This is a genomic window from Flavobacterium sp. (assembly GCF_036782315.1).
GTDB lineage: Bacteria > Bacteroidota > Bacteroidia > Flavobacteriales > Flavobacteriaceae > Flavobacterium.
The window spans coordinates 230,685-288,355 of record NZ_DAIPZK010000001.1 but is presented as its reverse complement, the minus strand read 5'-3'; the positions used below and the strand labels follow the sequence as shown (position 1 = coordinate 288,355).

The window sequence follows — 57,671 nt, the reverse complement described above, 5'->3', positions numbered from 1 at the left end:
GGTTTCTTCTTTTATTATTTTTCGCAATCTTGAAATAAAAACATCCAAACTTCTGCCAAGGAAATAATCATCACTTCCCCATAATTCTATTAAGATTTTTTCGCGTTTTAAAACGGTGTTTGGATTGTCTAAAAAAAGTTTTAATAACGATGCTTCTCTCTCTGTAAGTGTTATATTTTGATTTTCATTCTTTAATAAATAATTCTCTGGTTCAAATTGAAAACTCCCAAAAGTATATTGTTTTTGATGCGAATTATCGGTTGATTTCTGACTTCGATTTAAGAAAATTTCGATTTTTAAAATCAATTCTTCAATTGAATATGGCTTTACCAAATAATCATCGGCTCCCAATTTCAAACCTTTAATTCGGTCTTCTTTCATTGTTTTAGCCGAAAGAAAAATAATCGGAATTTCTTGATTGCGTTTTCTAATTTCTGTAGCGATTTCAAAACCATCCATATCAGGTAACATAATATCTAAAACACACAAATCGAAAGATTCTTTACAAAACATTTGAAAAGCCTCTTTTCCATTATTACAATGAGTAACTTCAAAGTGTTGTTCTAAATTATCGGCAGTTAAAAACGCTAAGGTTTCGTCGTCCTCAACATACAAAATGCGCTTTTTACTCATAATCGTTTTTATTTATTTGAAGGGTTATTGTAATCCCTTTTTCTTCGTTATTTTTAGCTTCTACTTTCCATTTATGCCATTCACAAACGCGTTTCACATACGATAATCCGATTCCAAACCCTTCAATATCTTTACTATCTTCTCTTGCCACACGATAGAATTTATCAAAGATAAACGGCAAATCGGTTTCTGGAATTCCAGCTCCATTATCTGAAAATTTCAAAGCCAATCCTTTTGTATTTTCTTGCGATTGAATTTTAATTTCAGGATTTAGACCCGAATACTTCACTGCATTATCCATGATGTTATAAATCACATTGTAAAAATGAAATTCATCGGCTTTAATAAAATAGTTTCGCTCTAATTGAATATCAATTTTAATCTCTTTTTGATGTTTTAGAAATATATTTTCTCTTACTAATTCGAGCAAAATTTGTAAATCTACTTTCGCTTTTTCTAACTCAATTTGTTTGCTTTCTGTTTTGGCAACATACAAAATTTTCTCTATGTGTTGATTTAACTTGTTACTTTGATTAATAATAATCTGCATATATTTTGATAATCTAGGATTGTCGATGATTTCCTTTTGAGTATTAGCATAATTTGAGGCAATTAAAATGGAAGCCAATGGTGTTTTAAATTCATGCGTCATATTATTGATGAAATCTTTCTGCAAATCAGTATATCTTTTTTGTTTCAACATTAACAAAACTGAGTATACATAAATTATTAGAACCAAAAACAAAACGCCTGTAAAAATCCAATATTGAGATAAACTTTTAAAATATGTTTGTTTAATATTTGGAAATCGTACGGCAAAATAATAGGTTAAATCGGTATTTTTAGAGAAACAATCTGCACAAAATTTAGAAGGTTCTTTCCCTTTCGAAGAAACATAATTTCCATAAACCATAGCGTCGGAACTACAATCATATATGGCATATTCATAATCTAACTCCAGTTTTACTTTTTCAAACTCGTTTTTTAAATATTGTTCTAAAATAGTATTCTCAAAAACATCGTTTACATTAACTATAAAGTAATTTTCAGAAACCTTTTTTATTTGATTACCTATGGGAAGCTCCTTTTTATTGTCTTTATAAATTTTGTTTACCACATCTTGTAAAGCAAAATGGATTTTATCTTCCACATCTTTCTTTTCAAAAATATAGGCCTGATTAAGTAAAAACAATTGCATAACAATTACGCCCACAATTGCTAAAAAACCAATAAAAATAACGATATTAAATCTACTAAACTTCATAATGAACTCGATATTACAAAAAAAGCAACTACTAAATCACCCGTTAACATGTCATTAACAATCATTAAAATCTAATTAACAAGAGAAAAATAAAACTTTTTTAGTTTTGTATCAACAAATTTAAAATAACTAAAAATATTATAGTGTATGAAATCAATTAAATTATCAATCGTTGCTTTATTTGTAGCTAGTGCTTCATTTGCACAAACAAAAGAAGCTAAAGTTGAAACAGCAAAAGCAATGCAAGTTGCACCAGCAGAAGTTAAAACCCCACCAGCACCAGTTCAATCTGCAATCAAATGGGATCAAGAAATGCATGATTTTGGTGATATTGAAAAAGGGAAACCAGTAACTTACAATTTTACATTTACAAACACTACTAAAGAAACTGTGTTAATTACTAATGTAAGACCAGCTTGTGGTTGTACTGCTGCAGATTACACAAAAACACCTATTAAACCAGGAGAAAAAGGAATGGTTGCTGCTACTTTTAATGCTGCTACAGGTGGAATGTTCCAAAAATCAGTAACTATTACAACAACTGAAAATGGAGTTGAAGCTGTTAAAACTTTATCTTTCAAAGGAAAAGTATTAGAACCAGCGACTGAGAAAAAAGAAGAGATTAAATCTTAACAATATTATTAATTCAGCTTTTTACATCTTATTAAAACCACCTAAATATCTAGGTGGTTTTTTTATATTTACAAAATGAAAACAGCTATTATAAAAACTCCTCTAGGTTACACAGAAATTCAAGGCGATGAAAATGGGATTTCGAAAATTCATGTAATGGATGAAGAAGTAGCTATTTCAATTGAAATTCCAAAAGAATTAAAAACGGCTGTTTTAGAACTTCACGATTATTTTAGTGGAAAGAGAACTACTTTTACATTTCCAATTAATCCTTCCGGAACCGAATTCCAGAAAAAAGTTTGGCAAGAATTACTTAAGATCCCTTTTGGAAAAACCTGTTCTTATTTAGATTTATCGAAAAAATTAGGCGATGTAAAAGCCATTCGAGCTGTTGCTTCTGCAAATGGGAAAAATCCGCTTTGGATTGTTGTGCCATGTCATCGCGTTATTGGAACTTATGGTTCTTTAACGGGTTATGCAGGTGGTTTATGGCGAAAAAAATGGTTACTTCAACATGAAAATCCAGTTAAACAAGAAAGTTTGTTTTAGATTTTTATTAAATCAAATCACTTTTTGCTACTTTTATAACGCAATCTTATATAAGTAGCCATGAAATTCCTCCTAAAATTCTTTAAATGGTTCGCTATTGTTTTAGTGAGCATTATTATTTTAATGTACATTTTTAATGTAGATTATCTTTTGAGAGCCGTTAGAACCATTTATTTTAAAGGTTATACTACTGCTTTTTTAGAAGATTATAAAGAATTTCCGAATAGAGAAATAAAAAAAGGACTTGCTCAACCTTGGGCAATAGCCTCAGATTACAATTCCATTCCGGCTACAGAAGTCTTAGCTAAAAATCATAAAGAATTAAAAACAGTTGCTTATTTGATTATTAAAAATGATAGCATTTGGCATGAAAGCTACTTTGATGGTTTTGATAAAAACTCAAAATCCAATTCCTTTTCTATGGCAAAAAGTATTGTTACCATGGCCATGGGAAAAGCTATCATGGAAGGAAAGATTAAAAGTTTAAACCAAAAAGTTACCGATTTTTTTCCTGAACTAAAAGGAAAATATGCAAAAGAAGTAACTATAGGCGATTTATCTTCAATGGCATCAGGATTGAGTTGGGATGAAAAATATTACAGCCCATTTTCAATTGTAACAAGAGCCTACTTTGACGATGATTTAAAAGGTGTTATTCTTGGATTAGACATTAAAGAAAAGCCTGGTCAATCTTTCAAATATTTAAGTGGTGCAACTCAATTGTTGGCAATGTGTGTTGAAAAAGCCACTGGTGAACATTTATCTGATTATGTTTCAAAACATTTTTGGCAACCTATGGGAGCAGAAAATGAAGCACTTTGGCAATTAGATGAAGCTCCTGATGGAATTGAAAAAGCATATTGTTGTATTGCTAGTAATGCAAGAGATTTTGCGCGTTTTGGTAAATTATATTTGAATGATGGAAAATGGAACGGCAAACAATTACTCGATAGTGCATTCGTAAAAAAATGCATCACTCCTCGTTTTGAAAAGAGTCCACAATATGGTTATGGCTGGTGGATGCATACTATCTCGGGTAAAGATTTATACTACATGCGGGGTCATTTAGGACAATTTGTAATTGTAATCCCAGAAGATGAATTAATAATTGTACGGTTAGGACATTTAAAAGGAGTTCAAACTAATGAAGATCCGCATAGTAACGATTTGTATGTATATGTAGAAGAAGCGTATAATATGTTAGCACAAAGAAAAAACAGAAAATAACTATTAATCAATTCCACTCCCTATGATTGAAAAAATTAACTTGAATAATATCTTGTTTCTTGATATTGAAACGGTGCCCGAATATCATAATTATCGAGGTTTAGATTCCGAAACACAACAACTTTGGGAACAAAAAACGCAATACCAACGCAAAGATGAAGTTTCAGCAGAAGATTTTTATGAAAGAGCTGGGATTTGGGCTGAATTTGGAAAAATCATTACCATTTCAGTAGGTTACTTTGTAAATAAAGCCGATATAAGAAATTTTCGTGTAACTAGTTTTTGGGGTGAAGAAAAGAAAATTCTACAAGATTTTTCTAACTTATTGAATACGCATTTTAATGGAGCCCAACACGTTTTATGTGGACACAACTCCAAAGAATTTGATATTCCTTTTATTGCTAGAAGAATGATCATCAATGGAATTGCTCTTCCAGATAAATTGAATTTATTTGGTAAAAAACCGTGGGAAGTTCCTCATTTAGACACTTTAGAATTATGGAAATTTGGCGATTATAAACATTTTACATCGCTAAAGCTTTTAACAAAAGTGCTTGGAATTCCATCTCCAAAAGACGACATCGACGGCAGTGAAGTAGCACACGTTTTTTATATAGAAAACGACATTGATAGAATTATCACCTACTGTGAAAAAGATGTAATTGCCGTAGCACAAATTTTCTTAAGATTAAGACGAGAAGATTTATTAGTAGAAGATGAAATTATACATGTATAAAAAAGGGAGCTAATTAGCTCCCTTTTTATTTTATTCTTATGAATTATTTATTGATTACTACTTTTCTGGTAGTTTTTCCTAAATCATTTTCAATTGTTAACATATAAATCCCTTCCGATAGATTTTCAACATTTAATGTTTCTATTGAATTTGAAGATTTTTTAGTAACAACTTGTCTACCTTGAACATCATACATAACAAATGTAGAATCTCCAAAAGTATCTGAACCTAAATTAATATTCAAAATCCCTTTTGTTGGGTTTGGATAAACTTTTATTTCCGCTAAAGCATTACTTGTTGTACTTAAAGATTGTGCAATATTACAAATAGACAATGATACCGCATTAATAACACCGCCATCTCCATTATAAGAATCCACTACTCTTAAAATCCAAGTTCCATCAGCAGGTAAATTATTTAAATTGGTTAAATAACCAACTGGTTTTACAGTACCCGTAATAGCTGGAGGTGTTGACGCACAAGTAAAGTTCACTCCTGCATCATCTAAAGTACAATTGATATCATCATTATCTCCACAAGGCTCATCAAATAAAGTAATAATAGGACTTCCAATAGCTGCTGGTCCTTCCAAATAATACTTCATATCTTGAATATAAGTATGAGTAATATCAAGACTTACATTAATATCTCCAATTGTTAATCCTCCTGTTACTACAATTGGAACAGTTGCTGTACTATTTGCTGTTGATGCAATCGTAGCATTTGAAAAATCTGTTGCTGTAAAAGTGTTTCCACAAGTTACTATTCCTGTTCTAAAATTATTAATGGTGGCTGCTGAAGCTAATGCTGCTCCACATCTATTAGAAGGAACCACTCTCCAATAATAAGTAGTTTCAGGAGTTAAACCTGTTACTAAATAATTATTTTGAGACGTATTTATATTTGTAAACAAAGAAGAGAAATTTGACTGAGTAGAAATTTGTAAATTATAGCTTTCAACATTAACATGAGAATTCCAATTCAAGAAAACAGTTGTTGCAACACTATTTTGACCACTTGTTGGAGTAGTTAATACAGTTGGCTGAAAAGTAGCAGAATATACTCTTAATTGCTTTAATCTTGTTTCAACCTCAATACCGTTTGAACCAGAAATTCCTACCGCATAAGTTCCTGGCTGCACAGATGCTAAACCTGAAATGGTCATAGTTACTGTTCCATTTGCACTTAAAGATGTTGGACTAAAAGAAGCCGTAGCTCCTGAAGGAAGTCCTACAGCTGAAAAAGTAGTTGTCATTGTTCCTGTTTGCTTGTAATCAAAAGTATAAACCGCATCCTGATTTGAACAAACAATTAAATCGTCTGATTTTGATATTAAGGCAAAATCAGATGTGATACCAGTTACTACTAACGAATAATTTTGTGCTCCTGTTACTAATGTTCCTTTATGAGTCACTGTTATTACATAATCACCAGCAGCAGGAGTATCAATTTTTACTACTTCAATATTATCTACATTATTATCTCCTGTTCTAACTGCTAAGGCTGAAGGACTTGATTGCAACCTCCATGGATAAAAAGTTGTTGTTCCATCTTTGGTTACTCTAATGTCTAAGTCGTTTACTAAAACTGGTACTGCATAGTTGTCTCCTAAAGTACCGTTGTTAGCTGTTCCTGGCAAATCAGTCCAAGTAATTGAAGCAATTAAAGGATTAGAAGCTCCTCCTGTTGATTTTACAGTCATAGTGAATGTTTGCCCTTGAACTAAACTATTTTCAGATACCCAAGAGGTTAACCCATTTCCTGTTAAAGTTTCAACTGCTTTTTTACCATTTAATAATCCCCATCCAAATCTAGCATCTGGACCTGCATTTCCAGCATCATCTGCAGTATGACAAGCTAATCCTCTCAACGTTGCAGACTTCATAAAACTATTCGTTAAGTTTTTATGGTGTTGCTGAACTAATAATAAAGTACCTGTTACATTTGGCGAAGCCATTGATGTACCAGAATAAGAAGCAGTAGCAGTATTACTCGTTGAAATTGTAGAAGTCAATCCAGTTCCATTTCCAGAAATATCTGGCTTGATTCTTCTATCATCGGTTGGTCCTTGGCTACTAGAGGTGTTAATAGTTACACTTGATAAAGAACCATCAGCGTTTATTACAGCATCATTAGTGTTTGCAACAATTAATGTATTTTTAGAAGTTTTATTACCCGTTAGCTTGTCATAACCTCCAGCAATTGGATTTGGATTGTTATTATTACCACCATCATTTCCTGCAGACATTACTGGTAAATAATATGGAGATAAATAGGCAATTTCATCCCAAGATCTAGCAGCATCTGTGTATGCACCGATATACCAAGCTGGTAAAATAGAAGATCCGCTTCCTATGGGTACTCCATAAGAATGATTTGAAAGAAGCATTCCTCCTAGAACTTCTGACAAGGCTTCAGACGTATCATTATCCCAATTAAATGTTCTTGCTGTAGCTAAAGTTGCCATTCCTTTTACTCCTGCAGATGTTGAATTCCAAGGCAAAGCTAAAATAGTACCTGTTACATGAGTTGCATGATCACTATAAGTAGTGCCCGAAACATCATCAATGGTGGTTACTCTTCCGCCAAAACCACTATGAGTTCTTCTTACGGTTCCTCCATCCCATACACGAGCTACCATCCCTTGACCATCTAAAGTTAATCCCATACCACCACCTGTGTTAAGGAAACTTGCTCTTGTAGATCGAGCAGCAGCTACATTTGTGGTAGCATAATAAATAGGATAACCATCGGGTGTCAATTTCATTAATTGTTGAATTGCACCATTCTCGCCTTTAATAAAAATGGGCCAACCATTTTTGTTAGCAGCCTCAATGGCTTTGGCTCTTTCGCTCTCTTCCAACTTTTGAAAGTAGGTTATTCTCTGTTGGATTTTTTCTACATCATAATCTTTAGTAATTTTTGCAACATCTTCTTTTGTTTGGGAAAAAGAAAATGTACAGAAAAATACAAGAAAAGATACAAATAATTGTTGTTTTTTCATTTTTTGGGGCTAATTAGTGTTATTTAAGAAAACAAATATATAATTTTTTCGTAATCTTAAAAAAATGTTTTCAATTAAGTTAGCTTATTTTTAAAAAGATATTGTCTTAAAATCAATTCATTAGAAAATGTAGAGGCAAAAAATAAAAATTTTATTTACACATTCAGATATATTACATTTACGAAAAATTAATAATTTATGGTTTTAAGTAGATTTTGGTTAGTAATATTTATATCATCTATCTTTTTTATTGTCTTCGGATTGTTTTCATCCCAATATTATTCAATAGATTATGTTTTAAATGGAAAACAAGGTGAGCCACTTTTAATTGGTGAAAAATATTTAAACGAAGTGCCTCAATTTGTGCAGGACAGCGTACAAAAAGCAGAGGATAAAACATTTGTCTTAAATAAAAACGAAGCCGATGCCGATACAACTTATGTTTATAACAAACAAACTATAAAAATATACAGCGGAAAACAAAAAGCAGATGGTTTACTTCCTATGACCAAAAGCAGTTTGTTCGATTTAATTTTGCCATTGATTGCTTACTTAGCTTTCTTTTGTGGAATTATGGAATTACTAATTATTTCTGGTGCTTCGGAAAGATTGGCCAAAAAATTAAGTCCACTATTTGCAAAAGTTTTTCCTTCGATTCCTAAAAATCACGAATCGATTTCTTATATGACCTTGAACTTCTCTGCTAACTTTTTAGGATTGGATTCAGCAGCAACTCCTTTCGGTTTAAAAGCCATGCAAAGCTTACAAGAATTGAATCCTGACAAAGACAAAGCAAGTGATGCCCAAATCATGTTCATGTGTTTACATGCTGCCGGTTTAACCTTAATTCCAACCTCAATTATTGGATATAGAGCTGCAGAACACGCTGCTAATCCTGCCGATGTGATGTTGCCTTGTATCATTACTTCTTTCATTGGAACAATTGCAGCTTTTATTTTGGTAGGAATCAAACAAAAAGTAAATTTCAAAAGCGCTTCTCTATTAGCCGCTTTAATGGGCGTGATTGGTGCCATCGTGGGATTATTATTTTATATAAATAGTTTGGATTTAATTGGGAAAAATTACTTTACTTCTAATCTTTCTGGATTGTTGCTAATCTTAATCATTGGTGGAACTTTGATTTTTTCTTTCATTCAAGAAAAGAAATTTGTAGAACAAAAAACAACAATTTTTGATACGTTTGTAACAGGTGCTAACAACGGATTAAAAACTGGAGTTACTATTTTTCCTTATGTAATGGGAATGTTAGTGGCGATTTCTTTATTTAGAAACAGTGGTTTATTTGAAATTATTGCCAACGGAATTTCCTTTTTGTTTGCGCATCTTGGAGTAGCAAAAGAGATCACCGATTCGCTTCCAGTAGCGATGTTACGTCCTTTTAGTTCAGGTGGTTCACGAGGATTTATGATTGATGCGATGAAGCAATTTGGCCCTGACTCCTTAACCGGAAGATTAAGCTGTATTTTCCAATGTAGTGCAGAAACGACTTTCTATGTAATTGCAGTTTATTTTGGAAGTATCAACGTAAAAAACACCCGTTATACATTAGGAATGATGCTTTTAGTAGATTTAATCTGTGTGATTACAGCCGTTTTTGTAGCGAGTTGGTTTTTTTAACTAGTTGATTTCCTGCAAGGTTTCCAAAACCTTGTAGGTGTTTAATAATTATCATGAAGTTAGAAGTTTTAGGAAAAGACAGAGTTTATCATATTTATAATCGAGGTATAAATAGTGAAGTCATCTTTAATTCTGATGAGAATAAGCGATATTTTTTAAAATTATATTCCAAACATTTGGAAAATAAAGCAGAAACTTTTGCTTATTGTTTGATGGACAACCACTTTCATTTTATTATTCGAATTGTAAATGAAAATGAAATTATCCAAGGACTTTCAAATTTATTTAACGCTTATGCAAAAGCTTTTAATAAGCAAAACAATAGGACAGGAAGTTTATTTGAAAAGCATTTTAAAAGAATTCAAATTGAAAACGAAGCATATTTGACAAACTTGATTCAATATGTTCATCTAAATCCGAAGCATCATTTAGATTTGGATTATAAAAGTTTTCAGTTTTCATCGTATCAATCTATAATTTCAGATAAACCAACTAAGTTGTTGAGAGAAGAAGTAATTCAATTATTTGATTCTAAAGATAACTTTATTTATTGCCATGACTTTAAAAGTGAAATTTTATCTGAAAAACATATGCTTGAATAAAAAACCTACAAGGTTTTAAAAACCTTGCAGGTTGGAAAAACAAAAATCCGTAACTTTACCCTTCAAAATATTCAATCAATGGACTTTTTATATCAAGACCCGTATCCAATTTTAAAAGACGATACACAATACAAAAAATTAACTTCTGATTACGTAAAAGTAGAGCAACTTGGCGATAGAAAAATCTTAGTGGTGGATCCAAAAGGATTAGAATTATTAGCACAAGAAGCCATGAACGACGTTTCGTTTATGTTGCGTTCATCACATTTACAAAAACTAAGAAACATTATCGAAGACCCTGAAGCAACAGATAATGACCGCTTTGTGGCTTATAACTTGTTACAAAATGCTGCAGTTGCTGTTGACGGCCAGTTGCCTTCATGTCAAGATACTGGAACGGCAATAGTAATGGCAAAAAAAGGAGAAAATGTTTATACGGGTGCAGATGATGGCGAATGGTTATCAAAAGGGATTTTCAATACCTACCAAAATAAGAATCTTCGTTATTCGCAAATTGTTCCAATTTCGATGTTTGAAGAGAAAAACTCAGGTTCAAACTTACCAGCTCAAATTGATATTTATGCAAAAAAAGGGAACTCGTATGAGTTTTTATTTTTAGCTAAAGGCGGTGGTTCAGCTAACAAGACATTCTTGTATCAAAAAACAAAATCTCTTTTAAATGAAAAATCGCTAGATGAATTTATTCGCGAACGCATTATGGATTTGGGAACAGCAGCTTGTCCACCCTATCACTTAGCTATCGTAATAGGTGGAACTTCAGCTGAGGCAAATTTAGCAGCCGTAAAAAAAGCTTCTGCTGGTTATTATGACAATCTTCCAACTTCTGGAAACATGGCTGGTCAGGCGTTTCGTGATTTAGAATGGGAAAAACGTGTTCAAGAAATTTGTCAAGAAAGTGCTATTGGAGCGCAATTTGGTGGAAAATATTTAACACATGATGTTCGAGTAATTCGCTTACCACGTCACGCCGCTTCTTGTCCGGTTGGAATGGGAGTTTCTTGTTCGGCAGATAGAAATATTAAAGGAAAAATTACGAAAGATGGAATTTTCTTAGAACAATTGGAAACGAATCCAGCTCAGTTTTTACCGACAACCGCTCCACATTTAGAGCCAGCAGTAGAAATTGATTTGAATCAACCAATGCCTGAAATTTTAGCTGAATTATCAAAATATCCAATCAAAACACGTTTGAAATTAAACGGAACATTGATTGTGGCTCGTGATATTGCGCATGCCAAAATCAAAGAATTGTTAGACGCTGGAAAACCAATGCCAGAGTATTTCAAAAATCACCCAGTTTATTACGCAGGTCCAGCAAAAACTCCAGACGGCATGCCATCAGGAAGTTTTGGGCCAACCACCGCAGGAAGAATGGACGTTTATGTAGACGAATTCCAAGCCGCTGGCGGAAGTATGATTATGTTAGCCAAAGGAAACCGAAGTAAAGACGTCATGAACGCTTGTAAAAAACACGGTGGATTTTATTTAGGTTCGATTGGTGGTCCTGCTGCAATTTTAGCAAAAGAAAATATCTTATCTGTTGAAGTAGTAGATTTCCCAGAATTAGGAATGGAAGCGGTAAGAAAAATTGAAGTAAAAGATTTCCCAGCGTTTATTATTACGGATGATAAAGGAAATGATTTCTTTATGAATCTGTAAAGTATTAAGATACAAGAATTAAGTATTAAGATAGCCTGTGAGTTGAAAGACTTGCAGGTTTTTTTAATAACTGTTTACTACAATATCAAAACATTCTTTTTTAGTTAAATTTATTTTTAAATTAAAAAAACAATGTCCTCCGTCATAAGTGTTACTTATAAAGTATTTAAAAGTCTCTTTGGCTATTCCTGAACAAGCACATTTTATCCAAACTTCAATTTCACTTTGTTTGTTCTTTATTGCAATGCATTGTTTACTGTAATTGTTCAAATTTCTCAATCCTTTAAAATGATCTGTTTGGTTCATGCAAATTGGCAAAATAGAGTCAATAATACGCAAATCATTTTCTGTTAATTCATATGGAATAGCAGTTTCGTTAAAACGATTATAATTTTTTGATTTATCAAACGTAAAAGTTGTATAAGTTGGAAATTTTTTAAAATCAATTATTTGTTTTGAATTTATTTTGGAACTAATTATTTCATATTTTTCATATTCTTTATTAGATTCAATAAAATTATTTCTTATAAATCCATTAAAACTAAAATCGCCATAACATACAAGAGTATCATTTAGCAACTTAAAGTTTCCTTCCAAAGTTTCGTTTTTAATTGAATCAAATTCATAAATGCTTTTCACAATGTAAGTACTATCACTAAAAAGCTTAAAGTCTACTTTCATATTAAATGACTTTAATTCAGCATGTAATAGTTCTGTTTTCTGTTTACAACTAAACAAAAAAAAGAGTAAAAGAAAGAAGCTAAAAATTCTAATCATAATTTATAAAAATAACTTTATGAGATTCCTTCGGAATGACAAACTAAACGTGAAAACTGATCACTTAAAACTGACCACTGAACACTTTCAAACCTACTCCACAAACAACACCAATCCTTTTAAATAATGACCTTCTGGGTGATAAATATTCGTTGGGTGATCGGGTCCTTGTTCTAATTTGTGTAATACTCTGATATTTCTTCCGGTTTCTATTGCTGCTGCGGCAACGGTGTTGTAAAATAAAACATCGTCAATAACTTGCGAACATGAGAATGTGAATAGAATTCCATTTGGTGCTAAGGCTTTTAAACCGGCAATGTTTAAACGTTTGTACGCTTGCGTTGCCGTATGTTTACTTTTGATGCTTTTCGCGAAAGCTGGTGGATCTAAAACAATAAGATCGTATTGTTGTGTGTGCTCTTTCATGAAGTTAAACACATCGTCAGCCACAGCTTTGTGATTAGCGTTGGGGTAATTCAATTCCATATTACTTGCTGCTAAATCCACCGCTTTTTGAGAAATATCTACAGAAGTTACCAATTCAGCTCCAGCGCTCATGGCGTAAATTGAAAATCCGCCTGTGTAGCAAAAGGTGTTTAATACTTTTTTACCTTTTGAGAATTCGCCTAGTAATTTTCGGTTTTCGCGTTGGTCTAAGAAAAAACCTGTTTTTTGACCTTCTACCCAATTTACCGAAAACAAAATGTTATTCTCTTTCGCAACCGCTTCTGCTTTATTCCCAAATAAGAAATAATCAGTTCCTCTATTCGGTAAAGTTCCTGAACTTTTACAATAGATAGTTTCGCAATAGTTTTGGAAATTCGATTTTATAGCTTCAGCGATTTGCTGCATTTGAAGATAAATTCCTATAGAATGCGCTTGAATTACCCAATTTTTATCGTAATAATCAATAATTAATCCTGGAATGCCATCGCCTTCACCATGAATGACACGGAAAGCATTGGTTACTTCTAAATTCAATAATTTCAATCGTAAATTCCAAGCAGAATATAATTTTTCGTTCCAAAAGTTTTCAGAAAAAGTTTCATCACCAAACGTCAAAATACGAACTACGATACTTCCTTTATCACTAAAATATCCTGTTCCTAAATGATTGTTTTTCGAATCGACTACATCTACCATTTCGCCATCGTTTATTTCGCGACTCACGCCATAAACTGCACCACTGAAAATCCATGGGTGACGACGTTGAATAGATTTTTCTTTACCTGATTTTAAAATTACTTTTGGTAAGCTCATTTTCTTTAAAATATATAAAAACCTGACAGGTTAAAGAAAGCTGTCAGGTTTAAAATTATAAACTCTTTTTATTAATCGATTTTCATTTCCGGAATATCTCCTTCGATGATTAAATCTGCTTCTGTTGCTTTGATGATGTCTTCTACTGAAACACCTGGCGCACGTTCTAACAATTTGAACCCTTTAGAAGTAATTTCTAAAACCGCTAATTCTGTAACGACTTTTTTCACACAACCAACACCTGTTAATGGAAGCGTACATTTCTTTAAGATTTTCGATTCTCCCGCTTTATTTACGTGCATCATAGCAACGATAATATTTTCTGCAGAAGCTACTAAATCCATTGCACCACCCATTCCTTTTACCATTTTTCCTGGGATTTTCCAATTGGCAATATCTCCGTTTTCAGCAACTTCCATAGCTCCTAAAATCGTTAAATCTACTTTTTGAGCACGAATCATTCCGAAACTAAAAGCCGAATCAAAGAAACTTGCTCCAGGTAAAGTTGTGATGGTTTGTTTTCCTGCGTTGATGATATCAGCATCTTCTTCTCCTTCAAATGGAAATGGGCCCATACCTAAAACTCCATTTTCCGATTGAAATTCAACTGAAATATCCGTACGAACATAATTGGCAACTAAAGTTGGAATTCCGATTCCTAAGTTTACATAGTAACCGTCTTTCACTTCTTGTGCTATTCTTTTTGCGATTTGATTTTTATCTAATGCCATAGTATAATGTGTCAATGTGATAATGTGTCAATGTGCCTATTTTAATGTGTCAATTGTTTTTATTGACTAATTGGCTCATTGTCACATTGGCTAATTATTTTTGTCTAACAGTTCTTTGCTCAATTCTTTTTTCAAATTTCTCACCTTGGAAAATACGATTTACCATAATTCCTGGAATGTGAATTTCGTTTGGATCTAAAGTTCCTGCTGGTACTAATTCTTCTACTTCGGCAATTGTAATTTTAGCGGCTCCAGCCATTGGTGCATTGAAGTTACGAGCGGTTCCTTTGAAAATTAAGTTTCCTGCTTCGTCTCCTTTCCAAGCTTTTACGATAGAAAAATCGGCTTTATATGCATGTTCTAAAACGTGCATTTTTTCATTAAATTCACGAACTTCTTTTCCTTCCGCTACTTCAGTTCCGTAACCTGCTGGCGTAAAGAATGCAGGAATTCCGGCTTGTGCAGCACGACATTTTTCCGCTAAGGTTCCTTGTGGTGTTAATTCCACTTCCAATTCCCCTGAAAGCATTTGACGTTCGAACTCTGCATTTTCTCCCACATACGAAGAAATCATTTTTTTAATTTGGCGTTTTTGTAATAGTAATCCCAATCCGAAATCATCAACTCCTGCGTTGTTTGAAATACAAGTTAGATTGGTTACATTTTTACGAACTAATTCAGCAATACTATTTTCAGGAATACCACAAAGACCGAAACCACCTAACATAATTGTCATTCCGTCTTGAATTCCTTCTAAAGCTTCTTGAACATTATTTACTTTTCTCGATATCATATTTAGTTTGTTGTTTATAATCCGAATTCATCCATATTAGGCTCGTCTGTTGGAACATCAGTTGAATCTGCTGCTTTTTTAGGGGTCCAACAATCTACTTTTATTTGTAAATCTTCTGGGCGTTCAAATGGTTCTTTTGACACATCTAAATCACTATCTGCATAACATTTCTTCATGAAAATCCCCCAAATAGGTAATGCGGTTGTTGCGCCTTGTCCCATATGAGTTGAACGGAAATGTGCTGCTCTATCTTCATTTCCAACCCAAATTCCTGCTGCTAAATTAGGTACCATCCCAATAAACCAACCATCAGAATTATTTTGAGAAGTACCTGTTTTTCCTGCAATTGGATTTCCAAAACTGTAATCGTACTGGATGAATCCTCCACCGCCCCATTTTAATCGTGCTCCAGTTCCTGATTGTGTTACTCCTTCCATTAATTTTACAACTGCATACGCAACGTCTTTGTTTACAACATCTTTTGTTACTGGTGTGGGCTGATCAATTACTACACCGTTTTTATCTTCAATCTTAATTATAAACGTTGGTTTTACATAAACTCCTTGATTTGCAAAAGTGCTCATGGCACCTACCATTTCTTCAACGGTAATATCAACAGCTCCTAATGCAATTGAGGGTTGGACTGGTATTTTTGAAGTAATACCTAATTCTTTTGCCATATCTGCAACGGCTTGTGGACCAACTCTATCAATTAATTTAGCCGAAACCGTATTAATCGAATTAGCAAGAGCTTTTTGTAAAGTAATAGTTCCTCTATAATTTCCATCTGAATTTTTTGGAGACCAATCGGCATCAATACCCCATTTTCCTTTGGGCATAGTAAAATAGCTGTCAATAATTGAATCACATGGCGACATTCCTAACTGTTCGATAGCAGTTGCATAAACAAATGGCTTAAAGGTAGAACCTACTTGTCTCGCACCTTGACCTACGTGATCGTATTGGAAATATTTGTAATTAACTCCACCAACCCATGCTTTAATATGACCTGTTCTAGGTTCCATAGCCATCATACCAGTTTGAAGCATATGTTTGTAATAAATGATAGAATCTTTTGGTGTCATGATGGTATCTTTTTCTCCATCATAAGTAAAAATCTTCATTTTAGTGGGTACAGAAAAAGATTTAATAATTTCATCCGCCGTTTTTCCATTTAAATCCATTTTTCTCCAACGCTCAGAATTTTTCATGGCTTGGTTCATGATTTGTTGGGTTTGTTCTGGTGTAATATCAACAAATGGAGCGTTTTCTTTGTCTTTCATTCCCTTGAAAAACTCTTTTTGAAGATTTTTAAGATGTTCATAAACCGCTTCCTCAGCATATTGTTGCATTTTAGAATCAATGGTAGTGTAAATTTTTAAACCATCGCGATACAAATCGTATTCTGTTCCATCTTCTTTTAAGTGCACTTTTACCCATTTTTTCATGTAATCTCTTAGGTATTCTCTAAAATAAGTAGCACTTCCTTCTGAATGGCTTTCTGGTCTAAAATCCAACTTGATGGGAAGTTTGCTCAATTCAGCTTTTTTTGATTCTGAAATTACGCCATTTTTCACCATTTGACCTAAAACAGTGTTTCTTCTATCCAAAACTAATTGTGCTCTTTTTTTGCGATTAGGATTGTATAATGAAGGGTTTTTTAACATACCTACGAACAAAGCTGATTCTTCAATAGTTAAGTCTTTTGGTTCTTTGTTCATGTAAATTTTAGCTGCCGAACGAATTCCAACAGCTCCATTTACGAAATCTACTTGATTTAAGTAAAGTGCAATTATTTCTTGTTTCGTATACTGACGCTCTAATCGGATGGCGATAATCCATTCTTTTACTTTTTGAATAACTCTAAATAAAATAAATTTTGAACCTTCACCATGAAATAAGTTTTTTGCTAATTGTTGAGTAAGCGTACTCGCTCCACCATCTCTACCTAAACGAACAACGGCACGTAAAGTTCCTTTGGCGTCAATTCCTGAATGTTCGTAAAAACGTTCATCTTCTGTAGCTACTAAAGCTTTGACCAAATGTTGTGGTAATTCTTCATATTTTACAGGCGTTCTGTTTTCTTTAAAGAATTTTCCAATCACCACCCCATCAGAAGAAATAATTTCGGTGGCTACATTTGAATCTGGATTTTCTAAATCGTCAAACGAAGGCATTTTCCCAAAAAATCCCCAAGAGGCAAATAGGAATAGCAATATTATACCTAAAAATCCGTAGGCAAATAATTGCCAAAATTTTCTTTTATACGCTGAAAAATCGTTTGTATTTGCTTTATTACTAGCCATACTATTTTATTTTTTCAATTCTTAATCCTAATTCTGTGATTCCTTTTAATTCCGACACACCATCAATCTTTCCTGTTTCTCTAACGGCCTGAACTACCTCAACATTATAATTTCCGGCTTTCTTAAATTTAAAATTCTTTAAATACCACAATTTGCTTTCCTTTATATCTGAAAAACCTTCGCCTAGCAAAGTTCCATCTGGATTTGCCATTAAGTACTCTAATGTATCCACTTTTACTGTTGGCTTTTGTCCAGGCTCTTTCATGGTTACAATCAAATACATATTGCTAAACGGATAATCATTATTGTTTCTCACATTTAAAAACAAGTGATACGGATTCACTGTGTCTTTTTGTTCAAATGTAAAACGCAAAGTGTCTGATTTTTTCCAAGAACCATCTAACTCTTTGTATTCGCTAAAGAATTGCTTTTCATCGCAAGAGAAAAAAAGCATTGTTATCATTAGTAATCCAATGAATTTACTCTTTTTTTGGTGCATTTTTAAAATTTGAAGGTTTACGTTTTTTGTTTTTATTATTTTTCTTCTTTTTGGGTTGATCAAAACGTGTTAAGCTGTCTTGTCCAACCACATTTTCGAATTTTTTCTCTACTTCTTGAGTGCTTTCTACAACATAATCTTCTAAGGCAGCTACTTTCTCTTTCTTTTTATTAATTGCAACAATTTCTTTTACTTTTGATACGGGTAAAACCAACCATTGTGCTGGTGCATTGGCATAAGCAAACCACATAATTTCTTTGAAAATATCTACTTTCTGACAGTAAGCATCGCCTTTATCCGTATACAATTTCGTATCCATATCTGGAAAATCTTTAAGAGCGTCCAAATAGGTGTCTAATTCATAATTTAAGCAACATTTTAATTTACCACATTGACCCGCTAATTTTTGTGGGTTTAACGATAATTGTTGGTAACGCGCTGCCGAAGTATTCACACTTCTAAAATCGGTTAACCAAGTAGAACAACATAATTCTCTTCCGCATGAGCCAATTCCTCCTAAACGAGCCGCTTCTTGACGGAAACCTACTTGTTTCATTTCAATTCTAATCTTGAATTCTTGTGCAAATTCTTTGATTAATTGACGGAAATCTACACGATCATTTGCCGTATAATAAAACGTAGCTTTTGAACCATCTCCTTGAAATTCTACATCCGAAATTTTCATTTCTAATTTCAAATTGATAGCAATTTCTCGAGCACGCATACGAACCGATTCTTCTTTATTACGAGCTTCTGTCCAAATATCAATATCGCGTTGAGATGCTTTTCTATAGATTTTAGCTAGTTCCTTATCGGGATTTTCGCCTTTCTTTTTCATTTGAATTTTTACTAATTCTCCTGTCAAAGTTACAATTCCAATGTCGTGTCCAGGCGAAGCTTCAGTAGCCACAACATCTCCGATGGCTAACGTTAGCTTTTCTGTATTTCTAAAAAATTCTTTTCTTCCGTTTTTAAAACGAATTTCTGCTGCATCAAATGGTTCTTGACCACCTGGCAACGTCATGTTTGACAACCAATCGAAAACCGAAAGTTTGTTGCAGCTATCGGTGCCGCAAGTCCCGTTATTATTACATCCTCTAGGTGTGCCGTCTTTAGCACCCGTGGAACAGTTTGTACATGCCATAGTTGAATATATGTTGATTGTCCGTTTATTGGACTACGTTTCTAAAATGTTTTTGAGCGTAAAGATATTGATTTTTTATGGAAACTTTCAAAAATCAATCTCGAAGTTAACCAAAAAGAAAAAACCTATCTCATAGTAAAACGAAATAGGTTTTCATATAGTATTGTAAAACAAAAATTTAGGTTTCTTTTACGGTAATAATATGCACTGGACAAGCTTTTGCAGCTAATTCACAATTTTCAACAATCGTATGGTCGGCCGATTTTAAAGTGTGAAAACCTTTAGCATCAACCGATTTAATTAATACTGATTTTCCGTCTTTTTTTGACATTTGAAACTGTGCTGGCGCCATTTCTACACAGTAATTGCAACCAATGCATTTGTCTCTTTGAAGTGTAACAACAACCATTAGTTTTCTACAATTTTATACATTTTGTCCGATAAACGAATACGGAACGGCACTTTTAAAGTACAACTATCGCCTTTTGTAGCTTTTTCAGAAGTAGCATCATTTACTAAAAAATCTTCTAAAATTAATTCTTGAGCTCCAGTTGATGGACCCGTAATTAATATTTTATCGCCTTTTTTAATGTCATAAGCTTCAATTTTGAATTCGGCTATGCTTGATTTGGGAAAATAATGCATTCCTTTTCCAACGTAAACTTTTTTCTGAGTCGCATTAGAACCTGGATTATCAGACCATTCGCCTAATTTTTGTCCCAAATAATAACCGCTCCAAAAACCACGATTGTAAACCGTTGCCAAGGCTTCCATCCAAGTTTGAATTTTTTCTTTTGTAAAAGTTCCTTCGTAATAGGAATCGATAGCTTCGCGATACGTTTTGATAACAGTTGCTACATAATCAGCAGCTCTTCCTCGCCCCTCAATTTTTAAAACTTTGATGCCTGAATCGATTACTTGGTCAAGGAAATCTAACGTACATAAATCTTTTGGCGACATCATGTATTCGTTATCAATTTCAATTTCAAAACCTGATTCTTGGTCAATAACTGTATACTTTTTACGACAATTTTGTTTGCAAGCACCACGATTGGCAGATGAATTATGCGAATGTAAACTCAAATAACATTTTCCTGAAACCGCCATACACAAAGCGCCATGACCAAAGATTTCGATTTCAACCAAATTACCACTTGGTCCTTTGATTTGTTCTTTTTCGATGTCATCTGTGATTTTTTTCACTTGGCGTAAACTCAACTCGCGAGACAACACAATTGTATCGGCAAACATAGCGTAGAATTTTACCGTTTCAATATTTGTTACGTTTAATTGGGTAGAAATGTGAACTTCAATTCCCATGGTACGAGCTGTCATAATCACCGCTTGGTCTGATGCAATCACGGCTGTAATACCTGCTTCTTTGGCTTTAGCTAAAAGTGTTTTTACAATCGATAAATCATGATCGTAAATAATCGTATTTAAAGTTAGATACGTTCTAACGTTTTTTTCGTTGCAACGACGCGCAATTTCAGGTAAATCATCTAAAACAAAGTTCACCGTTGCACGAGCTCGCATATTTAATTGTTCGACTCCAAAATATACCGAATCACATCCATTATCTAATGCTGCTTGAAGCGATTCGAAATTTCCAGCAGGCGCCATTAATTCAATTCTTCCTGTAGTTGTCATTAGGTAAGGATTTTAAATAGTTTGTCAGATAATCGCACTCTAAACGGCAAAGCAAAAGTTACTTTGTCGCCTGGTTTTGCTTGATTGGCTTCTGTTCCGTTAACGAACATTTTTTGAACTACCAATTCCTGATTCCCAGTTGTTGGTCCCGAAATTAAAATCTTATCCCCAATATTCAATTCGTTATTTTCAATTTCAAAAAGGCCTACTTGAGCTTTTACATAGTAGTGTTGTGCTTTGCCTAAAATCACTTTTTTAACTTTGATTTTTTGTCGAATGTCTTTAACAGGATTCACAGTTGCAATTGGTGCATCAGGTAATTCTCCAGATTTTTTAAATTTCAAAGCTTCTGATTTTCCTTTACGGAACACTTTATTTCCAACTTGTTTACCGCTTCTCAATTTTACTTGTTCGGCTAATGGTAAATGCGTAATTTCTAAACATTCTGTAGAACAACAATTCTCCATTGTGGCTTTACAATCGTCACATTGAATGAATAATAAATGACAACCATCGTTAGCGCAATTGGTATGATTATCACAAGGTTTTCCACATTGGTGACATTGCGAAATAATGTCTTCAGTAATTCTCTCGCCTAAACGATTATCAAAAACGAAGTTCTTTCCAATGAATTTGCTTTCCAAACCTTCTTCTTTGATTTGTTTCGCATAATTGATGATTCCGCCTTCAAGCTGAAATACATTTTTAAAACCTTGATGTTTGAAATAGGCAGATGCTTTTTCGCAACGAATTCCACCTGTGCAATACATCACCAAGTTTTTATCTTCTTTGAAATCTTTTAATTGTTCGTTGATGATGGGTAAACTTTCTCTAAAAGTTTCCACATCTGGCGTTATAGCTCCTTTGAAATGACCTACTTCACTTTCGTAATGGTTTCTAAAGTCTACTACAATTGTATTAGGATCTTCAAGAATTTCATTGAATGCTTTAGCGTTTAAGTGAACGCCTTTATTGGTAACATCAAACGTTTCGTCATTTAAACCATCAGCTACAATTTTGTGACGTACTTTAATAGTTAATTTTAAAAAAGAATGATCGTCTTGCTCTACGGCAACATTCAATCGGATGCCACGCATGAAATCATAGGCTTCTAAAGTTTCGCGAAAAGCTTCGAAATTTTCTGCTGGCACACTCATTTGAGCGTTAATTCCTTCGTGAGCAACGTAAATTCGGCCAAGAGCATCGAGTGCATTCCAAGCTACGAATAAATCATCGCGAAATTTTTTAGGATCTTCAATTTTGGCATACGCATAGAAAGACAACGTTAATCGTTGTTTACCTGCTAAATCAATTAGCTCTTTTCTTTCTTCTGCGCTTAAGGTGTTATACAGTTGCATGCTATAAACGTTTTAAGGTTAGAGACGCGATTAATCACGTCTGTACAGAAATATGTTATGGATTCTAAATGGAAGAATTCGGGCACAAAGGTAATAAAATTGATTAAAAATCAAATCTTTAATACCAATTCAAAACATATTAACAATTTTTGTATCGAATAAAAAAAGATGTATTTTTACGAAAAATATTTTATTATGAGCTCAGATAAAGACGCAAAATTAAAAGCCTTACAACTAACATTAGACAAACTTGACAAAACGTACGGAAAAGGAACCGTAATGAAATTAGGTGATAGCGCTGTTGAAGAAGTAGAAGCTATTCCGTCAGGTTCATTAGGTGTTGATTTGGCTCTTGGAGTAAACGGTTACCCAAGAGGAAGAATCATAGAAATCTACGGACCAGAATCGTCAGGTAAAACCACGTTAACATTACACGCCATTGCAGAAGCTCAAAAAGCGGGTGGAATTGCTGCATTTATTGATGCTGAGCACGCATTTGATCGTTTTTATGCTGAGAAATTAGGTGTTGATATTGACAATTTAATTATTTCGCAACCAGATAATGGTGAACAAGCATTAGAAATTGCTGAGAGTTTAATTCGCTCTGGAGCTGTTGATATTGTTGTTGTTGACTCAGTTGCGGCTTTAACTCCAAAAAGCGAAATTGAAGGCGATATGGGAGATTCTAAAATGGGATTACATGCTCGTTTGATGTCACAAGCTTTGAGAAAATTAACAGGAACAATTCATAAAACCAATTGTACAGTATTTTTCATTAACCAATTACGTGATAAAATTGGGGTAATGTTTGGAAATCCTGAAACTACAACAGGAGGTAATGCATTGAAATTTTATGCTTCGGTACGTATTGATATTCGTAAATCGACCCAAATCAAAGATGGTGAAAACGTAATTGGTAACAGAACCAAAGTTAAAATCGTTAAGAACAAAGTAGCCCCTCCATTTAGAACAGCAGAATTTGATGTTATGTATGGAGAAGGGATTTCAAAAGTAGGTGAAATTTTAGATTTAGCTGTAGAATTTGAAATCATCAAGAAAAGCGGTTCTTGGTTCAGTTATGGAGAAACCAAACTAGGTCAAGGTAGAGATGCTGTAAAAGTTTTAATAAAAGACAATCCAGAATTAATGGATGAATTAGAACAAAAAATAAAAGATTTTCTAAAAGAAAATAACGCATAATATTAAATCACGCCTCGAGCGTGATTTTTTTTTAAACCAACGCAACCTTTTCAGTAAATTTGAATCTATAAATTAAATCAATTATTAAAATGAAAAAACTCTTTTTAATATTAAGTGTTTTGTTTGTCTTTAGCTCATGTAGTCTAGACGATGAACCCAAATCAGAATATACTTTACTAAGGATTGAATCTGTGGAAATGCCAGCGACAGGTTTTAATTTAAATGAAGTAAATTATATTAAAATACGATACAGAAGGCCAACAACTTGTCATTTATATGATGATATTTTCATCGAAAAAAATGGATATACAAGAATTGTTGCAATTAGAGCTATTAAACTAAATGAAAACAATTGTGAAGATGCAACAGAAGAAGGTCCATATGAAGTAGAATTGCCTTTTAAACCTACTGAAGTTGAAACTTACACATTTAAATTTTGGACAGGAACAAATAATCAAGGTGTTGATGAATATATAACTAGGGAAGTCGTGATTAATTAATACATATACATTTTGATTTTAGAGCAACTCATAAATGAATGTACTAAAAACAATACTAAAGCACAAGAACAACTTTATCACTTATTGGCGCCAAAGTTGTTTGCTGTGTGCTTGAAGTATTCGAGAAGTTATGAGGAAGCACAAGATAATTTACAAGAAAGTTTTTTAGTAATTTTTGATAAAATAAAACAATATAAAAATATAGGTTCTTTTGAAGGTTGGTCAAAACGAATTGTAATAAATTACACTTTACAGCAATACAGAAATCAAAGAGTTTTCGAAATTATTTCAGAGAAAATTCCAGATACAGATGATGTAGAAATTGATGATGAGAATTTATCTATTGAATTTCTTACTGAGATTATTCAATCCCTACCAGATAGATATCGATTGGTTTTTAATTTATACGTTATGGATGGTTATTCTCATAAAGAAATTGCGGAAATGCTTGGCATCAACATAGGAACATCAAAATCAAATTTAGCTAGAGCTAAAGCCATATTAAAAGAAAAAATTGAATCGAATAACAACTATTCAATTAAAAAGTCAAAATGAAAGAGCAAAAAAATATAGAACGATTATTCCAAGAAAAATTCAAAGACTTTGAAGTAACTCCGCCTCAAGGGTCTTGGAATACAATTGCTTCTCGATTAAATGAAAAGAAAAAGAAAAAAAGAGTAGTGCCATTTTGGTTTCAGCTATCTGGTATTGCAGCATCATTTTTTATTATAGGAGCTTTAGTTTGGAATTTCACTTCGACTGAAAATAAAATTCAATTAAACAAGAGTAATGAAACTGTTGTAGGAATTGACAACAAAACAAAGGATAATGAAAATTCGATTTTGTCTTATGAAAATAACGAAACATTACAACTTGATGAAAAAAATCAACAAGAAACATTAGATAAAAATAATACAAAATTTGATTATAATCTTTTAAATTCAAAAAAATCAAATACAAAAGTAGTTTCAAACGAAAATAAAAATACTCACTCAAACATTAAAAATAATAAGATTAGTTTTCCTAAAAACAAAGCTGCAAGAAAAAACAATAATACATTTTATAAATTAAACTCTGTTATTGTTGTAAACACTAAAAATAATAAAACAAAAAGAGATAAATCAGTAAATGAATCCTTAGTTCAACATAATGATTTTATTGTATGTGATGCTAAAGATACATCCGACAAATTGGTGGGAACTAAGAATTCCAAAAACAATACAAATCAAAACGGGAAAATTAATGCTCATACTATTGAATCCCTTTTTATTGTAAACCAAAACGGAACAAATTACGTAAATATAAATAGTGATTCTAAAGATAAGAATGGTATCGACACTACAAATGTCATTGTCGCTTCATCTAAGAATATCACAAATCAAGATAGTACTCTAGTGGCCCAAATTTCGCCTGAAATTAATCCATTAGAAAAACTGCTAAAAGAAAAAGAGGCTGGGAAAAATGAAGATGAAAAAGAAAAAGAAAAAAGAAGTAAATGGGCGATAAGTACAAACGCATCGCCTGTTTATTTTAATTCTATTGCAGAAGGCTCTTCATTAGATAGCCGTTTTAATGCGAATCAAAAAGAATATAACAATACCGTAAGTTATGGTGTTGGAATTAATTATAATATAAATAGTAAATTATCTTTAAGATCTGGTATTAACAATTTAAGTCTTGACTATAACACATCAGATATTAGTTTTTACCAAGCTACAAATGCTAAGCCTATTGAGAATGTAGCAACTAATGCTAGAGGGAAAATGATTAATGTAGAAAGTAAATTAGAAGATAATGGGAACTTTATAGCTGTAACTGGAAATCTACTAAATAAATTTGATGGCTCTATTAATCAACAAATTAGTTATGTAGAAGTTCCTTTAGAATTAGGATATAAAATTTTGGACAGAAAATTTGGAATTGAAATCATAGGTGGATTCAGCACCTTATTTTTAAATAATAATTCCGTTTCTTTAATTTCAAATGGTCAAGAAATTGTTATTGGCGAAGCAAACAATCTAAACAATATACATTTTAGTAGCAATGTCGGTTTGGGTTTTAAATATAATTTTTGGAAAAGCTTTAATGCTAATTTCCAACCTATGTTTAAATACCAAATCAATACATTTAGTGAAAACTCCGGAAATTTCAAACCTTATTTTATAGGTTTGTACTCCGGAGTTAGCTTTAATTTTTAAGCTTTGTTGGTTAAGCTTAAGTTTTTAGTTAAGTTGTTTCGTTTTTTAGTTAAAATGAAACTGAAAAAGTCCAAATGCGTTTGGACTTTTTTATTTTAAATCTTCTAACAATGGTTGTAAAATGATTTCTCTTACTTGGAGTTTTAAAGTGTTTTTATCTTCTAAAGTTTTTCCTTTGGTTTCAATTATCGGGAAAATTTTAGCTCGCATTTTACCTGGGCTTCCACTGAAAAAAGTATAAGAAAAACGCTTTTTATTATCAAAAAAAACCATTGGAACGATTGGTAATTGATGTTCTATGGCAATTCTAAAAGCACCATCTTTAAAATCATCTAACACAATATGTTCTTCAGGAACACCACCTTCTGGGAAAATACAAATGCTCAATCCTTGATGAATTCTTTTTTGTGCACGTTCAAAAACGGCATACCTACTTTTACTACTGCTTCTATCTACCAAAATGCACACACGTTTATAAATAAATCCAAAAACCGGAATCTTAGCCAATTCTTTCTTTCCAACAAAAACAAATGGGTGATTTTTAACCGCAATCAACATCAACATAATATCCGTCATCGAAGTATGATTGGCTACTAACATATAACTTTTTCCATCTTCAAAAACTTCATCACCAACTATTTTGTAATGGAATCCCATTCCAATTAAAATGAATTTTGCCCAAAGACGTGCAATTCTAAAAAATAAGGGGTAGGTTTTTTCGCTTAAGATTGTACCTAAAATGAATGGAAATAATACAATAATTGGAACCAAAACCAAAAGGTAAAACCAAATACGATATAAAAACGTGAGTGGATATTTTAAAAATCTCATTAAGCAACTTTATTTGTTTTCCAAAAGTAATCATTTATATAAAATCTATCTCTTTTTACTTTTCGGTTTTTACTTTACATTTGCATTTCAGAATACTAATTTAAAAATAGGCAAAGCTTTGTGAATAACTTTGCGTTTAAAAAATAAAAATGGCAAAAATCTTAACTGGAGTCCAAAGTACAGGAACACCTCACTTAGGTAATTTATTAGGAGCAATTTTACCAGCAATTAAAATGGCTGAGAATCCTGATAACCAATCGTTTCTTTTTATTGCCGATTTGCATTCGATTACGCAAATCAAAAATGGTGCAGAATTAAGACAAAACACCTACAGTACGGCGGCAACTTGGCTAGCTTGTGGATTAAATACCGATAAAGTAATTTTTTATCGTCAATCTGATGTGCCTCAAACAGCAGAATTGTCTTGGTATTTGAGCTGTTTTTTTCCGTTCCAACGTTTAACATTAGCACATTCGTTCAAAGACAAAGCAGATAGATTAGAAGATGTAAATGCCGGATTGTTTACCTATCCAATGCTAATGGCGGCCGATATTTTATTGTATGATGCCAATATTGTTCCAGTTGGAAAAGACCAATTACAACATATAGAAATTACAAGAGACGTTGCTTCAAGATTTAATCATCAAATGGGAGAAACCTTTGTTTTACCAGAAGGAAAAACAAGCGAAGAAACCATGTATGTTCCTGGAACAGACGGACAAAAAATGAGTAAATCGAGAAACAATTTCATTAATATTTTTGTGGACGATAAAGCACTTCGCAAACAAATTATGGGAATTCAAACCGATAGCACGCCATTAGAAGATCCAAAAAATCCAGATACTTGTAATTGTTTTGCTTTATACAAATTGTTAGCAACACCCGAACAAACGGAAGTAATGAAAGCCAACTATTTAGTTGGAAATTACGGCTACGGTCACGCTAAACAAGAATTGTTTGAATTAATCGTTGAGAAATTCAGAACCGAAAGAGAAAAATACAATTACTACATCAACAACTTAGAAGAAGTAGATAAATTATTATTGGAAGGGGCCGCAAAAGCAAGTGCTGTAGCGAATGGTGTTTTGAAAAGAGTGAGAGAAAAGTTGGGTTACTAAGAAAACTCAAAGTTCAATAAAAAAACCTCAAAGTTTAGAAGGCTAAATTTTGAGGTTTTTTATCAAGTAAAAGTTCGATCAATATCTAATAATCATCCTTAATTATTCCTTTTAAAATCCATTTGTTGTTTTTTCTAATCGAAATTATTTTAAAAGTATATGGAATACAACCTCCTTTAGTTAAATTAAAAAATGCTTTGTTTTTTTTATCATTGATAACTACTCTTGAAATTGAAACTATGGTATGTTCATCATGATTATGATTACTTGTAATATGGGGTAAAAATTTTGAACCATAAAGATTAATTAATAAGGTTGAATTTTTAACTTCATTTTTATTTACTTGCCTTAAATCAAGTGAATCAAAAATTGGTATAAAATCATTAAAATGTTTTGGAAACTCTTTTTTATAATAACTAAAATGAATTTTTCTTAGAGTATCAATAATTCCGATTCTATATTTATTTTTTTGGTTGGCTAACTTTTTAATATTTTCTTTTTCTTCATTAACTAAATTAAAAAATTCTTCATTAGAAAAATTTGAATAATTTTCATTTTGAAGACTATCTGGCATTGGTGGAGGTGGTGGAATAAATAAACTTCCAATTTCGGGAATTACATCTGGCAAAACATCACATAAAACTTCTGCTTCTAATTCTTCATAGGTTTTTTCTTTCTCGGTACAAGAGAATAAAAACAAAACTATCGTTATAATGCTAAGTGCTTTTTTCATGTTTTAAATTTAGGAATTTCAATCAAAAAATAAGCCAAAAAATCAAACCAACTCAAACATCTTACCCGGCAAAGGTCTAATCACTCCTTTTAATTCCATATTTAACAAAATGGAAGAAATTCGATAAATGGGAAAATCACATTCTAAGGCGATAATGTCCATCATTTCTTTTCCGGTTTTTTGAAGGTAATCGTAAATAATTTGTTCTTCATCGGTTAAGGTAATGAACAATTGTTTTTGTACCGCTTTTTGAGATTCACGTTGCAACTCCCAATTCAAAATATAGACCAAATCTGCTGCTGAAGTAAGCAAATTAGCACGTTGTGTTTTAATCAAATTATTACACCCTTGACTGTATTTATCCGTTGTTCTTCCTGGAACAGCGAAAACCTCTCGGTTGTAATCGTTGGCTAAATTAGCCGTGACTAATGAACCGCCTCTTTCAGCACTTTCAATTACAATGGTAGCTTCGCTAATGCCAGCAACAATGCGATTTCGTTTGATGAAATTTTCTTTGTCTGGATTGCTGGTGCTCCAAAATTCGGTTAAAAAGCCGCCATTTTGTTCCATTTTTGCCATGTACTTTTTGTGGGTTTTCGGATAAATTTGATTCAAACCATGTGCTAAAACTCCAATCGTTTGCAAACCACAATCCATCGCCATTTGATGGGCATAAATATCCACGCCGTAAGCAAAACCACTAACAATTATTGGATTTAATGGTGAAATTTCTTCAATCAATTTCTTAGTAAATCCCATGCCGTAAGTCGTAATTTGACGCGTACCAACAATACTAATGATTCTTTTGTTTTCTAAATCGATATTTCCCGCTTGGAATAAAAGTACGGGACTGTCATAGCAGTTTTTTAATCGTTCGGGATAGTTTTCTTCTTGAAAATAAGTAGTGGAAATATTTTCTTGCGCAATGAATTGAAGTTCGGCTTCCGCTTTGGCAAAAACGGATTTATCTTGTAAATTTTTAATTACAACCGAACCAATGCCGTCAATTTTTTGAAGTTGAGATTTTTTTGAAGCGAAGACTTCTGCTGCGTTTCCGCAATGTTGTATGAGTTTTTTTGCGATTACATCTCCTACTCCTTCCACTTGCATCAACGCAAGCGTGTGGTATAATTCTGACTGTGTCATGGCGTGTATAAAATTTATTTGGCGTATAATTGAAGAACAAAAATAGTTCTTTTTAGCAATAATCCAAAAAAAGAAAATGGAATGCTATCTATCCCGAAGTTTCGGGACTGATGGGAGCGGCACCGTGTAGAGCGGACAGCAGCCCTTCGACAAGCTCAGGATGACAAAAATTACAAACACTTTATTTCCAATTGTTTATAGTAAAAATCGCAATTGTTAATAATTTTTGTTGATAAAATTTTGATATTGCTATTGATTATCTAACTTTGTTGTTATGCAGATAGAAAAACACATATCCGACTTATTATATCGTTATCAGTGCGTTACTGTTCCTGGCTTTGGTGCGTTTTTAACCGAAACTGTGTCCGCTCACGTTACTGGAAGCGCAAGTTCGTTTTTTCCACCTAAAAAAGTGGTTTCGTTTAATGCGAATGTAAAAAACAATGATGGTTTATTAGCGAATCATGTGGCATTACAAGAAAAAATGTCCTACGAATTAGCCGTAATCAAAATTGGTGATGTAGTGAACGAATGGACGTATTTGTTGCAAAACCGTAATCGTGTGGTGTTGAAAAACATTGGCGAAATTTCAGTGAACAATGAAATGAATTGGGTTTTTGAACCAGCTAATACGATAAATTATTTAACGGATTCGTTTGGTTTGACCCCTTTTGTTTCTCCAGAAATTACAAGAGAAGTCTTAAAACAAGAAGTAGAGGCTTTAGAAGAAAAGGCTCCGATTATTTTTACTCCTGAAAGAAAGAAAGATTACTCGTATTTAAAATATGCCGCTGTTTTTGTAACGATGTTGGGCGCTGGTGGTGTTGGTTATATAGCTTATAATAATCAACAAATTGAAAATCAAACATTAGCCGTTCAAAAAAACGTACAAGAGAAAGTACAACAACAAATTCAACAAGCAACCTTTGTAATTAGCGCTCCAGTTGAAGCGGTTGAATTAAGTGTAGCTGCTCCTATTGAAGAAAAAATGCCTTATCATTTAGTGGCTGGTGCTTATAGAAGTGAAGAAAATGCAAACAAAGCTATCGCCGAATTGAAAGCAGCTGGTTTTGAAAAGGCTAAGATGCTTCCAATGAACAAACACAACTTATATCCTGTGGTTTATGGTAGTTTCAAAAATTTAAACGAAGCACAAATTGAAAGAAAAAACATCCAAAAATCGCACAATGCAGAAGCATGGTTATTAATCGAATAAATTTTTAACACTTTGCGTAATAATTATTGAAATCCCAATTTTGGGATTTTTTTTTGCATTTAATTAGCGAATTCCTCATTATCTTTGCAAAAAAAACAATGCAACCAAAATTTCCTTCAGAATCGGTAACGACTTTAACCGACTTAGTTTTACCAGGTGAAACGAATCCATTGAACAATTTATTTGGTGGTGAATTGCTTGCTCGTATGGACAGAGCAGCTAGTATTACCGCTAGAAGACACTCACGTAGAATTTGTGTAACGGCATCTGTGAATCACGTGGCGTTTAACAGAGCTATTCCTTTGGGAAGTGTAGTAACTGTTGAATCTAAAGTTTCCAGAACATTCAACACTTCTATGGAAATCTTTATTGATGTTTGGATTGAAGACAGAGAATCGGGAATTAAAAATAAAGCTAACGAAGCTATTTATACTTTTGTTGCCGTTGATGAAACCGGAAGACCAGTTCCTGTTCCACCAATTGTACCTGAAACCGATTTAGAAAAAGAACGATTTGCCGCAGCATTAAGAAGAAAACAACTAAGCTTAGTCTTAGCTGGAAAAATGAAACCAAGCGAAGCAACGGAATTAAAAGCGTTGTTTATGGAATAAATTAAGAACCTTCGGGTTCTTTTTTTTATTTTTGTAAAAAATAAATCACATGTCATCATTTTATAAATTAAGCATTAAAGAAATCATCAAAGAAACGGCAGATGCGGTTTCGATTCTTTTTAATGTTCCCGACGAATTAAAATCGTATTACCAATTCGTTGCTGGACAATATGTAAACTTAAAAATCACGCTTGACGGACAAGAAATTAGAAGAGCCTACTCGATATGTTCTTCTCCAAAAAGTGGCGAATTACGAATTGCTGTTAAAGCCGTAAAAAACGGATTCTTCTCTAAGTTTGCCAATGAAAAATTAGCCGTTGGAAACGTAATCGAAGTAGGAACTCCTGAAGGAAAATTCACTTTCGAACCAAAAGCAGAACGTCAGAAAAATTACGCAGCTTTTGTAGCTGGAAGCGGAATTACACCTGTATTTTCAATCTTAAAATCGGTTTTAGAAGAAGAGCCAAACAGTACTTTTGTGCTGGTTTACGGAAACAAATCCGAAAAAGATACCATTTTCCACAACCAATTACATGATTTGCAATTACAATATGTTGGTCGTTTGTTTGTACAATATGTTTACAGTCAATCAACAACTGATAACGCTTTGTTTGGTCGAATTGATAAATCAACGGTAAACTTCATCTTGAAAAACAAACATGCCGAAATGGAGTTTTCAAAATTCTATTTATGCGGACCAGAAGAAATGATTAATCTGGTTTCCAATACATTAAAAGAAAACAATATTTCCGACTCTGATATTAAATTCGAATTGTTCTCTACCTCATCAAATGAAGGAGAAGCTGTTGTTAGCGCTGATGGTCATACCAAAATATCAATTTTAGTAGATGACGAAGAAACAACTTTCGAAATGAGTCAAAAACAAACTTTATTAGAAGCGGCGTTGAAACAAGGTTTAGATGTGCCGTATTCTTGTCAAGGTGGTATTTGTAGCAGTTGTATTTGTAGAATTACAGAAGGAGAAGCAGTCTTGAAAAAGAACCAAATTTTATCCGATGCAGAACTAGCAGAAGGATTAACATTGGCTTGTCAAGCACATCCAACAACAGCTACGATAAAGATTGATTTTGATGATGTGTAGTTAGAAATTCCAATAAAAAAATTCCAAATTCCAATTTTATCTAGGTAAGATTGGAATTTATTTTTTCAATAACTTGAGTTGGTAAAATCGTCCGCATCACATTCTCATAACCTTCTACTTTTTTATTTCCGTATATTGATGTTGGTAATAAAGGAAATTTCTCTCTGTCCGAAATTAAACAAAAATCATCAGGTTGATTGAACGGTTTGAAACCCGCATATGGATGCGTTGCTCCCCAAAGTGTAATGACTTTTACGCCCAACATAGCAGCAATATGCGCATTTCCTGAATCCATGGAAAGCATAATGTCTAAATTAGAAATGACTTCTAATTCTTGTTTAAATTTTAGTTTTCCAGCCAAAACGATTACATTTTCATGTTGCCTTTGTAATTGATTTAGCAACTGAATTTCTTTCTCGCCGCCTCCAAATAAGAAGATTTTATTGTTTTTATTTTCAGCTAAACCATCAATTACTTCTTGCATCAAATCGATTGGATACACTTTACTTTCATATTGCGCAAAAGGCGCAATTCCAATCCAATTTTGATTTTTAGCTCCTGTTATTGATAGGATTTCTTGTGATAAATTAGCTTTTTCTGGAAAATGCGGATTCTTTAAATCAATTGAAAACCCAAGTTGGTTGAATGTATCTACATGTCTTTCAACCATTGGTTTTACTGGTTCAAAAACTTTGTTGGTCAAACTGGTTAACGCTTTCTTTTCGGTTCTTCCTTTATCGGTTGCTGCAACTTTTTTTCCGCTTAAAGCGAATAACGTTCGAACAACTTTAGAGCGAAGAACATTATGTAAATCGGCAACTGCATCAATATGCAATTTTCGTAAATCAGAAAATAATCGGAGCAAACCTAAGAAACCTTTGTGACGTTCTTTCAAATCCACTCCAAAGAAATTCACATTGGGAATTCCATCAAAAAAAGGTTGAAAAAAAGGTCGGGAAACTACTGTGATTTTTACTTCAGGGTATTGCAAAACTAAGGCTCTCAACACAGGAACTGTCATTGCAACATCACCCATGGCTGAGAGCCTTATTACCAATATGTGTTTTGGTTTAGACATCAAATGATGACTATTTTTTATTTTGATACAACACCGGATTTAACTCCTCGTCGTTGTACATTTTCATTTGTTTGTACACTTTCATGTATTTGTCACCATTAGCAATATCCGTTAGTAACTCGCTAATTGAAGTAAACATGTCGCTTTTTTGGTCTAACAAAACATTCAATTTTTCTTGACATTTTGCTCTGTGTTCAGCAGTTGCTTCAGCACGATTTGCTTCTTCACTCATGTGGTAAATTTTCAAAGCTAAAATCGATAAACGGTCGATTGCCCAAGCTGGACTTTCGGTGTTGATTTTTGCATTTGGTTTTACTTGAACATCTTTGTATTTATCCAAGAAATAACTATCGATGTATTCCACCATATCCGTACGAACTTGGTTTGAAGCGTCAATTTTACGTTTTAAATCTAAAGCTGCTACTGGATCAATATTTGGATCACGAACGATATCTTCATAATGCCATTGCACAGTGTCTACCCAGTTTTTTGCAAACAACAAATATTCAATAGTTCCTTTTTCATAAGGATTTACAACGGGTTGATACACATCGTCAATGATGTGATATGTTTTGATACTTTGTTCAAAAATGGGAAATGCAAATTCAGCAAACATAATTATAGCTTTAAAATTGTTACAAAAATAGCGATTTTTTGTACTTTTATCCTGAATTACAAAAAATAAAATCGATGCACATTCATTATATCTCTGAACAAAACAGTATTCTTAATCATTTTTTAGCGCAAATTCGCGATGTAAACATCCAAAAAGATAGTATGCGTTTTAGAAAAAATATTGAGCGTATTGGAGAAATAATGGCATACGAATTAAGTAAAACACTTGATTACAAAAACATTGATGTGCAAACGCCGCTTGGTATCAAACACACCACAACAATTGCTGAACCTGTAGTTTTATGTTCTATTCTTCGTGCTGGTTTAGCTTTACATCAAGGTTTTATGAGCTTTTTTGATAATGCAGAAAACGGATTTGTTTCGGCTTATCGTCATCATTATGACAACGATGATAAATTTGAAATTTTGGTAGAATATCAAGCAGCGCCATCTTTCGAAGGGAAAAATCTGATTTTAATTGACCCAATGTTAGCTACTGGACAATCATTAGTAGCCGTTTTACATAAATTACATTTGGAACAAAAACCAAAAGAAATTCACATTGCAGTTGTTATCGCGACTCCAGAAGGAATCGAATACTTAGAGAAAAATGTTCCCGAAAACTGTCATTTATGGGTAGCAGCTCTAGATGAAAAATTGAACGAACACAATTATATCGTTCCAGGTCTAGGTGATGCAGGAGATTTAGCTTACGGAATTAAATTATAATTGCATTACAAAAAAGAAAACTCCGAATGCTAACAAGGCATAAACTACAATTTCTTTTACCCAATTGTTTTCGATTTTCTCGATAAAATTAGCTCCAATAATTGCTAGAGGTCCAAAGCAAAAAGCTAAACTTCCGTTGTTTTTATTGGCTGAAAGCACATAAATTCCAACACCTAAAATAAAAGAAAACAATATCGTTTTATGAGAAGATTGCATGTTCAAAGCTTTATTTGGAACATCAAAAACGTGTAAAACGAAAGCAAACAAACTTAATGAAGTAAAAGCTGCTAATGCAATTCTTTGGTAAATATTATCAAAATAATAAAAATCAAAACTGATATATGTTTTATCTAACAAAGTACTCATTAAAGTATTGTCTAGAATACTATTCGCAAGGAAAAATAAAATAGTTACAGCAAATAAAGCAATAAAAGGAATAATCCAATTTCGATAATCTTTGGAAACGTGAAGAATAATAGCAATGAATACTAAGACGATGTAAAAAATACTCCAAAAGTGAAACAATGCCGCTAAGAAAATCCAAAATGAAGCATCAAAAATTTTCTCTTTAGTTTGAAGTAAGGATTTCAAGGAAATTAATCTTCTTAGAGCCAAAAGCAATAAAAAATTGGAAATAATGATGTTTTTATTTTGGAAAATAGAGGAAAAGAACAAAAGAAAAATAAAAAACAACAATAAAGCATAATTATTTCCTTTGGTTAATCCGTTCTTAAGCGTAATGAAATTTAAAATGAATAATGAAGCAAAAAGAAGCAGATACAAACCAAACTCTTCAGCGTAGTAAATCCAATCAGCATTAGGTTGCGCTAGCGTAATTATCTTCACCAAAAAGAAAAAAAGCGATAGAATACCTACTACTAAATAATTAAATGGTCTTGTTTTACTAAAAATGCTTGCTAACATTAGAATATTTTATATTTTTGTGGTGTAAATATAATACTTTATCAAAATGAAATCATTTTTTGAAGGAATACAATCACTTTTCGTAGATTTTTTATTTAAGCCACTTGATTGGTTAAGAGAATTAGAATTAACAAATTGGTGGACTGCAAATATCTTAAACTGGATTTTTATTATTATCTGTTGTGCGGCTATGTACTATTGGATTAAGCAATTGAACATCTTCAAAGCTAATAATGAAGATGACCAAGATACTACGGCACACTCATTTTTAAAATAATCTTAAGATATTAGTAAGGATTATAAATCCTTACCAATATCTCTTCTATAATACATCTTATCAAATTGTAGTTTTGCTATACTTTGATAAGATTTTTTTATGGCTTCTTGAAAGTCATTCCCATACGAAGTCACCGCAATTACGCGACCTCCGTTAGTTACTACTTTTCCATTTTCTAATTTTGTTCCCGCATGAAAAGGAATTGAATCGGTTATGTTTTCTAATCCAAAAATTTCTTTTCCTTTTTCATAATCTTCTGGATAACCGCCTGAGACAACCATAATAGTTGTAGCTGCTCTTTCATCAATTTCTAATGTGATTTTCTCTAATTCTTGGTTTGCGATGGCTTCAAAAATTTCAACTAAATCACTTTTTAATCTTGGCATGACTACTTCCGTTTCTGGATCGCCCATACGAACATTATATTCGATCACCATTGGTTCGCCTTTCACGTTGATTAATCCAATGAAAACAAATCCTTTATATTCGATTCCGTCTTTTTGTAAACCGGCGATAGTAGGTTTTACAATTCGAGTTTCAATTTTTTCTAATAAAACGGCATCAGCAAATGGAACTGGAGAAACCGCACCCATTCCACCTGTGTTTAATCCTGTATCGCCTTCTCCTATTCTTTTGTAGTCTTTTGCTGTTGGCAATACTTTATATGATTTTCCGTCGGTTAAAACGAAACAACTTAATTCTATTCCGTCTAAAAATTCTTCTATAACTACTTTTGAACTTGCTTGTCCAAATTTAGCTCCAACTAACATATTTCTTAACTCCGTTTTCGCTTCCTCTAGATCTGATAAGATTAAAACGCCTTTTCCAGCAGCTAATCCGTCTGCTTTTAGAACGTATGGTGCATCTAAAGTTTCTAAAAACTGGCAACCTTGCTCTACGGTTTCTTTGGTAAAACTTTCGTAACGAGCCGTTGGAATATTGTGTTTTACTAAAAATTCTTTCGCAAATTCTTTACTTCCTTCTAATTGTGCTCCCACTTTTGATGGCCCGATTACTGGAATGTGATTGATTTCTGCATCGTTTTTGAAGAAATCATAAATTCCTAAAACCAATGGATCTTCTGGCCCCACCACTACCATTTCTACTTTTTCTTGTAAAACAAAAGCCTTAACTGCATCAAAATTATTCGGATTTAAATCCACATTTTTTGCAATGGTTGCCGTTCCTGCATTTCCAGGCGCAACAAAAAGAGAAGTACATTTTGAAGATTGAAGCATTTTCCAAGCCAGTGCGTGTTCGCGACCGCCAGAACCAAGTAGTAAAATAGTCATTTTGTGTGTTGTTATGTTGTTTGGCAAAAGTACTATTTCTTAAGAAGAAAGAAAAAAGAAAAAAGAAGAAAGATTATTTTCAGATTTAGTACTTTTGGATAAATTCCAACAAATGTTCAACTTGTTTCATCTTTCTTTAAAATTAAGCGGTTTTCCTATTGCGAAAGCTCAGGCTGATTTTGAGAAAATTCTACAAATTTCGGAAGCAGATTATCCCGATTATCTCGAAACTAAAAAAAGAGAAATTGTGGAATTTCATTTGAAAAACAATGCTTTCTATCAGAATTTAGTTGGAAAAGAAACTTTTGATCCCGAAGTTTCGGGATGGAATGATTTACCTGTTCTAACCAAAAAAGATTTGCAAAAACCTTTAAAAGACCGACTTTCCAGAGGTTATTCTGAGAAAACGGTTTTTGTGAATAAAACTTCAGGTTCGAGTGGTGATCCTTTTGTTTTTGCAAAGGATAAAGAAGCACATGCAATAACTTGGGCTTCGATTATTTATCGCTTTGGTTGGTATGGTGTTGATTTCAATTCGTCGTATCAAGCACGATTTTATGGGATTCCGTTGGATTTTATTGGATATCGAAAAGAACGCTTGAAAGACTTTTTAAGCAAAAGATATCGTTTCCCCATTTTTGATTTATCGGACAAAGTTTTAGACGGCGTTTTGAAACATTTTAAAACGAAAAAGTTTGATTATATCAATGGTTACACGAGTTCGATTGTGCTTTTTGGAAAATATTTACAAGCGCGAAATATCATTTTAACTGATGTTTGTCCAACGTTGAAAGTTTGTATGGTAACTTCGGAAATGTTATTTGAAGAAGATAAAATTCTGCTAGAAAAACATTTAGGAATTCCTGTTGTGAATGAATATGGTGCTTCGGAATTAGATTTAATTGCTTTTCAAAACCCGAAAGACAAATGGCAAGTGAATTCGGAAACCTTATTTGTGGAGATTTTGGATGAAAATAATCAACCCGTTCCTTATGGAAAAGAAGGAAAAGTGGTGATTACTTCGTTGTACAACAAAGCACATCCGTTTATTCGTTATGAAATCGGCGATGTTGGAATTTTGGATGAAAAAAGCACATTGAAAAAACCAATTCTGAAAAAATTAATCGGAAGAACTAGTGATGTAGCACTTTTACCAAGCGGGAAAAAATCGCCTGGATTAACGTTTTACTATGTAACCAAAAGTATTATTGAAGACGACGGAAACGTAAAAGAATTTATTGTACGTCAAACGAAATTGGATAGTTTTGAAATTGATTATGTGAGTTCGGTAGAATTGACTTCAGAACAAATTCAGGAAATTGAAAAAGCAATTGCGAAATATTTAGAGCCAGGATTACATTTTACTTACAATCGAAAAGCAGTTTTGGAACGCACGAAAAGAGGAAAATTGAAGCAATTTCAGTCGATGATTTGAATCAGTTACACAGAGTTTCGCAAAGCCAAACATAAAGCATCACAAAGTATCATCTAAACTTTGCAAATCTGCTGTTAAAACCTTGTGCTCTTTGAGCCTTCCTTGTGTTCTTTTTGGTAAAAAAAGGAATTAATTTCTATATTTCATAAAACCGCGATACATCCAGTGCAACATATAATAAGCCGATTGGAAAACATTCAATTTTTCAACTTCTCTATAAAATTGCCATTGGTATTTAATTAAATCTGATTTTTTTCGGGAAAGGGAATTTTCTCTGATTCTGTAAATCGCTTGTGTTTCTTGTATTCCGTGAGCGAATGGAATTACTTTTAAATAATTCAACCACAATCCCATATCTTGACGTTTTCGGATGAGTGGCATATATTTTTTTCCTAGTTTTTTAACGTCAACAAAAGCCGTTAAACAGCTAATGGAATTAGATTTTAGAATATCGGAATAAGAAACTTTATTTGGAACAATAAAATCAGAATAGACAAATTCTAATTGCTCATTAGCTCTTTTATAAGACGAAAACACAAACGGAATTCCGGTTTCTTGAATAGTTTTGATATTGTTTTCGATGAATGTTGGAAACCAAATATCATCGGCATCAATGAAAGTCATGTAATCTCCCGAAGCTTTTTCAATACCCGTATTTCGTGCAACTGCTGGTCCAGAATTCTGACTTAATTTATGAAACTGAATGCGATTATCGTTCTGAATTATGGATAAAACAACACTTTCGGTTTCGTCTGAAGAACCATCATCTACAATAATCATTTCCCAATTTGGAAAGGTTTGATTTTGCACCGATTGAATAGTTTCAGCAATAAATTTTGCAGAATTATAAGAAGGCGTAATTATGGAAACTAAAGCGTTCATTAGTAGGCTTTTTTCTCCCCTTTGATTGCATTAATTATAGTTACAAAAATGATTTTAAAATCTAGCAATAATGACCAATTTTCAAGATAGAAAATATCGTATTTCACGCGATTAATAATATCTTTTTCTGTTTCAACTTCACCCCTAAAACCATTAATTTGAGCTAACCCAGTAATTCCTGGCTTGATAAAATGACGCACCATAAACTTATCTACACTTTTAGCATACATCTCTGTATGACTTACCATATGTGGTCTAGGTCCAACAACAGACATGTCTCCTAAAAGCACATTAAAAAACTGAGGGAGTTCATCAATACTTGTTTTTCTAATGAACTTTCCTATTCTCGTAATTCTGGGATCATTTTTTTGTACTTGCTCTAAATCAGCAATTGGATTTAAAAACATGGAACGAAACTTATAACAATAAAACTCTTCATAGTTTAACCCATTTCTTTTTTGTTTAAAGAATGTTGGACCTTTTGATTCTAAACGAATTACTAAGGCTAAAATAGGGGTTAACCATGAAAGTAAAAAAACAATTATTGTTAATGAAAAAACAATATCGAAAAATCTTTTTAACCTCTTGTTGACCTCTTTATCAAGTGGAATAGTTCGTAAAGAAATAATAGGAATATATTCGTAATATTCAACGGCTAAATTTCTTAATAAAGTGTTTTTATTATCGGGTAAGAATTTTACCGTTTTTAAATTATTATCAGCAAAATTGATTAATCCATTAATTTCATTGTTTGATAAAACATTAATAGAAGCATAGATTTCATCGATTTTATTTGCTACAACATATTCCTTACTTTCTATTAACTCCTGCCTTTTATTTCCTTTTAAATCAAAAACGCGAACTAAATTATAACCATAATCTGAATTCGTTGTGAAAAACTCAATTAACTCATCAACACTTTTCCCATTACCAACAATAATCACATTTCGATGGTTTCCTCCATATAGAAGGCGGTATTTTTTTAATAAAATAAAAATAGAAAACTTTAATAATCCTACTAAGAGAAAAGACCAAAAGATATATTTTACAACTTCATCAGTAGTAACGTATTTATATTTGTAACCTACATAAGCAAATGTGATTAAGCCGATAAAGAAAAACTGTTTTAGTAATTTCCCGAAAATTTCAATGCCTTTACTAAATCGGTAAACTTCATAATATCCTGAATAATACGAAATTATCAACCAGAACAAAGATAAAATACTGTGATATCCAAAGTTGCTCATGGCAGATCTCATGCATAGCAATACTAATAGATTTATAATTAATAAATCTAAAAATATTATTATGGGTCTAATATAGACAGAGTATCTTCCTGTTTTATTTTTCAATTAGTGGATGTATTTTGTAAAATCTTTGTGTTCTTCTTTTAATAACTCTTCTGTAGAAAGTGTCTTAAAATAATCATACGTAATTTTCATGCCTTCGGATCTAGATACTTTGGGTTCCCAACCTAAAATTTCTTTTGCTTTTGTGATATCTGGTTGTCTTTGCATAGGATCGTTTACTGGTAAGGGATGATATACCACTTTTTGGTTAGTTCCAGTAAGTTTCATAATTTCTTCTGCAAAATCTTTGATGGTGATTTCATCTGGATTACCAATATTAACAGGCAGATGATAATCTGAATGTAATAATCTGAAAATTCCTTCTACTTGATCATCAACGTAACAAAACGAACGTGTTTGGCTACCATCACCAAAAATAGTTAAATCTTCACCTCGTAATGCTTGACCAATAAATGCCGGAATAACTCTACCATCATTTAGTCGCATTCTGGGTCCATATGTATTAAATATCCTAACAATTCTCGTTTCTACCCCATGAAATGTATGATATGCCATGGTTATAGATTCTTGGAAACGTTTGGCTTCATCATAAACACCTCGTGGACCAATAGTGTTTACATTTCCATAATATTCTTCTGTTTGAGGGTGAACCAATGGATCTCCATACACCTCAGAAGTTGAGGCAATAAGAATTCTTGCTTTTTTAACCCTTGCCAACCCAAGTAAATTATGCGTTCCCAATGATCCCACTTTCAAAGTTTGAATGGGTATTTTTAAATAGTCTATTGGGCTTGCTGGTGAAGCAAAATGTAAAATATAATCCAGTTTACCAGGAACATGAACGAATTTGGTAATATCATGATGATAAAATTCGAAGTGTTCATTTTTAAATAAGTGTTCAATATTTTTTAAATCACCGGTGATTAAGTTATCCATACCGATAACGAAATAACCTTCTTTAATAAATCTATCGCAAAGATGTGAGCCCAGAAAACCAGCAGCACCTGTAATTAAAATTCTCTTCATTTTATTTTTTTTCTAATTGGGGACCAATATTTGAGTTATAAAGACAATAAAATATCATAAAAAACAAAACCCCTCTTTGTCTCCACAAAAAAGATTCTGTCAAAAATAAGCTTATCATTAGAATTGCAAAAGCAATATGTATAAAATCTTTTGTAATAAAAGCTTTTTTTGTGTTTAAAAACAAAATTATTATCAACAATACAAATCCCACAAGACCTAATTCTGCAAAAATTTGAACATATTGATTATGAAAATTAAACGAACCATAACCAGGATATAAATTATAATGTTTTTCTTTAGCTTTTAATTTAGTCAAAGAAGCATTTAAACCAAATCCTTTCCAAAATATGGGTTCTTCATTCAAAAACTCCAAAAACATTCTAAATTGGTATACACGAAATGCTGATCCTGGAAAATAATCTGAAGGATGAAATTGTTCTTTTGTCCAAGCGTCTGCAATACTAATATTATTAATCCCTTCTTTTTTATTTAATTCAACATTATGTGAAATACTTTTGTCTGAGTTTGTCCTAAATTCAATAAGAAATCGCTCTTTAATCTTACTAAAAGAAACTATAAATCCTAGTAAAATCAATATAATAGTAAGATTTCGTAAACGGAGACGATTAGCAATTTTTGAATAGAAAAAGACCTGTATTAATATTAATAAAACTAAAATTAAAATAATATTTTTTGACGAAAGTAGAATCACGAAAACAAATAATAAAAGGCTTGATATCTGCTCAACTTTTGTTTTGTGTTGTCTGATGAAAAAATAAAAAAATGCAATGGCTACATAAACCGATACATGAATAGCGTTTAATAATCTAGGAACTAATCCCGTATCAGTATCATTATTGGGTCCGTGATAAAAGAACACACTGGTTTCTTTGGTAATTAAAAATCGTATAACTGCTCGTATTAAAAAAAACACAACATATACTAACATTGTGTAACTGTAATATTTTAAAATCTTATCCTTTTGTTCTTTTGTGAAATTTGGAATCAGCATAAATCCCAATGGAATCAGTAACAAAGCAACTTCTTTTGGAATAGCATTCAACGTTCTTTTAAGATCAATGGACCAAAAACTGGAAATACTCATCCATACAAACAACAAAATAGGAATCATGTAAACTAGAGGAAAAGATATCTTCTTTTTACCAATGTAAAAAAGTGCTGAAATAAAAAAAATTCCTAATACAATATTATTGATAGCCATAGAAATAGGCAAAGTAACCAGTAATAATACAAAAGGAATAAACGCTTTATTTTGCTTGTTTTCTTCTAGAAGTTCCTTCCAAACATTGTTTAAAAAGCTGTAAATATTGCTCATTTATTTTTTCCCAATTAAAAGTTGCTGCTATTGCAGCATAGTTATTTTCTACGAATTGCAAGTTATCAATTTTTTTGACAGTATTTAAGATTTTTTTAACCTCTTCTGCATTGGAAAAATAATATGCGTTTTCCTGTAAAACTCCTTTATTAAAATCATTGTTATGAGATGCTATCAAAGCTTTTGAAGCCATAGCTTCTAGCAAAGAGGGGTTTGTTCCTCCAACGGTATGACCATGAAAATAAAGATTAGAATAATATCGTAAATTGTTTAAGTGTTCCAAATTGTAAACCGCTCCTAAAAAACGGATATGAGAATAGGCTTCAAATTTATTTTTTAAATAAGTTCCGTATTTGGTGTTGTAGTTTCCAATTACCAAAATTGGCATTTTATGTTCTGTTTTGGCAACCCCTTCTAATACCATATCAAAATTATTTTCAGGCTCAAAACGCGCCATTATCATGTTGAAGTTTTCCTTTTCAACTTGATATTCTTTTAAAATTTCTGGATTGGGATTATCAAAATTATGAGCACCATAGGCAATATAAGTGCTTTCTTTTTGATACTTTTCTTTGATATATTTTTGAATTCCGATAGAATCTGCAATTAAAAAATCACTCTTTTTTACAGCTAACCTTTCTGCAATTTGAAGTGCTTTTTGAACTTTTTTTGAATATTTTGTTCGTTTCCATTCTAAACCATCCATATTTGTTATGACTATTGCTTTTTTTGGATGTAATGAAAACCATACTGAACTACTAGTGTAACCCAACTGAAGAATGATATCAAAACTCCTTTTTCTTGCATCTCGTATGCAATTTAAGTCATATATAAACTGACCAACGGTTCCTATTTTATTTTCAGGATCATAGCAATGCACAATATTCACACCTCTGAATTCCTTTTCTTGATAAGGATGACTATGGGAATTATAAACATACACCTCATGTCCTTGAGTTGCGGCATAAGTGGCAAAAAATTCTGCAAACTGCTCAAAACCCCCATAGTGATTAGGGATTCCACGCGTTCCTAAAATTCCAATTTTCATTTAGATTTTTTTAACAAAAGCAAAATTACATCTTCTCTTCTGTTTATTACTCATTTCAGCACATTTTTTTGGATATTATGATAAATATCATCTCATTTATCTAATTTAATTTTTTATTTTTGCTTTAACAGACGATATCCAATTATGATAAATTTTGAGTTTTTAGAAAGCAATAAAGAAGCGATTAGAATTAAATATTTAACCGCTCAACCTTTTCCACATCTAATTATTGATAATTTTTGTGATGAAGAAAAGCTTAGCAAAGCTTATGCATCAATCCCAGAATTAGAAAATAAAAGTAGAGATTATGCTTTTGCTAATAATAAATTTGAAAAATCCAATTATAAAGTTTTATCTCCTGAACTAGAAGAATTATATAATGATTTATCTTCTGAACGTTTCAACACTATTTTATCATTTATTACAGCTAAAAAAGTGTTTGTAGATCCTAAAAATCATGGTGGTGGTTTGCATCAAGGTAAAAAGAATAGTTTTTTAGATATGCATCTTGATTTTAATTATCATCCTATCAATAAAAATTGGTATAGAGAATTAAATTTATTGCTTTATTTAAACAAAGATTGGAAACCTGAATACAAAGGGGGGTTAAAAATTAGAGATTTAAGAACAGACGAAGAAACAGAATTAGATGTACCTTTCAATAGATTAATCATACAACAATGTGCTCCTTACACGCTTCATGGATATGATATGACTAATTTTCCAGAAGGAAATTATAGAACCTCTATTGCAACGTATGCATATCAAATTCACAATAGACATTTAGAAACACCTAGAACTACAGATTGGTTTCCAAAAGAAAATGCTTCATTCTTTAAAAAACAATTAGCTAAAAACTACAATTTTTTAGTGCAAACTAAGAATAAATTATTTGGCAGTGGAACCGCTAAAAATCAGTAGTTAAAATGAAAAATGTTTTAATTGTCAATCAGTCAGCCGAACTTTATGGTGCAGATAAAGCAATTTTGGAACTAATAAATAATTTTCCAGAAAATTATACACCAATTGTAGTCTTACATGAAGATGGTCCGTTAAAACGACTTCTTGAAAAAAAAGGAATTCAAGTAATTCTTTCATCTGTGATTAAAGTAAAAAGAGGTGTTTTAAAGCCCTCTTTTTTTATCAAATTACCTTTTGAAATTATAAAATCTTTTTTAACTATTAAAAAACAGTTGAAAGGAAAAAAAATACATCTAATTCATTCCAATGCAACATCTGTTTTTATTGGTGCTTTTTATTCCTTTTTTTTTAGAATTCCACATCTTTGGCATGTTCACGAAATAATTGAGAAACCTAAAAGAGTTGCCTTAATTTATCCGAAAATAATTCATTTTTTTTCAGATAAAGTAATTTTTAACTCTTTTGCCACTTCAAATCATTTTACTTCAATTTATCCAAAAATTAAGGTTAAATCAACTGTTATTTATAATGGTCAGGAAAGAAATATTGAAAAAATTGATGAAGTAGAAATTGCCAAAATTAAAAGTTCAATTTCCACGGAAATTAACGATAAAATATTAATTGGATTAATAGGTAGGATTAGTAAGATTAAAGGTCAAGATTTAATGCTAGATGCTTTTACAATTTTGCAAAAAAAACATACTGATATTCACTTGGTATTCATAGGTTCAGCTGTTAAAGGAAAAGAAGAATATCTAGAAGATATATTGAAAAAAATTGAAAAAAATTCTTTGCGAAGTAAAGTTTCATTCATTGATTTTCAAGAAAATATTTGGCCTTATTATGATACAATTGATATAACTGTTGTCCCTTCCACTGAAAAGGAATCCTTTGGGTTGGTAGCTACAGAAGCGATGCTATCAAAAAAACCAGTTATTGCGGCTAATCATGGTGGTTTGGTAGAAATTGTAAAGCAAAATGAAACTGGTTTACTATTTGAAGCAAATAATGCTATAGATTTAGCAGAAAAAATTTCTTTTTTACTACAGAATCCAGAGCTAATTAAAATTTATGGAGAAAAAGGATTTAAAAGAGTAAATGATAACTTTTCAACAAAAAAATACGTAAAAAGTTTTACGAATGAATATGAAAAATTAACACGATAAATTAGTTTATAGTGTAATATCTTTTACTAATTTTTCAACTGCTAATAAACCTCCTAGAATAAAAACTACTGCATCAATAGGAATGTAAATTCCGGTAATGATTAAAGAACTAAAAAAATAAAAAATACTAATACTAACAATAATTCTATCTACAAAATAAGCTTCTTCAGAAGTTTTTTTAGTATAAATTTTTAAGTATAATTTGATTAAAAAAATAAAGTATAGAATCAACCCTACAAAACCTGTTTTGTACAAAACAAAGACATAACCATTATGTATTCTTGAAATGAATTTCATATCTTTCTCTCCAACAGGTGCTTTAAATTTTAAGTTAACTAGAGAACCGTAACCTGTTCCAAAAATATAACTAGAGGGTTGTTTTTCCATCAATGAAAAAGCTCTTTTAGCTTCATATCCGCGCCAATGATCCCAAAGTTCCTTGTGGTTTTCTCTATCTATTTTGGTTTCAAAAATCTCTTCTGGGGCTATCTTTATTTTGTACAAAAACGCCTCAACTCCTTTTGCATTTCGGTCAATTTTAACTGAAAACAAATAAGCATAGATCAGCCCAATTATTAAAAAAGCTAATCCAATAAACTTAAAGGTTCTTGTTGTAATTTTAGCATAACCAAACATCGAAAAACCTGTTAAAAAAAAGGCCACCAACATCGTTCTAGAAAAATACAGATAAATTGATAAAATAAAAAGAACAATCAATATATAGTGCCATCTTCTGTCGGCTACTATTGATTTCCCTAAAAATCGTTTTGATAATAATAGAATATAAAAGGCAAAAATTTCTATGAAATTATCTAAACCAAAATCGCCCCTTAATTCATGTATCGAATTAGCTCTAAAATCGCCCAATACAAATATTCCAAATAAATGTAAAAAAGCCGTAAAAGCCGCAATAAAAACAATTGCTTTTAAGAAGTGAAACATGTCATTTTGTTTCTTAATTAATACATAACTAAGTACAAGTGCCATAATAGGTTTTAAAAAATAAGTAATGTCTTTAATTGTGGCAGACAGTGGATAAAAATCCAGCATATAACCTATAAAACCAACAAAAAAAATTAATAATAAAGGAAGAATTGTTTTAAAAAAACGCAATGAAATAGTTGTTTTACTATAAAACACCACCAAAACCAATGACACAAATTGAATAGCAAAATTTAACTTGTAAGAAGACAAATAAAGTTCGCACAATAAAACAAGTGTAAATAACGTTATTGGGATGTGTTTTTTTGCAATCAAATTCTAGTATTTAGCCCCCAAATATAAAGCTATTTCACAAAATATATTGCTAAAAATTATACAATTACTAATTGAAGATATATATTTGTGGCTACAAAATTTTTACCCAAGATGAAAAAAGCGTTAATTACAGGAATTAATGGGCAGGATGGTTCTTATTTAGCAGAATTATTATTAGAAAAAGGTTATGAAGTTCATGGAATTATTAGAAGAAGTTCTACTTTTAATACTGAAAGAATTGAGCATTTATACATTGAATCTTTAATTAGAGACTTACATAAAGATAAAAAAATCAACCTCCACTATGGAGATATGACGGACTCCACAAGTTTAATTCGCTTAGTGCAACAAATTAAACCCAACGAAATTTACAATTTAGCAGCGCAATCGCATGTAAAAGTATCTTTTGATATGCCAGAATATACTGCAGAAACAGATGCTGTTGGAACGTTACGTTTGTTAGAAGCAATCAGAATTTGTGGGTTGACTAAAACAACAAAAATTTACCAAGCTTCTACTTCTGAATTATACGGAAAAGTGCAAGAAGTACCTCAAAAAGAGACCACTCCTTTTTACCCACGCTCTCCTTATGGAGTAGCTAAAATTTATGCATTTTGGATTACTAAAAATTATCGGGAATCTTACGGTATGTTTGCTGTAAACGGAATTTTATTCAATCACGAATCAGAACGAAGAGGAGAAACATTTGTTACTAGAAAAATTACGCTTTCCGCTTCAAGAATTAAACACGGATTACAAGAAAAATTATATTTAGGGAACCTTAACGCTATGCGTGATTGGGGTTATGCAAAAGATTACGTAGAATGTATGTGGTTAATGCTACAACAAGAACAACCTGAAGATTATGTAATTGCAACAGGGATTCAATATTCGGTGCGCTATTTCTGTGAATTAGCCTTTAAAGAAGCGGGTATCGAACTAGAATGGCAAGGAGAAAATGAAAATGAAAAAGGAATTTGCAAAGCTACTGGAAAAGTAATTATTGAGGTTGATCCAAACTATTACAGACCTGCTGAAGTAGAAAGTTTATTAGGAGATCCTACAAAAGCTAAAACTCAATTGGGTTGGAATCCTAGTCGTACTTCTATCGAAGATCTAGTTAAAATCATGATGCAACACGATTTAAACTATGTTGTTCGTTTTAAAGACAGAGATTCATTAAAAAGATACGAATAATTTCTCTATGAAAATATTAGTTACAGGCGGTAATGGCATGGTCGGCAGAAATATTTTGGAACATCCAAAAGCAAATCAGCATATTTTATTATCGCCATCAAGTGCTGAACTGAATTTAAGAGATTATAATGCAGTTGATACCTATCTAAAAAAACACCAACCTGATTTCATTATTCATTCTGCAGGATTAGTAGGTGGAATCCAAGCTAATATGGCACGCCCTGTGGATTTTTTAGTTTTCAATTTAGACATGGGTAGAAACATCATCATAGCAGCTAAAGAAAATGGAATCCAAGGGTTTATGAATATGGCAAGTTCTTGTATGTATCCACGTGAAGCTCAAAATCCATTGAAAGAAGAATTAATTTTAAAAGGTGAATTAGAACCTACAAATGAAGGATATGCTTTAGCAAAAGTAGTTGCTACTCGTTTATGTGAATACATAGTAAAAGAAAATCCTGCATTGCAATATAAAACCGTTATTCCATGTAATTTATATGGAAAATACGATAAGTTTTCACCTGAACATTCTCACATGGTTCCAGCAGTGATAAAGAAAATTTACGAAGCAAAACAAAATAACGCTACCGAAATTGATATTTGGGGGGATGGTTTAGCCAGAAGAGAATTCATGTATACAGGAGATTTGGCTGACTTTGTATTTTATGCCATAGAAAAATTTAACCAAATGCCACAAAATATTAATGTGGGATTAGGATTTGATTATACAATTAACGAATACTATCAAACCATTGCCAACGTAATTGGATTTGAAGGAAAATTTGTTCACGATTTGTCTAAACCTATCGGAATGAAACAAAAATTGATAGATGATGCCAAACTAAAGCAATTTGGTTGGCAACATCAAACATCCTTAGAAGAAGGAATTAAAAAAACAGTTGAATACTTTAAAACATCGGTTTTACATGATTAAATATCCATTAGCATCCTCAACTTGGGATGAAAAAGAAATAGAAGCCATAAATAGCGTTATCGCAAAAGATATGTATACTATGGGCGAAGGCGTAAAACAATTTGAAGACGATTTTGCAAAATTTGTCAATTCAAAATACGCTGTTATGGTAAATTCGGGCTCATCTGCCAATTTAATTGCAGTTGCCGCTATGTTTTATACTAAAAATCCAAAATTAAAAAGAGGAGATGAAGTAATTGTTCCAGCTGTTTCATGGTCGACCACTTATTATCCTTTATACCAATATGGTTTAAAATTGAAGTTTGTAGATGTAGATTTACACACGTTAAATTTCGACTTGAACCAATTGAAATTAGCCGTTTCGGATAACACTAAAATGATTTTAGCGGTAAATCTTTTGGGTAACCCAAATAATTTTGATGCTATAAAAGAAATCATCGGTTCTAGAGAGATCATCTTAATGGAAGACAACTGTGAATCGATGGGAGCGGAATTCAAAGGAAAACAAACCGGAACTTTTGGTTTAGTTGGTACTTTTTCTACTTTCTTCTCTCATCACATGGCAACCATGGAAGGTGGTTTAATTGTAACGGATGACGAAGAAATGTATCACGTAATGGTTTGCTTAAGAGCGCATGGGTGGACACGTCATTTACCAAAAGAAAATAAAATTTCTAACAAAAGTGATAATTGGTTCGAAGAATCTTTCCGTTTTTTATTACCAGGTTACAATGTACGACCAGTTGAAATGAGTGGTGTAATTGGAGTTGAGCAATTGAAAAAATTACCTTCTTTCTTGGACCAAAGAAGAAAAAATGCTGAATTGTTTATTTCTCTATTTAAAGATAACAAAGATTTCTATATTCAAAAAGATATCGACAACAGTAGTTGGTTTGGATTTAGTTTTATCATTAAACCAGAATCTACTCTAAATCGTTTAGACATTGTAAAAGCATTAGAAGAAAATCACATCGATTGTCGCCCTATTGTTACTGGAGATTTTACTAAAAATGAAGTTTTGAAATACTTCGATTGTGAAATTTTTGGCGAAATGAAAAACGCACAATACTTAGACAAAAAAGGTTTCTTTGTTGGAAATCACCAAATTGATTTAACAGAAGAAATTAAGCATTTACATCGAGTTTTAACTTCGTTGTAATTAAAATTTTTACTCATGAAACAATTTACTTTGGTCAAAACCAATTTCAATCACCATGTTTCCATGGACTTGTATTATGAGTTTGAAGCTAGGATTACAAATAGACCCTACTGGGAAATAATAAACGGAGTAGGAAGCATTCAAGCGCGGGTGCTTCGCCAACTCCTTAAATTTATTCCGCCAATTCAACTACCAATTAAAAAACATAAAAACTATGTTGTAATTGGATATCAAAAAGAAAAGTTTTTTCCTTATTTTCATTTCAATGCCGATTTAAAAGTGCTTTGGATGTATGATGCTTGGGAACCCTTATTTAATGAGATTGAAAAAACGATACGTGCTTATAAAATCAATTTAGTTTTCACAGCAAGTAAACAATCGGCAGATTATTTCAATACTTTAAATATTCCAAATTTTCAATCGCATTGGATTCCAGAAGGAATTGATGTTACCCAATATCAATTTATTCCCTATCATGAAAGAACCACCGAAGTTTTACAACTAGGTAGAAAATGGAAGGAGTATCACGAAAAAATCAAATCAATTGAAACTCGTTTGATTTACAAATACGAAAAAAAAGCCGGACAAATTATTTTTCCAACCCGTGAAGAATTTTTGTTTGGTTTAGCCAATTCTAAAATCTCTATTTGTGTTCCTTCAGACATTACACATCCTGAAAGAACTGGCAAAATTTCTACCATAACAAATCGTTATCTGCAATCGATGGCGTCTAGATGTTTAATTTTAGGTAAACTACCACATGATATGCTCCATCTGTTTGATTATAATCCTATTATAGAAATTGATGAAGAAAATCCCGTAGCACAAATTGAAGCTATTTTAGCTAACTTTGATACCTATATTCCGCTTATAGAAAAAAATTATGAAGTCGTGAAAAACTTTCACAATTGGGACAATAGAGTTACTCAAATTGAAAATTTTATTCTTAATTACAAATAAAGAAACGCTTGCAAAAATCGAAACTTCTTTTCAATTCAATCGCTGCGATAGGACAAGTTCTGATCGTAGGAATTTTATATTTGCTTTTGTACCGCTACTTATTGGTTACTTTAGGAATTGAATTGCTTGGGGTTTGGTCATTAATTATTGCTTCTACTTCATTGGCTTTAATAGCTAATTTTGGTATCAGTACAAGTATAGTAAAATTTGTAGCCACCTATTACACCCGAAACGATTTTGAAAGTTTAAAAAAACTAATTTTTACTGCTTCCGTTTTTATAATAGTTACGTATTCCATTATTTCGGTTATCATCTTAATTGCTGGGACTTATATTTTACCTCATTTTATTGAAGCTCAATATCTTCCAATAGCATTAGAAATATTACCATTTTCACTAATTAGCTTAGTCATTAATGCATTGGGTGGTGTAATCAGTAGCTGTTTAGATGGAATTCAGAAAAATTATATCAAAAGCTATATTGTTAGCTTTACTTCTATCTTGCTATTTGTTTTAAGCGTTTTACTCACTCCAAAATTTGGGTTGAAAGGGTTAATTTTTGCACAAATTGTTCAAGCTGCAGTAGTGTTACTAACTTCCGTATACTTCTTATCGAAATACATAAAAGGAATTTTTACCTTCCATTGGAATTGGTCAAAAAGGTTATTCAAAGAAATTATTGATTATGGCTTAAAAATGCAGGCTTTATCGTTCATGCAAATGTCATTTGAACCCATAACAAAAACATTATTAAGTAAATATGGTGGATTAGCCATGGTGGGTTACTATGAAATGTCGAGCCGTTTAGTTACGCAGTTAAGAGGTTTAATTGTAAGTGCTAACCAAGTAATTATTCCGGTAGTAGCCGAAGCCAAAGAAACAAATGAAAGTTATGTTAAAGAACTATACGTCAAAACGTTTTCAATAGTACTGCTTTTTGATATTGTTTTAATTTCGGGTATTATTATTACAGCTCCAATCGTTTCCTTCTTGTGGATTGGAGAAATTGTTCCTTTTTTCTTGTTTGCAGTGATTTTAAACAGCATTGTGGCTTTTGTTAACATCTGTAGTAACCCTGCTTATTTTAGTTACTTAGGAGAAGGCAAATTAAATTGGTTAATTTATTCGTATTTAGCCATTACAATTATAAACCCTTTTTTTGGTTATTTTTTCGGAATTCATTTTGGAGGTTATGGTGTAATATTAGGCTGGAACATTGCCTTTTTAATAGGTTCATTATTGGTTTTAATTTCTTACCAGTATGAGAACAAAATTTCATGGAAAAGCTTATTACTAAAAAATGACTTATTCTTTATAATCAGTGCTTTCTGCACAAGCTTTTTTGGGTATTATATTGTAATTAGTTGGTTTAATGCTACTTTAAATTATATATTTATCTGTATTTTTGTATTATGTCTTATCTTTTTTGTTCTTTCATTTTTCAAGAATCAACATTTGAAAAATGTAATCGAAAAAGTAATGCAATTATTTACAAAAAAATAAATGAGTACAACCCCTTTTTTTAGTATTATTACCGCTTCATACAATAGCGAAAAAACAATTTCGGATACCATCACATCGGTACTAAACCTAGATTTTAAAGATTTCGAATACATCATAATAGATGGTAATTCGTCTGATAACACTTTAGAAATTATAAAATCATTTGTACCCAAATTTGAAGCTAAAGGAATTTCATATAAATTTATCTCTGAAAAAGACAAGGGAATTTATGACGCTTGGAACAAAGGAATACAGCTAAGTTCAGGTGAATGGATTAGCTTTTTAGGATCTGATGATTCTTATTTGCCAAATTCTTTACAATTATACTTCAATGAGATTGAAAAAAATAAAACTATTAATTACATTTCTTCCCAAGTAAATTTAACTAACGAAAAAGGTGAAGTTTTATCTGTATTTGGTAAAAAGTATGAATGGAAAAATGTGATAACCGATATTAATATCGCACAAGTTGGTTCCTTTCATAAAAGAGAATTATTTGAAACTGTGGGCATTTTTAGTATAGAATATAAAATTGTGGGTGATTTAGATTTTTACATTCGTTGCAAAGAAGAAATTCGCCCTGGATATTTTAAAACAATAACTGCAAACATGCAAAATGACGGAGTAAGTAACCAAATATATAGAGCATTAAAAGAAGCATTACATGTAAAACTTAAATATGGTTATACTTCAAAATTGTTTTCTTACTATAAATTTTATAGTTCTTTAATTAAGTGTTATATCAAAATCGTATTAAACAAAAAATAGGAACCATTCAGTTCCTATTTTTTGTAAGTTATTTGAATGTTTACTCTGCTTTTTTAGCGTATAATGTTTCAATTTGTTTCTTTAATTCTGGAGTTGCTCCAACAATTGGATCGTAAAGTTCACCTTCTTTAACATCAATTTTTGCAGTAGCATTAATTGTATCAATCGCAACTTGCATGTTTGGATAAAAATTTCTAAAAATAGCTTCTTTAGGAATGATTAAATTTTTACCATTGAAGTCTATTTTAACGCTATTGAATTTAACTTCTTTCAATTCTTTAGTAGAACCTAAATCAAATCTTAAATTCATAGGATTAACATCATTAGGTAATTTGAAAACCAAATCTTGAGGTTCTTGACTTCCTTTAATAGCTAAATTAACATATTGTTCAGCTGGATAATTTTCAGAACCGTCTTCATTATAATAAATTTGAAACTCTGCATCTTTATCTACAACTGCATTAACAGTAATTGTAAACGGACTTGTTTCTTCTTTAACAACAGTTTCAGCTTCTACAGCTTTATCTTCTTTACAAGATGTAAATAAAACACTAAGTAATAATCCTGATAAAATAAATGCTTTCATTTTTTGATTTTATTTTTGTGCAAATATATAGTTTTTTGTTATTTAAAAATTATTTTTTATTTATTATTTAATATAAAGAAATTATTTTAAACTCTCCATTGTTAACAGTAATAATATCATTTGAGTCATTGGGGTTTACACCAGTAAAACTATACTCTCCTTTGATTTGAGTTTGATAAGTATTTAATATTTTTAATTGTCCAGTACAATTATAAGTAATATAGGAATTTGTTTGTAAATCATACTTAGATATGTCCACTTTATTAATTTGGTCTGTAGACGTAAAATTGTACGTACCAACATTTGTTGTACCAATTTCATAATAAATTCTAATTCTGTATTCTTTATCATTGTATTCGTTTTGAATACATCTATCTAAATAACCACTTATACCACTATTTTCTTGAACTGAATTTGTTCTTACCCAATTTTGACCGTTAATAACTGCTGTATTTTTTAAACCAAACACAGATGGAATAACTTCAATATAATTAGCCACAATTCTGCCGCTTACATATTTACCTTCTGATTGCAAGCTATTTGGATTTCCATACATTGCACCATAAAAATTAATTTTGATCTTTTTATTAACTTCGTCTATTTCTTCAATATTCAAATCGAAAAAATTTGAACTAAAAGGATAGTATGAGTAAAACTTTTTATAGGTTCCTGTTAGATTGTTATAAAAATCCCAACTAAACATACCAAACTCTCCATTTTTATTAAAGCTAATTAATTTATTGATTTGTAAATCATCTATGATATAAAACTCATCTTCAACTTTGTAAAATAATTTATTTGTAAAATAATTATTAGAAACTAACTCTCCATTAATTAAAATTTCAGCTGAATTATTTGAGTTATTTGAGTTATTTGAATCGATAGGAGTTTCTTCCTCATTGCTTTCAGAACAAGAAGTAAAAAACAATATCAAGCTAACAAAAAAAAATCTACATAAAATTTTCATATCTTAATAGGGGTTTAATGTTCTGAACTTACCATCTGTTATTGAAATAACTTCACTTGAATCGATTGGATTAACTGCAGTTATGTTAAAAGTTCCAAAAAAAGAATACGTTAACAAGTTTGGTGACATTCCATGAAACTCTTTGTAATATAAATTTACATTTCCTAACACATTAAATTCATCATATTGAAATGTTTGTATATTAAATTTATAAAACTTAATACAATTAACATTATCCGTCTGTGTAAATGTATAATTAGCTACTGGGGTTGATGAATTAAAAATAACTTTAATCTTATAGGGACCATAATTAGTAAATGAACCATTTTCATATTGCATCATTGCGGTCCAATCAACATTATTAAATTTTGCACTACAATAGTCTAATCTATTACTTAGTAGATAATCGTCGGTATCAGGTTGATCCTCATAATTGCCATTTAAATTAAATTCTACATTAATATTTTCCGAATCAATATTATTAGAATCTAGATATAAATTTGCTTTTAATTCTAAATTAAATGTTTTTCTTTGTTCATCATAATTAAACATAAGCACCTCAGAAAAAAAATCCGGGTAATTTCTGAAATTATAATATGTTCTATTGTAATAACTTACAGTGTCCGTAAAGTCACTAATATAAATTATATTTCCTTGCTCTGTTATTTGTAAAGAAAAGTAATGCTTTAATGAATTAACTCCAACTGAAAAACCAATGTTAAAAACACCATTTTTTTTTGTCACATAAGGAGGTGCGTTATATAATATCCCCGTGTAAGCTTTTATACCATTAACAATTACATATGAATCTTCAATAGTATTAGGATTTTCATCTGAACTGCCACTACCACTATCAGTGCATGAAAAAAATATAAAGACAAATAAGACAAGAAACTTTCTAGACATAAATTTTAAAAATTCAGAAATAATATTATGTAAACTAATTGAAAATAAATTTATTATCACAAAGTTAAATTTAATATGTTGATATTCAATAAATATTAATAAAAATTATTACTGAATTTATTTTCAATAAAATCTAAATATATCTTTGAATTTGAAATATTTATATTCTTTCTAGAACTCAATTGTAATAACAAAACAACGAGTGTTACTGAAAACAAATGTAAAATAATACCTAAAATAATCAATGTTAAACTTGA

At 31.7% G+C, this 57,671-nt stretch carries 55 protein-coding genes (1 of these 55 only partly in view); 26 read left to right on the top strand and 29 right to left on the bottom strand.

The window, feature by feature from the left end; translation table 11 throughout:
* Together V7P59_RS01255 and V7P59_RS01250 are read right to left on the bottom strand one after the other, a co-directional pair.
* Positions 1–633 carry the 5' portion of a response regulator transcription factor gene (locus tag V7P59_RS01255; protein ID WP_333807890.1) on the bottom strand. Its footprint begins 54 nt before the window's first position, so the window shows 633 of its 687 coding nt (coding positions 1–633); the start codon lies at positions 631–633; the stop codon falls past the left edge of the window.
* Positions 626–1,897 carry a sensor histidine kinase gene (locus V7P59_RS01250; protein WP_333807888.1) on the bottom strand — a complete coding sequence of 424 codons (1,272 nt, stop codon included), beginning with the start codon at positions 1,895–1,897 and terminating at the stop codon, positions 626–628. The genes V7P59_RS01255 and V7P59_RS01250 overlap by 8 nt, the downstream gene beginning before the upstream one ends.
* Before the next feature lie 147 nt (positions 1,898–2,044).
* Between V7P59_RS01250 and V7P59_RS01245 the strand changes: the two genes are divergently transcribed.
* The 4 genes from V7P59_RS01245 to V7P59_RS01230 all read left to right on the top strand — a co-directional run bounded on the left by V7P59_RS01245 (position 2,045) and on the right by V7P59_RS01230 (position 5,042).
* Entirely contained in the window at positions 2,045–2,530 is a 486-nt protein-coding gene (locus tag V7P59_RS01245; protein WP_333807886.1) for a DUF1573 domain-containing protein, read from the top strand.
* A 75-nt stretch (positions 2,531–2,605) separates the two neighbouring features.
* A complete protein-coding gene (locus V7P59_RS01240) occupies positions 2,606–3,079 on the top strand; it encodes a methylated-DNA--[protein]-cysteine S-methyltransferase (RefSeq protein WP_333807884.1) in 474 nt (157 codons plus the stop codon).
* 60 nt (positions 3,080–3,139) lie between these two features.
* Positions 3,140–4,306: a serine hydrolase domain-containing protein gene (locus tag V7P59_RS01235; RefSeq protein WP_333807882.1), complete on the top strand. Its 1,167-nt coding sequence runs from the start codon at positions 3,140–3,142 to the stop codon at positions 4,304–4,306.
* A 22-nt stretch (positions 4,307–4,328) separates the two neighbouring features.
* Positions 4,329–5,042 carry a 3'-5' exonuclease gene (locus V7P59_RS01230; RefSeq protein ID WP_333807880.1) on the top strand — a complete coding sequence of 238 codons (714 nt, stop codon included), beginning with the start codon at positions 4,329–4,331 and terminating at the stop codon, positions 5,040–5,042.
* Between the two features lie 43 nt (positions 5,043–5,085).
* On the opposite strand, the gene V7P59_RS01225 is transcribed toward V7P59_RS01230, so the two are convergent.
* Positions 5,086–8,046 carry a S8 family serine peptidase gene (locus tag V7P59_RS01225; protein ID WP_333807878.1) on the bottom strand — a complete coding sequence of 987 codons (2,961 nt, stop codon included), beginning with the start codon at positions 8,044–8,046 and terminating at the stop codon, positions 5,086–5,088.
* Positions 8,047–8,244: 198 nt separating this feature from the next.
* Between V7P59_RS01225 and V7P59_RS01220 the strand changes: the two genes are divergently transcribed.
* From V7P59_RS01220 to V7P59_RS01210, 3 genes are all read left to right on the top strand, one after another.
* Positions 8,245–9,684, top strand: coding sequence for a nucleoside recognition domain-containing protein (locus V7P59_RS01220; protein WP_333807876.1), 1,440 nt, complete (start codon positions 8,245–8,247; stop codon positions 9,682–9,684).
* Between the two features lie 53 nt (positions 9,685–9,737).
* Positions 9,738–10,286, top strand: a complete 549-nt coding sequence (locus tag V7P59_RS01215) for a transposase (RefSeq protein WP_333807874.1) — start codon at positions 9,738–9,740, stop codon at positions 10,284–10,286.
* Positions 10,287–10,364: 78 nt separating this feature from the next.
* The gene (locus V7P59_RS01210) at positions 10,365–11,966 is read left to right on the top strand and encodes a fumarate hydratase (protein ID WP_333807872.1); all 1,602 of its coding nucleotides are present in this window, start codon (positions 10,365–10,367) and stop codon (positions 11,964–11,966) included.
* 63 nt (positions 11,967–12,029) lie between these two features.
* Here the strand turns inward: V7P59_RS01210 and V7P59_RS01205 are convergent, their stop codons facing one another.
* The 10 genes from V7P59_RS01205 to trhO all read right to left on the bottom strand — a co-directional run bounded on the left by V7P59_RS01205 (position 12,030) and on the right by trhO (position 22,484).
* Positions 12,030–12,647: a hypothetical protein gene (locus tag V7P59_RS01205; RefSeq protein WP_333807870.1), complete on the bottom strand. Its 618-nt coding sequence runs from the start codon at positions 12,645–12,647 to the stop codon at positions 12,030–12,032.
* Positions 12,648–12,836: 189 nt separating this feature from the next.
* The gene (locus V7P59_RS01200) at positions 12,837–14,003 is read right to left on the bottom strand and encodes a class I SAM-dependent rRNA methyltransferase (RefSeq protein ID WP_333807868.1); all 1,167 of its coding nucleotides are present in this window, start codon (positions 14,001–14,003) and stop codon (positions 12,837–12,839) included.
* A 71-nt stretch (positions 14,004–14,074) separates the two neighbouring features.
* On the bottom strand, positions 14,075–14,734 hold the full coding sequence (locus V7P59_RS01195) for a CoA transferase subunit B (protein WP_333807866.1): 660 nt from the start codon (positions 14,732–14,734) through the stop codon (positions 14,075–14,077).
* A 94-nt stretch (positions 14,735–14,828) separates the two neighbouring features.
* Positions 14,829–15,527, bottom strand: a complete 699-nt coding sequence (locus tag V7P59_RS01190; RefSeq protein WP_333807864.1) for a CoA transferase subunit A — start codon at positions 15,525–15,527, stop codon at positions 14,829–14,831.
* Between the two features lie 14 nt (positions 15,528–15,541).
* Complete coding sequence (locus V7P59_RS01185; RefSeq protein WP_333807861.1) at positions 15,542–17,833, bottom strand: penicillin-binding protein 1A; 2,292 nt, start codon at positions 17,831–17,833, stop codon at positions 15,542–15,544.
* A gap of 1 nt (position 17,834) precedes the next feature.
* Positions 17,835–18,332, bottom strand: a complete 498-nt coding sequence (locus V7P59_RS01180; RefSeq protein WP_333807860.1) for a gliding motility lipoprotein GldH — start codon at positions 18,330–18,332, stop codon at positions 17,835–17,837.
* The gene (locus V7P59_RS01175) at positions 18,313–19,476 is read right to left on the bottom strand and encodes a PSP1 domain-containing protein (protein ID WP_333807859.1); all 1,164 of its coding nucleotides are present in this window, start codon (positions 19,474–19,476) and stop codon (positions 18,313–18,315) included. The genes V7P59_RS01180 and V7P59_RS01175 overlap by 20 nt, the downstream gene beginning before the upstream one ends.
* 178 nt (positions 19,477–19,654) lie before the next feature.
* Complete coding sequence (locus V7P59_RS01170) at positions 19,655–19,885, bottom strand: ferredoxin (protein ID WP_026725596.1); 231 nt, start codon at positions 19,883–19,885, stop codon at positions 19,655–19,657.
* Complete coding sequence (locus V7P59_RS01165) at positions 19,885–21,126, bottom strand: peptidase U32 family protein (RefSeq protein WP_333807851.1); 1,242 nt, start codon at positions 21,124–21,126, stop codon at positions 19,885–19,887. The genes V7P59_RS01170 and V7P59_RS01165 overlap by 1 nt, the downstream gene beginning before the upstream one ends.
* Positions 21,126–22,484 carry an oxygen-dependent tRNA uridine(34) hydroxylase TrhO gene (trhO, locus tag V7P59_RS01160; RefSeq protein WP_333807850.1) on the bottom strand — a complete coding sequence of 453 codons (1,359 nt, stop codon included), beginning with the start codon at positions 22,482–22,484 and terminating at the stop codon, positions 21,126–21,128. Before trhO ends, V7P59_RS01165 begins: the two co-directional genes overlap by 1 nt.
* A gap of 195 nt (positions 22,485–22,679) precedes the next feature.
* Here trhO and recA point away from each other — a divergent pair, with 195 nt between their 5' ends.
* From recA to V7P59_RS01140, 4 genes are all read left to right on the top strand, one after another.
* Positions 22,680–23,684 carry a recombinase RecA gene (recA, locus tag V7P59_RS01155; protein WP_333807848.1) on the top strand — a complete coding sequence of 335 codons (1,005 nt, stop codon included), beginning with the start codon at positions 22,680–22,682 and terminating at the stop codon, positions 23,682–23,684.
* A gap of 197 nt (positions 23,685–23,881) precedes the next feature.
* Positions 23,882–24,184, top strand: a complete 303-nt coding sequence (locus V7P59_RS01150; protein ID WP_333807846.1) for a hypothetical protein — start codon at positions 23,882–23,884, stop codon at positions 24,182–24,184.
* A 12-nt stretch (positions 24,185–24,196) separates the two neighbouring features.
* Complete coding sequence (locus V7P59_RS01145) at positions 24,197–24,739, top strand: RNA polymerase sigma factor (protein ID WP_333807844.1); 543 nt, start codon at positions 24,197–24,199, stop codon at positions 24,737–24,739.
* Positions 24,736–26,382 carry a hypothetical protein gene (locus tag V7P59_RS01140; RefSeq protein ID WP_333807842.1) on the top strand — a complete coding sequence of 549 codons (1,647 nt, stop codon included), beginning with the start codon at positions 24,736–24,738 and terminating at the stop codon, positions 26,380–26,382. The genes V7P59_RS01145 and V7P59_RS01140 overlap by 4 nt, the downstream gene beginning before the upstream one ends.
* 90 nt (positions 26,383–26,472) lie before the next feature.
* On the opposite strand, the gene V7P59_RS01135 is transcribed toward V7P59_RS01140, so the two are convergent.
* A complete protein-coding gene (locus tag V7P59_RS01135) occupies positions 26,473–27,213 on the bottom strand; it encodes a lysophospholipid acyltransferase family protein (RefSeq protein ID WP_333807841.1) in 741 nt (246 codons plus the stop codon).
* A 149-nt stretch (positions 27,214–27,362) separates the two neighbouring features.
* On the opposite strand from V7P59_RS01135, the gene trpS reads away from it, so the two are divergent.
* On the top strand, positions 27,363–28,331 hold the full coding sequence (trpS, locus tag V7P59_RS01130; RefSeq protein WP_333807840.1) for a tryptophan--tRNA ligase: 969 nt from the start codon (positions 27,363–27,365) through the stop codon (positions 28,329–28,331).
* Between the two features lie 85 nt (positions 28,332–28,416).
* On the opposite strand, the gene V7P59_RS01125 is transcribed toward trpS, so the two are convergent.
* Both V7P59_RS01125 and dprA read right to left on the bottom strand, forming a co-directional pair.
* Positions 28,417–29,064 carry a hypothetical protein gene (locus tag V7P59_RS01125; RefSeq protein ID WP_333807839.1) on the bottom strand — a complete coding sequence of 216 codons (648 nt, stop codon included), beginning with the start codon at positions 29,062–29,064 and terminating at the stop codon, positions 28,417–28,419.
* Positions 29,065–29,106: 42 nt separating this feature from the next.
* A complete protein-coding gene (gene dprA / locus V7P59_RS01120) occupies positions 29,107–30,210 on the bottom strand; it encodes a DNA-processing protein DprA (protein ID WP_333807838.1) in 1,104 nt (367 codons plus the stop codon).
* A 274-nt stretch (positions 30,211–30,484) separates the two neighbouring features.
* On the opposite strand from dprA, the gene V7P59_RS01115 reads away from it, so the two are divergent.
* From V7P59_RS01115 to V7P59_RS01105, 3 genes are all read left to right on the top strand, one after another.
* Positions 30,485–31,426, top strand: coding sequence for an SPOR domain-containing protein (locus V7P59_RS01115; protein ID WP_333807837.1), 942 nt, complete (start codon positions 30,485–30,487; stop codon positions 31,424–31,426).
* A 98-nt stretch (positions 31,427–31,524) separates the two neighbouring features.
* Positions 31,525–32,037 (top strand): acyl-CoA thioesterase, encoded by a 513-nt coding sequence (locus V7P59_RS01110; RefSeq protein WP_333807835.1) that lies wholly within the window; start codon positions 31,525–31,527, stop codon positions 32,035–32,037.
* Between the two features lie 49 nt (positions 32,038–32,086).
* Positions 32,087–33,139, top strand: coding sequence for a ferredoxin--NADP reductase (locus V7P59_RS01105; RefSeq protein WP_333807833.1), 1,053 nt, complete (start codon positions 32,087–32,089; stop codon positions 33,137–33,139).
* Positions 33,140–33,179: 40 nt separating this feature from the next.
* Here V7P59_RS01105 and V7P59_RS01100 read toward each other — a convergent pair whose 3' ends face one another.
* Entirely contained in the window at positions 33,180–34,217 is a 1,038-nt protein-coding gene (locus tag V7P59_RS01100) for a glycosyltransferase family 9 protein (RefSeq protein WP_333807831.1), read from the bottom strand.
* 10 nt (positions 34,218–34,227) lie between these two features.
* Complete coding sequence (locus V7P59_RS01095; protein WP_333807829.1) at positions 34,228–34,833, bottom strand: DUF4254 domain-containing protein; 606 nt, start codon at positions 34,831–34,833, stop codon at positions 34,228–34,230.
* A gap of 74 nt (positions 34,834–34,907) precedes the next feature.
* On the opposite strand from V7P59_RS01095, the gene upp reads away from it, so the two are divergent.
* Positions 34,908–35,561, top strand: a complete 654-nt coding sequence (gene upp / locus V7P59_RS01090) for a uracil phosphoribosyltransferase (RefSeq protein ID WP_333807827.1) — start codon at positions 34,908–34,910, stop codon at positions 35,559–35,561.
* Here the strand turns inward: upp and V7P59_RS01085 are convergent.
* Complete coding sequence (locus tag V7P59_RS01085; RefSeq protein WP_333807825.1) at positions 35,556–36,485, bottom strand: DUF6427 family protein; 930 nt, start codon at positions 36,483–36,485, stop codon at positions 35,556–35,558. The genes upp and V7P59_RS01085 overlap by 6 nt on opposite strands.
* 46 nt (positions 36,486–36,531) lie before the next feature.
* Between V7P59_RS01085 and V7P59_RS01080 the strand changes: the two genes are divergently transcribed.
* Positions 36,532–36,762: a DUF6341 family protein gene (locus V7P59_RS01080; protein WP_333807823.1), complete on the top strand. Its 231-nt coding sequence runs from the start codon at positions 36,532–36,534 to the stop codon at positions 36,760–36,762.
* 20 nt (positions 36,763–36,782) lie between these two features.
* On the opposite strand, the gene purD is transcribed toward V7P59_RS01080, so the two are convergent.
* A complete protein-coding gene (purD, locus tag V7P59_RS01075; protein WP_333807821.1) occupies positions 36,783–38,054 on the bottom strand; it encodes a phosphoribosylamine--glycine ligase in 1,272 nt (423 codons plus the stop codon).
* Between the two features lie 112 nt (positions 38,055–38,166).
* Between purD and V7P59_RS01070 the strand changes: the two genes are divergently transcribed.
* Complete coding sequence (locus tag V7P59_RS01070) at positions 38,167–39,489, top strand: phenylacetate--CoA ligase family protein (RefSeq protein WP_333807819.1); 1,323 nt, start codon at positions 38,167–38,169, stop codon at positions 39,487–39,489.
* A 129-nt stretch (positions 39,490–39,618) separates the two neighbouring features.
* Here the strand turns inward: V7P59_RS01070 and V7P59_RS01065 are convergent, their stop codons facing one another.
* The 5 genes from V7P59_RS01065 to V7P59_RS01045 all read right to left on the bottom strand — a co-directional run bounded on the left by V7P59_RS01065 (position 39,619) and on the right by V7P59_RS01045 (position 45,091).
* Positions 39,619–40,371, bottom strand: a complete 753-nt coding sequence (locus V7P59_RS01065; RefSeq protein ID WP_333807817.1) for a glycosyltransferase family 2 protein — start codon at positions 40,369–40,371, stop codon at positions 39,619–39,621.
* Positions 40,371–41,618 carry an undecaprenyl-phosphate glucose phosphotransferase gene (locus V7P59_RS01060; protein ID WP_442902405.1) on the bottom strand — a complete coding sequence of 416 codons (1,248 nt, stop codon included), beginning with the start codon at positions 41,616–41,618 and terminating at the stop codon, positions 40,371–40,373. The genes V7P59_RS01065 and V7P59_RS01060 overlap by 1 nt, the downstream gene beginning before the upstream one ends.
* Positions 41,619–41,723: 105 nt before the next feature.
* Positions 41,724–42,707, bottom strand: a complete 984-nt coding sequence (locus tag V7P59_RS01055; RefSeq protein ID WP_333807813.1) for a UDP-glucuronic acid decarboxylase family protein — start codon at positions 42,705–42,707, stop codon at positions 41,724–41,726.
* A gap of 1 nt (position 42,708) precedes the next feature.
* A complete protein-coding gene (locus tag V7P59_RS01050; RefSeq protein WP_333807811.1) occupies positions 42,709–44,043 on the bottom strand; it encodes an O-antigen ligase family protein in 1,335 nt (444 codons plus the stop codon).
* On the bottom strand, positions 43,976–45,091 hold the full coding sequence (locus tag V7P59_RS01045; protein ID WP_333807809.1) for a DUF1972 domain-containing protein: 1,116 nt from the start codon (positions 45,089–45,091) through the stop codon (positions 43,976–43,978). Before V7P59_RS01045 ends, V7P59_RS01050 begins: the two co-directional genes overlap by 68 nt.
* Before the next feature lie 144 nt (positions 45,092–45,235).
* Between V7P59_RS01045 and V7P59_RS01040 the strand changes: the two genes are divergently transcribed.
* Both V7P59_RS01040 and V7P59_RS01035 read left to right on the top strand, forming a co-directional pair.
* The gene (locus V7P59_RS01040; RefSeq protein WP_333807807.1) at positions 45,236–46,012 is read left to right on the top strand and encodes a 2OG-Fe(II) oxygenase; all 777 of its coding nucleotides are present in this window, start codon (positions 45,236–45,238) and stop codon (positions 46,010–46,012) included.
* Between the two features lie 5 nt (positions 46,013–46,017).
* Positions 46,018–47,178, top strand: coding sequence for a glycosyltransferase family 4 protein (locus tag V7P59_RS01035; RefSeq protein ID WP_333807806.1), 1,161 nt, complete (start codon positions 46,018–46,020; stop codon positions 47,176–47,178).
* Between the two features lie 6 nt (positions 47,179–47,184).
* Here V7P59_RS01035 and V7P59_RS01030 read toward each other — a convergent pair whose 3' ends face one another.
* The gene (locus tag V7P59_RS01030) at positions 47,185–48,165 is read right to left on the bottom strand and encodes an O-antigen ligase family protein (RefSeq protein WP_333807804.1); all 981 of its coding nucleotides are present in this window, start codon (positions 48,163–48,165) and stop codon (positions 47,185–47,187) included.
* A 381-nt stretch (positions 48,166–48,546) separates the two neighbouring features.
* Here V7P59_RS01030 and gmd point away from each other — a divergent pair, with 381 nt between their 5' ends.
* From gmd to V7P59_RS01000, 6 genes are read left to right on the top strand one after another with little or no spacing between them, the layout of a single operon-like run.
* The gene (gmd, locus tag V7P59_RS01025; protein WP_333807801.1) at positions 48,547–49,632 is read left to right on the top strand and encodes a GDP-mannose 4,6-dehydratase; all 1,086 of its coding nucleotides are present in this window, start codon (positions 48,547–48,549) and stop codon (positions 49,630–49,632) included.
* A 7-nt stretch (positions 49,633–49,639) separates the two neighbouring features.
* Positions 49,640–50,566, top strand: coding sequence for a GDP-L-fucose synthase family protein (locus tag V7P59_RS01020; RefSeq protein ID WP_333807799.1), 927 nt, complete (start codon positions 49,640–49,642; stop codon positions 50,564–50,566).
* Complete coding sequence (locus tag V7P59_RS01015) at positions 50,559–51,725, top strand: DegT/DnrJ/EryC1/StrS family aminotransferase (protein ID WP_333807797.1); 1,167 nt, start codon at positions 50,559–50,561, stop codon at positions 51,723–51,725. The genes V7P59_RS01020 and V7P59_RS01015 overlap by 8 nt, the downstream gene beginning before the upstream one ends.
* Positions 51,726–51,740: 15 nt before the next feature.
* Positions 51,741–52,685: a glycosyltransferase gene (locus tag V7P59_RS01010; protein WP_333807795.1), complete on the top strand. Its 945-nt coding sequence runs from the start codon at positions 51,741–51,743 to the stop codon at positions 52,683–52,685.
* An 8-nt stretch (positions 52,686–52,693) separates the two neighbouring features.
* On the top strand, positions 52,694–54,187 hold the full coding sequence (locus V7P59_RS01005) for an oligosaccharide flippase family protein (RefSeq protein WP_333807793.1): 1,494 nt from the start codon (positions 52,694–52,696) through the stop codon (positions 54,185–54,187).
* On the top strand, positions 54,188–54,955 hold the full coding sequence (locus V7P59_RS01000) for a glycosyltransferase family 2 protein (RefSeq protein WP_333807790.1): 768 nt from the start codon (positions 54,188–54,190) through the stop codon (positions 54,953–54,955).
* 40 nt (positions 54,956–54,995) lie between these two features.
* On the opposite strand, the gene V7P59_RS00995 is transcribed toward V7P59_RS01000, so the two are convergent.
* The 3 genes from V7P59_RS00995 to V7P59_RS00985 form a co-directional block, all read right to left on the bottom strand.
* Entirely contained in the window at positions 54,996–55,541 is a 546-nt protein-coding gene (locus tag V7P59_RS00995) for a hypothetical protein (RefSeq protein WP_333807789.1), read from the bottom strand.
* A gap of 67 nt (positions 55,542–55,608) precedes the next feature.
* Positions 55,609–56,508: a hypothetical protein gene (locus V7P59_RS00990; RefSeq protein ID WP_333807787.1), complete on the bottom strand. Its 900-nt coding sequence runs from the start codon at positions 56,506–56,508 to the stop codon at positions 55,609–55,611.
* A 3-nt stretch (positions 56,509–56,511) separates the two neighbouring features.
* Complete coding sequence (locus tag V7P59_RS00985) at positions 56,512–57,252, bottom strand: hypothetical protein (RefSeq protein WP_333807785.1); 741 nt, start codon at positions 57,250–57,252, stop codon at positions 56,512–56,514.
* Positions 57,253–57,671: the final 419 nt, after the last annotated feature.

Coding starts and splice junctions, on each gene's coding strand:
- V7P59_RS01030 (WP_333807804.1), bottom strand. CDS start 48,165: ATGGCACTTGTACTTAGTTATGTATTAATTAAGAAACAAAATGACATG.
- V7P59_RS01165 (WP_333807851.1), bottom strand. CDS start 21,126: ATGACAACTACAGGAAGAATTGAATTAATGGCGCCTGCTGGAAATTTC.
- recA (WP_333807848.1), top strand. CDS start 22,680: ATGAGCTCAGATAAAGACGCAAAATTAAAAGCCTTACAACTAACATTA.
- trpS (WP_333807840.1), top strand. CDS start 27,363: ATGGCAAAAATCTTAACTGGAGTCCAAAGTACAGGAACACCTCACTTA.
- V7P59_RS01000 (WP_333807790.1), top strand. CDS start 54,188: ATGAGTACAACCCCTTTTTTTAGTATTATTACCGCTTCATACAATAGC.
- V7P59_RS01235 (WP_333807882.1), top strand. CDS start 3,140: ATGAAATTCCTCCTAAAATTCTTTAAATGGTTCGCTATTGTTTTAGTG.
- V7P59_RS01200 (WP_333807868.1), bottom strand. CDS start 14,003: ATGAGCTTACCAAAAGTAATTTTAAAATCAGGTAAAGAAAAATCTATT.
- V7P59_RS01175 (WP_333807859.1), bottom strand. CDS start 19,476: ATGGCATGTACAAACTGTTCCACGGGTGCTAAAGACGGCACACCTAGA.
- V7P59_RS01140 (WP_333807842.1), top strand. CDS start 24,736: ATGAAAGAGCAAAAAAATATAGAACGATTATTCCAAGAAAAATTCAAA.
- V7P59_RS01070 (WP_333807819.1), top strand. CDS start 38,167: ATGTTCAACTTGTTTCATCTTTCTTTAAAATTAAGCGGTTTTCCTATT.
- V7P59_RS01215 (WP_333807874.1), top strand. CDS start 9,738: ATGAAGTTAGAAGTTTTAGGAAAAGACAGAGTTTATCATATTTATAAT.
- V7P59_RS00990 (WP_333807787.1), bottom strand. CDS start 56,508: ATGAAAATTTTATGTAGATTTTTTTTTGTTAGCTTGATATTGTTTTTT.
- V7P59_RS01105 (WP_333807833.1), top strand. CDS start 32,087: ATGTCATCATTTTATAAATTAAGCATTAAAGAAATCATCAAAGAAACG.
- V7P59_RS01185 (WP_333807861.1), bottom strand. CDS start 17,833: ATGGCTAGTAATAAAGCAAATACAAACGATTTTTCAGCGTATAAAAGA.
- trhO (WP_333807850.1), bottom strand. CDS start 22,484: ATGCAACTGTATAACACCTTAAGCGCAGAAGAAAGAAAAGAGCTAATT.
- V7P59_RS01225 (WP_333807878.1), bottom strand. CDS start 8,046: ATGAAAAAACAACAATTATTTGTATCTTTTCTTGTATTTTTCTGTACA.
- V7P59_RS01115 (WP_333807837.1), top strand. CDS start 30,485: ATGCAGATAGAAAAACACATATCCGACTTATTATATCGTTATCAGTGC.
- V7P59_RS01055 (WP_333807813.1), bottom strand. CDS start 42,707: ATGAAGAGAATTTTAATTACAGGTGCTGCTGGTTTTCTGGGCTCACAT.
- gmd (WP_333807801.1), top strand. CDS start 48,547: ATGAAAAAAGCGTTAATTACAGGAATTAATGGGCAGGATGGTTCTTAT.
- V7P59_RS01205 (WP_333807870.1), bottom strand. CDS start 12,647: ATGAAAGTAGACTTTAAGCTTTTTAGTGATAGTACTTACATTGTGAAA.
- V7P59_RS01050 (WP_333807811.1), bottom strand. CDS start 44,043: ATGAGCAATATTTACAGCTTTTTAAACAATGTTTGGAAGGAACTTCTA.
- V7P59_RS01250 (WP_333807888.1), bottom strand. CDS start 1,897: ATGAAGTTTAGTAGATTTAATATCGTTATTTTTATTGGTTTTTTAGCA.
- V7P59_RS01065 (WP_333807817.1), bottom strand. CDS start 40,371: ATGAACGCTTTAGTTTCCATAATTACGCCTTCTTATAATTCTGCAAAA.
- V7P59_RS01095 (WP_333807829.1), bottom strand. CDS start 34,833: ATGTTTGCTGAATTTGCATTTCCCATTTTTGAACAAAGTATCAAAACA.
- V7P59_RS01245 (WP_333807886.1), top strand. CDS start 2,045: ATGAAATCAATTAAATTATCAATCGTTGCTTTATTTGTAGCTAGTGCT.
- V7P59_RS01010 (WP_333807795.1), top strand. CDS start 51,741: ATGAAACAATTTACTTTGGTCAAAACCAATTTCAATCACCATGTTTCC.
- V7P59_RS01170 (WP_026725596.1), bottom strand. CDS start 19,885: ATGGTTGTTGTTACACTTCAAAGAGACAAATGCATTGGTTGCAATTAC.
- upp (WP_333807827.1), top strand. CDS start 34,908: ATGCACATTCATTATATCTCTGAACAAAACAGTATTCTTAATCATTTT.
- V7P59_RS01240 (WP_333807884.1), top strand. CDS start 2,606: ATGAAAACAGCTATTATAAAAACTCCTCTAGGTTACACAGAAATTCAA.
- V7P59_RS01015 (WP_333807797.1), top strand. CDS start 50,559: ATGATTAAATATCCATTAGCATCCTCAACTTGGGATGAAAAAGAAATA.
- dprA (WP_333807838.1), bottom strand. CDS start 30,210: ATGACACAGTCAGAATTATACCACACGCTTGCGTTGATGCAAGTGGAA.
- V7P59_RS01180 (WP_333807860.1), bottom strand. CDS start 18,332: ATGCACCAAAAAAAGAGTAAATTCATTGGATTACTAATGATAACAATG.
- V7P59_RS01110 (WP_333807835.1), top strand. CDS start 31,525: ATGCAACCAAAATTTCCTTCAGAATCGGTAACGACTTTAACCGACTTA.
- V7P59_RS01035 (WP_333807806.1), top strand. CDS start 46,018: ATGAAAAATGTTTTAATTGTCAATCAGTCAGCCGAACTTTATGGTGCA.
- purD (WP_333807821.1), bottom strand. CDS start 38,054: ATGACTATTTTACTACTTGGTTCTGGCGGTCGCGAACACGCACTGGCT.
- V7P59_RS01085 (WP_333807825.1), bottom strand. CDS start 36,485: ATGTTAGCAAGCATTTTTAGTAAAACAAGACCATTTAATTATTTAGTA.
- V7P59_RS01195 (WP_333807866.1), bottom strand. CDS start 14,734: ATGGCATTAGATAAAAATCAAATCGCAAAAAGAATAGCACAAGAAGTG.
- V7P59_RS01100 (WP_333807831.1), bottom strand. CDS start 34,217: ATGTCTAAACCAAAACACATATTGGTAATAAGGCTCTCAGCCATGGGT.
- V7P59_RS01190 (WP_333807864.1), bottom strand. CDS start 15,527: ATGATATCGAGAAAAGTAAATAATGTTCAAGAAGCTTTAGAAGGAATT.
- V7P59_RS01220 (WP_333807876.1), top strand. CDS start 8,245: ATGGTTTTAAGTAGATTTTGGTTAGTAATATTTATATCATCTATCTTT.
- V7P59_RS01135 (WP_333807841.1), bottom strand. CDS start 27,213: ATGAGATTTTTAAAATATCCACTCACGTTTTTATATCGTATTTGGTTT.
- V7P59_RS01080 (WP_333807823.1), top strand. CDS start 36,532: ATGAAATCATTTTTTGAAGGAATACAATCACTTTTCGTAGATTTTTTA.
- V7P59_RS01060 (WP_442902405.1), bottom strand. CDS start 41,618: ATGAGCAACTTTGGATATCACAGTATTTTATCTTTGTTCTGGTTGATA.
- V7P59_RS01150 (WP_333807846.1), top strand. CDS start 23,882: ATGCCAGCGACAGGTTTTAATTTAAATGAAGTAAATTATATTAAAATA.
- V7P59_RS01210 (WP_333807872.1), top strand. CDS start 10,365: ATGGACTTTTTATATCAAGACCCGTATCCAATTTTAAAAGACGATACA.
- V7P59_RS01125 (WP_333807839.1), bottom strand. CDS start 29,064: ATGAAAAAAGCACTTAGCATTATAACGATAGTTTTGTTTTTATTCTCT.
- V7P59_RS00995 (WP_333807789.1), bottom strand. CDS start 55,541: ATGAAAGCATTTATTTTATCAGGATTATTACTTAGTGTTTTATTTACA.
- V7P59_RS01020 (WP_333807799.1), top strand. CDS start 49,640: ATGAAAATATTAGTTACAGGCGGTAATGGCATGGTCGGCAGAAATATT.
- V7P59_RS01040 (WP_333807807.1), top strand. CDS start 45,236: ATGATAAATTTTGAGTTTTTAGAAAGCAATAAAGAAGCGATTAGAATT.
- V7P59_RS01045 (WP_333807809.1), bottom strand. CDS start 45,091: ATGAAAATTGGAATTTTAGGAACGCGTGGAATCCCTAATCACTATGGG.
- V7P59_RS01230 (WP_333807880.1), top strand. CDS start 4,329: ATGATTGAAAAAATTAACTTGAATAATATCTTGTTTCTTGATATTGAA.